We start from the raw sequence: 57,671 nt of genomic DNA on the forward strand, positions 1-57,671 counted from the left end.
GGAAGGGGCCAAATTGGTTTTAGGAGGCAAAAGGCCAGCCGATCCCGAACTGCAAAAAGGATTTTTTATTGAACCTACCATTTTCATCAATTGCCATACGAATATGAGGATCGTGCAGGAAGAGTCGTTTGGGCCGGTTCTCACGGTTGAAACGTTTGACACCGAGGAAGAAGCGGTTCGCCTGGCGAACGACACGATTTACGGTTTGGCGGGGGCAGTTTGGACGCAAGACATGAATCGGGCGGAGCGGGTATCTCGACAGTTGCGGATGGGTACAGTTTGGATCAACGATTACCACCCCTATTTCCCGCAAGCGCCGTGGGGAGGTTACAAACAGTCTGGCATCGGGCGGGAATTGTGCCATGTCGGATTGGAAGAGTATACGGAAATCAAACATGTGTATATGAACTTGGATCCCAAACCCATGGGATGGTTTCAATAAAAATCAGTCTGACCAAATCTATCTGAAAAGTGAAAGGAGAGGAAACGACTATGTTCATGCGGTTTGAAAGAATGGGTAGACTCAAAAGTTTTGAAATGCCGACAGTGGTCAAACACGGGATCGGTGCAGTCAGGAACACCGGGGAAGAAGTGAAAAATTTGGGTGTTTCGAGAGTATTGCTTGTCACCGACCCGGGGGTAAGAAAGGTCGGATTAATTGAGCCGGTGCTGATCAGCCTGCAAGAAGCGAAAATCGATGTGGTGATCTTTGATGAAGTAGAACCGAACCCTTCGATTCATGTCGTCGCAAGAGGAACGGAAATGTATCTGAAAAACAAATGCGACGGATTGGTTGCGGTAGGCGGCGGAAGCTCGATGGATACGGCGAAAGCAATTGGAGTCGAGGTGGTGCACGGAGAACCTGTGCTGAATTATGAAGCGGCGGAAGGAAAGAAACCGCTTGAAAAACGGATTCCTCCGTTGACCACCATCCCCACCACCGCGGGAACAGGCAGCGAAGTCACGCAGTGGGCTGTCATCACAGATCCCTATCGCAAATTCAAATTCAATGTGGGCGGTCCGCTGATCGCCGCTCATCTGACGATTATTGATCCTGAACTGCATCTTTCGATGCCTCCGCGCATTACAGCTGCTACCGGAATTGACGCGCTGTCTCATGCGATTGAGTGCTATACATGCCACTATGCGCAGCCGATGACGGATGCGGTGGCGTTATTGGCAATGGAATACATTGCAAAATATTTGCGTCGCGCATATGCAAACGGGCATGACATCGAAGCGCGTTACGGCATGGCTAAGGCCGCGATGCTGGCCGGATTGTCGTACGGCAGCGAATCGGCCGGCGCCGCCCATGCGATGGCACAAACGCTTGGAGGCATTATTCCGGTGGCGCACGGTGAATGCGTAGCAGCCATGTTGGGACCGGTGATGGAATACAACTGGATGGGAGAACCGGAAAAATTCGCCCGCATCGCTCAGGCATTAGGGGTAAATATCCATGGCATGAGCGTTGAAGAAGCGGCGAAAGCGGCGGTGCGCGAGGTGTACAAACTGGTGCAAGACGTTCAGATTCCAAGCTTGGAGGAGCAGGGAGTTCCGCGGGAAATGATTCCCGAATTGGCCGAAGCCGCTTTCCACGACCCGCAAACAGTGGGGAATCCCCGTGACATTAACGTTAAGGGATACGAGTGGATCTATCGCCGTTGCTTCAATCTCGAACCGTGTACGGTTTGACGATGGCCGTCCGTTCATCAATATTCGCCTGTGTGTAACCGGCCTTTCGGGGCCGGTTTCCACTTTCTTTTCAGATCGAGTAGGAAGGGAATAGCCCCTTCCTGCTCGATTGCTTCTTTTTCATCCGAATCCGTAGCGGGTGTTGATCATCGGCGGCAGAGATGCGGAGTCGCCCGCGAAGTGACAAAACACTACAGCAACCCCTGATCCTTCATCGCATCGTGCAGAACCTTGTAACCCTCAATGCCTTCGCCATCAGCCGGCACCCATTCATTGAGCCCTTCCATCTCCATCATCTTGCGGATCTCCGGCTCTGCAGGATCCATCGCAAACAGCAGCTCGCTGAATCGTTTCCCGAGCGCGTCGTCAAAATCGGGCAGAACTGTAAAGTTGCAATGGGAATAGCCGGGGGAAGTCCACACCGATTTGATCTCATCCGAAGAAACCATTCCCTGTTCCAGCATCCGAATCCACGTCGATTCACCGATCGCGCCAGCATCCGCTTCCCCCTGTTTCAGCGCACGCAACACCTCATATTCGCTGGTGCCTGTGTCCCCATGTTTGCCGACATCGAGGTTAAATCGGATGAGTTGCAAATCGGTTTCCGGGTCGATCTCGTTTTGTTTCAGAAAATGATAGGGCAAAATCGCAGCCTGCGCAGAGTCGGCACTGCCCAGAGCGAACCGCTTGCCTTTCAGATCCTGCAAGGAATCGATTCCACGATCGGCGCGCGCGACGATTTTCGAAGTAAAGTGGATGTCCGTATCGCGCATTCCCAGCACTTTCGCTTTGCCTTCCAGCGTCTCCTGTATCCGCACGTACGCCACGTTGGTATTCCATGCGATATCGATGAAACGGTTCAGCAACGCATCGACCTGGGCTTCATAATTGGAGAACAAAACATAATCGATCGGGAAGTCGTTTTTCTGATAATAATCGCGGATGATATCCCAGATTGCAATCACCTTCGGATCGTAGGCAACCGCTCCGACCAACAGTGCATGTTTCTTGCTCATGAACCATTCCTCCTCCGTGTGTCGATCTGTACGCCTAGAACAACGGGATTCCCGCCACCGATTTGCCGACCCATTCCTTTAACACCTCGGTGGTCGGCGCCATCACCGTTCCCGCCCGAGCGTCACGCAAATACCGTTCCACCGGCAGTTGCTGCGTGTAGCCTTGACCGCCGCATACTTGCATCGCCAGGTTCGTGACTTTGATTGCAGACTCAGAAGCCAGCACTTTTGCTTGCATTACGCGAAGCACAGCGTCTTCCTGTCCTTCAATTGCTGCTTTCGACGCATTTCGGGCAAACAAGGAAGCTGCTTCCACCGCACCGAACATATCGGACAGATAAAATTGAATCGCCTGGATATCCGCCAAAGACCTTCCATCCGCGTATTTTCTCGTTTTCGCATGCTGCAGGGCAGTCAGGTAAGCTCCTCTCGCCAGGCCGACATTGACGCCCGACACGCCCAAGATAAAGAAAGGAGCCACCACCTCAAAAATCAGTCCCATCCCGTCGCCTTCCGCTCCGACCAGTTGCGCATGGGGCACGCGCACATTTTCCATCACCAAAGAGATGCTATTGTTCCCTCGCAGCCCGATGCCGTTCCACTCTCCTTCAAAACGGACACCCGGCGTGTCTCGATCGACGATGAACATGTTCAATCCTTTGTCAGCAGTTGGCGCATTGGTAAGAACGAGCAGAAAATCAGCGTGATCTCCGTTCGTCACAAAGCTTTTCCGGCCGTTTAGAACGAACGTATCTTCGTCCAATGCCGCCCGGATTTCCGGCGTATAAAAATGGGCTCCTGTGCCTGTCTCGCTGAAAGCCAGCGTCCCGATTTTCATTCCTTCGGCGATAGGGCGCAGATAGCGCTCTTTTTGATCCTCGTTTGCCTTTGCGGCGACCACCATCGTGGCGCAGGAATGCATCAGATAACACATCGCTGTCGATCCGCAGCTTTCTGCAATCGTTTCGGTGACCGCCACCAAATCTTCCAGCGTTCCGCCCAAACCTCCTGCTTCCTGCGGCACGAGCAAACCGAGCAAGCCCGCTTTTCCAAACGCTTTGAACGCTTCCTTAGGGAACCGCTTGGTGCGGTCGATTTCCGCCGCCAGAGGTGCTATGACTTCGCCGGTGATTTGTTTCGCCAGTTCCAAGACGGATGCCATATGGATCCCGCTCCTTTTCACATAAAATTTGGTGTATGCTCCATTGAAATTTTCTCTGCAGTGGACCGATCGATGCCGATTTGCAGCATGCGTTGAATCCGGTGTTCGTACATCGCCTCGCGCAATTGTTTGACCCTTTCAAAGCCGATTTTCAGCTGTTCTGGGGTGCGGCCTCCACCCGCGAGTATCGCGAGCGCTTCCATCAGTTGCGAGTTCTCGTTGGTGCCTGCGCCTGCCAGAAATTCGTTCCGTTCTTCGGCCGCTTGCACCAGCGCTCCTACCAGCTTCGGGTTACGCATCAACATGTGGCGAACGTGCCCGATCCCGTAGGCGACGTGGCGGCCTTCGTCGATTTTTGCCAAATGGACAATCTGTTCGGTGACCGGATCTGGCGCGTGATCCTCGATGAAGTTCAGCAGGTCGAGAAAGGTGCCCTCGCCTAGCACATGCAGCAAAAACGAGGACTTGAAATAATCCTCCTGAATAAACAAACTGTGCAGCGACCGCTCGGTGAGCGTGGAGGAATATTGCAGTCCACCGCCGTTGGCGAGCGCCCGTTTCATAAACGCTTCGATGTGCCGCGCCTCGTCCTGCACCAAAGTGGACAGGTACATCAAGACTTCAATGTAGTGAGGATGGATCCGGGCCATGAACTTGGCAGGGATGTATAGAGCCGAGTACTCGTTCTCCGCCAGAAAGGTCATGATCTGACAGACGGCCCACTCCATGTCATCAGACAGCGGCCGCAACTGGTTCCAAGCGATGTCGGTCGTCGCATTCCACTGGCTCACTTTCGCCTGTTCGTACAGATCGAGCAGATTGTCCGCCCAGACATCCTCTTTGCGAATCAGGTCAAAACCGAAATCCGGTATGCCGGGCTCCGCCACCGCTCCCCTCGGGACAAACCCGATATAAGCGGGTGCTTGTTCCAGCAGATCGCCGACGCGTCCCTGAAACCAATCCCGAATATCCAGCCTGCCGCCCGTCCGCAAGGGAATTCGGGTGCCCCAGTCCGGTTTCTCACCGGTAGACAGGTGCGTGTTACGGAGAAAAAAACGGTAGTGGTCGCCGCCATCCATCACATTCAACAACGAAATCTTATGTAGTCGGCACCAACTGCGCAAATCGTCTTTCAAATGCGGATTTGTACTGACAATCTCCAATAACTGATTGTCTCCGAGCCGCTGCAGCGCATTTTTGATCAGCAAAAACGTTTCCGAACTGCTCGGCAAATGGCCGAGTTCAAGCCTGTCTTCCGGCGTGACGCCCAGCAACCCGTATTGTTCCGGCGAGGATTCGCTCATTGAAGCCCCTCCTTTCTTTATAACAAAATTCTATCATATTCATAACTATTAGTAAATTCACGATAATTATGAATTCAGCTTTCGCAGTTTCTAGTTCCGTCAAGTTGACGCTAGACAAAGAGTCTGAATTTTGATAAAAAATAATCATAGTTATAATAACTATTTGTCACAATACAATGGTGGAGTATGCAAGGGGAAATGGGGGATGTCATTGTATTTCATTCTGATCATCATAGCGATCAATATTACCTATGTAGCATTATTCACAATTCGAGTGATCCTCGTAATTAAAGGTCAGCGATTTTTGGCATCCGTACTCTCTATGTTGGAAGTATTTGTATACCTCATCGGGCTATCGATCGTTCTAGATAACCTTAACAAACCGATAAATGTTGTTGCTTATTGTTTGGGTTGGGGGATGGGAGTGTACGTTGGAAGCAAATTTGAGGAATATCTGGCTCTTGGACATTTAATCGTACAAGCGGTCATTGATTCACAAGAGGTGGAAATACTTCCGAAATTGAGGGAACGTGGATACGGTGTAACTTCATGGGTGGCTGACGGCAAAGACGGAAAGCGATTAGTGGTACAGGTTTTGACGAAAAGGAGTTGTGAACGGGAACTCGTTCAGTTTATTCATCATCTATCCCCTCACGCATTTGTCATTTCTTATGAACCCAAAAACTTTAAAGGGGGCTTTTTAATCAAAAAATTGAAAATTGATTGAATGATATAATGATCCTATTGGAGGCTGTCCATGGCAAAGGCGGGCAAATGTTGCGAGTCAGAGCAGAGGCAAAAAAAAAACGAGGGGCTGTGTGCCCCTTGGCAGACAGGACTTGTTCATATCTATCCTGTTTTGTGAAACTGGTGAGTCTTAAAATGATTGCGTCAGAGTTGTCTCTCACTTAACTTATGGATCCTACTAGTTGTTGTTTCAACAACACTTGATGATGGAATCGAACTCGTTTCAGATAATGTTTTGCCTTTTGTCTCCGGTGCCCACGCAATTGACACAAGCAGTCCAAGAAATGTAATACCGGCACCGATCAACATTGTTGGGCCAACACCAATACTGGTCAAGGTATAAGGCAGAATAAATGTTCCTATAAATGCTCCAATGCGGCTGAAGGCGGTTCCTACCCCAACCGCTGAAGCCCGAATTTCCGTAGGGAAAAGTTCATTAGGGTAAATCCAGTCAAGCACATTGGGGCCGCCGGAAAAGAGGGCATAAACTGCAAATCCACTGATAATCACCCATAAAGGGGGATTCGGAAACACACCCAATATCAATAACCCTATGGTCATAATCGCGAAGCACCAAATGATCAGCGGACGTCGTCCCATCGTATTCACTAAGAATAATGCCGGGATACATCCTATTAGGAAGAACATGCTAATCAGCGCTTCCCCAATATATGCTAAGTTTCCTTGACCAAGATGAAATGCATCCAAGATTTCCGGACCAAAGGTATATATCGCGAATAATGGTATAATTTGAAATGTCCAAAATAGCCCTATAAATAAGGTTCTTTTTAAATAATCGCCCTCAAACATTTTACTGAATCGAGTTTTTTCTGTTTGTTCATCCAATTCACTGATATCTGCATCGGGTCCGAAAACTCGCTTAACAATCTGGCGGGCTTCTTCTATGCGCCCCTTACTGATCAGCCATCGAGGCGATTCCGGTGTACCCCAACGCATAAGCACGAGTATAAGAGCTGGAATGGCGCTACTCCCGAGCATCCATTTCCAAGAATTTGTACCCGTTCCCATCATGAGTAGATATCCGACAATATCGGCTACCGTTGCTCCCAAATACCACATGACTAATAACATTCCCAACATAGGCCCACGGTACTTTCGGGGAGCGAATTCTGCCAGAAGGGACGTCGCAATCGGGTAATCGGCACCGATGGCGATCCCAATAAGAAATCTCAAAATAACGAGTTCAAGCGGACTATTCACAAACATTTGTAAAATTGAAACAATAATAATTAATATTAGATCGATTGTATACATGACCTGACGACCTATGAGATCCGTCAAATATCCAAAAACCAATCCACCAATAAAAATTCCTGCAAGAGCTGATGCACCGATTAAACCACTCCAAAATGCATCGAGATGGAGTTGGGGACCTAACTGGGTTAATGCGATCCCAATAATACTCAAAATGTAGCCGTCCAAAAATGGGCCACCGGCAGAGTAAATGGTTAATCGCCGATGAAAAGGTGTTAAGGGCGAATCTTCAACTATCGCTTTCGAATCATGCATTTCTCATCCCTCCCTGAATCCTTTACGAATCACATGACTTTCATTACAAGCCGACAGCAAAAGAATTCAGAATTTACAACCCCCCTACTGAAGATCATGAACTCGATGATTTTTAAAAAGATGCTTTTGTATAATTTTTCTGAATTTTAAAATAATAAATAGCGCTAGTTTCCTTCATAATCTCAAATAATCATTCCTCTATCATGTGGCCGGTTGCTTGCGCAATGATCCGTTTAGCGATTTATGATAGATCCCCCCTCCTTCGGTAAACCGAAATCATTTCGAGATAAACAAATGTAAGCGTTTTCAATAATGATGGTAGGTGTTCGTTTTTGGGTATTCTTGTAACAATGATTATAATGTATTCACGATTGAAAAACAATCACTTTTCGAAAAATTTAAAAATATGCTTCACAAATCATATAACCAGGATTATAATATAACCAAGATTATAAAAACGGAGACAGATGTAAGGGGGGAAGACTGAGTGAAGCTAGAAATCGGGAATTTTTATGTACGGGACGTGGTGTTTGGAGATAAAACCGCTTACCAAAACGGAGTGCTGACGATTGACAAGGAAGAGGCGATCCGCGTTGTTTGCGAGGACGAACATATCACCGATGTTGACATCGTAATCGCCAAACCCGGTGACCGCGTGCGAATCACGCCGGTGAAAGAAGCGATTGAACCGCGCTGCAAGGTGTCAGGTGGGGTACTGTTTCCGGGAGCGCTCAATAAGTTGATCCCTGCCGGCACAGGCCGCACACACGCATTAAAAGGCAGTTGCGTGTTGGCGGTCGGCAAACGATGGGGGGGATTCCAGGACGGTTTGATCGATATGAGCGGACCGGGCGCAAAACAAACGATGTTCTCGCAATTGATCAATATCTGTCTGGTTGCCGACACAGATGAAGAGTTTGAACGACATGAACAGCAAAAGAAAAACAGGGCGTTGCGGTGGGCGGGAATGCGCCTCGCCGAATACATCGGAAATTGTGTTCGGGATTTGGAACCGGAAGAAGTGGAGACGTATGAATTACCGCCGCTTGCCCAACGCAGTGAGGATTTGCAACAATTGCCCGGCGTCGTCTATGTCTTGCAACTTCAATCGCAAATGCTGGAGGAAGGCTACAACGCGCTGGTGTACGGGTGGGACGCCAATCACATGCTGCCTACCTTGATGCACCCGAACGAACTGTTGGACGGCGCCGTGATATCAGGTAGTTTCATGCCGTCTTCATCCAAAATATCGACTTACCAGCATGTCAATAATGCAACGATTAAGCGTTTGCTGAGAGAGCACGGAAAAACCATTAATTTTCTGGGTGTGATTGTTTCCAACCTGAATGTGCAATTGGAGGAAAAGGTCCGATCCGCCCTGTTCGTCAGGCAGTTGGCAACGTCGCTGGGAGCCCAGGGAGCGATCGTATGCGAGGAAGGGTACGGAAATCCGGACGCCGATTTTATCGCCGTGATTAACGAGTTGGAGGATGCGGGGATCAAAGTAGTCGGCATCACCAATGAATGCACGGGCCGCGATGGCCGTTCACAACCGCTGGTGGATTTATCGGAAAAGGCGGATGCGATCGTGTCGACCGGAAATGTTTCGCAGCTTTTGCGGCTACCGCCGATGGAAAAAGTGATCGGTGATTTGGAAGCGCTGGCGAGAGACGGCAATTCCGGAGGTTGGGAAGGATGCGTCAAGCAAGACGGTTCGATTGAAATGGAAAATAACGGAATGTTTTGTTCGGATGCAAACACGGGGGATTATTACAAAACGGTTGTCGAGTATTAGGAGGTGAACCGGGTGAAGAAAGCTGTCCATTATATCAATCAATTTTTCGGACAAATTGGTGGGGAAGAGAAAGCGGACTATGAACCTGAAATCAGGGAAGGGGTTGTGGGCCCCGGTTTGCTGTTGAAAAATCTGCTGGCGCCTGACATCGATGTCACCCATACCATCATTTGTGGCGACAATTTTTTCAGCTCGAAGAAAGAGACGGCGATCGAAACGATCCTCGGTTTTCTGGCCGACAAAGAGTTTGATCTGTTTATAGCGGGACCGGCTTTTTTGGCGGGAAGGTATGGATTTGCCTGCGGCGAAATTTGCAAAGCCGTAGAGGAGCGGTTTGGCGTCCCGACCATCACCAGTATGAACGTCGAAAACCCAGCAGTCGAAATGTTCCATAAGCACATGTACATTTTCCCCGGCGGAAACAGTGCGGCTGCCATGCGCAAAGATCTGTCGACAGTGGCAGGTTTCGCGAAAAAGCTGATAAATGGAGCCCAACTTGGCCCGGCCAGGCAGGAGGGGTATTTTCCGCGTGGCATCCGCTTGGAGTCGTTTGTCAATCCGCTGGTGCCAGCGGCGGACCGGGCAGTTGACATGCTTTTGAAAAAACTGAACGGAGAACCGTTTGAGACGGAGATGCCGATGCCGAAAGTGGATCGCGTACCGATCGCCCCACCTGTGGATGTAAGCAGGGCGATCGTGGCTCTAGTGAGTTCCGGCGGCATTGTTCCGGCAGGGAATCCCGACCGGATTCAGTCCGCGTCCGCCACGAAATGGGGAAAATACAACATCGCCGGATTGGAATCGTTACAGCCCGGCGAGTGGCAGACGATTCACGCCGGATTTGATCCATCTTTTGCAAACGAAAATCCCAACGTCATCGCGCCTGTGGACGCTTTGCGTGAATACGAAAGAGAAGGGAAAATCGGCAAAATTCACGATTATATCTATTGCACCGTCGGAACCGGGACATCCCAGGCGGACGCAAGCAGGATGGGCAGAGAAATCGCCCAACAATTGCACGAAGCAAACGTTTCGGCTGTGATTCTCACTTCCACCTGAGGGACCTGTACTCGTTGCGGTGCAACGATCACAAAGGAAATTGAGCGAACCGGGATTCCGGTTGTGCAAATGGCGAATCTGGTGTCGATTGCAAAAACAGTTGGCGCCAACCGGATTGTACCGACCGTTGCGGTTCCCCATCCGCTGGGAAATCCGCTCCTTACAGCTGAAGAGGAGTGGAAGATGCGGAAACACCGGGTCGGTGTCGCGCTGGAAGCTTTGGCGACCGAGATCGAGCAACCGACGGTCTTTGAAGTCCGCATCTGACGGAACATTTTGCTGAAAGGGGTGTCATGAATGAACCCGGAACAGGTGTATGACGTGATCATAGCGGGGGCGGGACCTGCCGGAATGACCGCAGCAGTGTATGCGTCGAGGGCAAACATGAAGACTTTGATGATTGAGAAAGGTCCTCCGGGCGGACAGATGGTGAATACGGAGGATATCGAAAATTATCCGGGCTATGAATCGATTCTCGGACCGGAACTGTCAAAAAACATGTTTGACCACGCCCGAAAATTCGGAGCGGACTACGAGAACGGACAAATTCAAAGGATAGAGGATGGATATCCTTATAAAACGGTGATCTTGGCGGATCGGGAATACAAGGCCAAATCGGTTATTGTGGCGACAGGGGCGGAGCATCGCAAAATAGGTGTACCGGGAGAACGAGAGTTTTCGGGGCGCGGTGTATCCTATTGCGCCGTGTGTGACGGAGCGTTCTTTGCCGACATGGAACTGGTAGTGGTCGGCGGGGGGGATTCGGCGGTGGAAGAAGCCGTATTTTTGACACGGTTTGCGAGTAAGGTGACGATCATTCACCGTCGCGATTCCCTGCGGGCGCAGAAAATCATTCAAAAACGGGCATTCGAGAATGAAAAAATTCATTTGATCTGGAACCATCAAGTGCAGGAAATCCGCGGGGACGGCATGGTGACCGGCGTGTTGATGCAAAACACCGTCACCGGTCAGGTGTCCGAATACCCTTGCCAAGGCGTGTTTATCTATATCGGAATGGATCCGATCTCAGACTGTGTCAAACATCTCGGTATCACCAACGATGCGGGTTATATCCTGACCGACGATCAGATGCGAACGAAGATTCCGGGAATTTTTGCGGCAGGTGATGTCAGGGAAAAAACGTTGCGGCAGGTGGTCACTGCAACCGGGGACGGCTGTCTGGCCGCCCAGTCAGCCCAACACTACGTGGAGCAATTGGATGAACAACTGAAGGAACAATTGATGATTGAAGATTCCAAAATTTCGTATAAATTCGTTGGCCTAGCAGGAGGTGCCTATGATAACGCCCGTCATTAAAGGAGCGTCGTCCGTGATCGTTCATACGCCCAGTTTGGTTCGTCACGGTTCCAAACCGGAAAGAGAGATCAAAAAAGATCCGTCGCTCCTCGAAAAAATATTGACCAGCTTAAGGAGCTACGAGCAGGCGGTCTCCTATCCGCCCAACCAGGTATTTATCGGTAATCTGAGACCGATCGGGTTGCTCAGCATTGAAGGCCCCTGGTACAAGTCGGCCGCACCCGATGCCCAACGATTCAGTTCCAGCGGTGAAATCATGCCGGAGGAAGAATTTTACGGCTGGTTAAAAATTTCTGATGAGTATGAGCTGGTTTTGCTGGAGGAAAGGTTCTTGGCAGAAATCAAGGGAAAATTGGAAATGCACCCGTTGATCAGCAGCGATGATCTGAAACGGCTTGGTAACGGTGTCAACCTTCGGGTGATTGAAGAAAAAATTACCTCAGGAAAAGCAGTGCCCCTGCACGTTGACAAAACCAAACTGATTGGCTGCGTGCTGGAAGGAAATGAAGAAGATCACAACTTGACAGCGGAGATATTGTTAGAAAATTTATGTAACAAAGCATCAGGGCTTGTCGCCATGCGTCATGTGTTGCGAGCGTTTGATGTCACCCCCGACCAGATTGATTATGTGATCGGGTGCGATGAGGAAGCCGTTGGCGACCGATATCAGCGGGGCGGCGGCAATATGGCCAAATCGATTGCGGAACTTGCCGGATGCGTAAACGCGAGCGGTGCAGACATCAAGTCTTTCTGTTGCGCTCCCACGCACGCGGTGGTCGTTGCCGCTAGCTTGGTTCAGTCGGGTTTATATAAGGAAGTGCTGGTGATCGGCGGAGGCTGTTTGGCCAAGCTGGGCATGAAATTTGCCGGACATCTGAAGCACAGCATGCCGATCATGGAAGACCAGATGGGAGCGATTGCGATTCTGGTCGGAAGAGATGACGGGAAAAGCCCAGTGATCCGGCTTGATGCCGTCGGGAAACACAATATATCCTCCGGGTCTTCTGCACAGGCGATTTACCAAACGCTTGTGGTCGATCCGTTAGAGAGGATCGGAAAGCGCATTTTGGATGTGGACAAATACGCGGTGGAGATGCATAATCCGGAAATTACCGAACCGAACGGAAACGGAAACGTGCCGCGGACGAACTACCGCACGATTGCCAGTATGGCCGTCTTAAGAGGGGAGATGGACAAAACGAAAATTCAGGATTTTGAAATTTCCTACGGAATGCCCGGTTTTTCTCCGACGCAAGGGCATATTGCAGCCGCCATCCCGTTTTTGGTGCATGCGCGGGATATGATCATGAATCAGGAAATCAAAAATGCGATGTTTGTAGCGAAAGGGAGTCTTTTCCTCGGCAAAATGACCAAATTGTCGGATGGAATGTCGTTTTTGATCGAAACCAACAAGGGGTGTGCGAAATGATTGAGGTGAACAAGGACAATTTTGCTGGAGAAGTGCTTGCATCCTCGAAGCCGGTGTTGGTCGACGTATGGGGTCCGACATGCCAGCCGTGTTTGGCTTTGATGCCGCAAGTCGAGGAGCTTGCCAACAAATATCAGGATCAAGTGAAGGTGGTGAAACTCAACAGCGCGGAAAATCGCAGATTGTGCATTGATCTTCGCGTCATCGGATTGCCCGCATTTCTGTTGTTTAAAGAGGGAAAAGAAGTAGAGAGGCTGAGTGGAAAGGACATCGACATCGAGGATATTGAGAAATGCTTGCAAGCGAATCTTTAAAAATAGTATAAACATATACTTCAGACTGGAGGAGATCACATGTTAAAAGGCAAAAAAGTGTTTATCGTGGGGGAAAGAGACGGCGTTCCAGCGCCCGCAGTGGCTGAGTGTGTGAAAGCAGCCGGCGGGGAAGTCGTCTTCATGGACACCCAGTGCTTCGTCTGAACAGCGGCGGGAGCGATGGACCTGGAGGTGCAGGGGACGCTGAAGAAGGCGGCCGAGGAGTACGGAAACGAGAATGTTGTCGTGCTCCTGGGCTCTCCGGATGCTGACAGCGCGGATATTTACGCGGAAACGGTGACCCTCGGCGACCCGACCTATGCAGGTCCGTTGGCTGGAGTCTCGTTGAGACTCGCTGTGTATCACATTTTGGAAGACGAGGTTAAACAACTGGTGCCGGAAGAAGTCTATCAGGAACAGGTAGGATTGGCCGAATTGTCGCTGGACAAAGAGGCGATTTGCGAAGCGATGCAAAGAGCAAGGGCTAGATTGTCCGACTGAGAGATGTTCTATAAACTCCTGCGTGTGGCAAAGAGCAAGACCGCTGGTTTCAAATCCGAAGCCGGCGGTCTTTTTGATTTACAAGGATTTCGCCAGCTTCAGACCCGTTGTCTCGAGCCTCATACTTTGTCGATTGCAAGGTGATCTGCATGTCCTTCGTGAAATATTTCACATAAAAAACGATTCAGGAAAGGGGAGGAAAAGGGAAATCGTCATTTACCGAATCCTTGCCCCTGTTTCATAACACGATAATATTTTTACAATGAATAAAGTTTGTTGTTTACAAGCCGTGAAAGGATCGGTTTTTGATCCCAGATTCTTCTGCTCTCGGCTCTCCGTTTTTGAACCTCGGGTTCTTCAAGCAACAAAAAGAAATTTTTGGTCGGGAGAAAACCCAATTGGTGTTTTTCACACAATCGATCCAAATATGGACGCATCACTTCCGGGTTGGAAGATTGATGACCGGTTGCGGAAAAAGCGTATAATACACTGGCGACGGGGACTCGTTTGACGCGAAAGTGTTCAGACACGCACAAAAAGAAATCCCAATCCCAATAATGAGAAACGGAAGGATCGAAATATCCGATCGTTTCATGAATGCTTTTTTTGTAAAGCGTTCCTGAGGGAACGAATGTTGAAAATTTCCTCATGCCTGCAGGATCGTATTCGTACGCAAACAAAAATGTATGCGTAGGAATGCGAACCTGGTCTTTGATTTCGTAATGGAAAATTTCCACATCTGAATAGACCAAGTCATACCCATCGATTTCGAGAACCATCGTTTCGATATGTGTGGGCAAAAGCAGATCATCGTCGTCGCAAAGCAGGATATACTCTCCTTTGGCACGTTTCACACCTTCGTTGCGTGCCATTACATGATAGGATTTTTGTTCGAGTTCAATGATATGGATGGGTAATTCAGGGTACAATGTTTTCACAAAATCGACCGAATCCCCTTGATCGTTGACGATGATCACTTCAAAATGTAAATAAGTTTGATGACATAAAGACTCTAACAATTCGCACAAAAAATAGGGACGATTAAACGTCGGGATCACCACAGAAACCAACGGTTGCAAAGAATCACCTCTACATTCATAGTAAAAGGAAAATTCACGAAAATAGAAATGTTTACCTAATATCATAACTCTCTATCCCTCATACTTTCAATTCTAGATTTCGTTTCGTGTCCAAAATCTCCCCACTTTCAATATCCCAGACAAACGGGAGTCTGATCGTCAGGATGGGATGACAGGGCAAGAATTCAAAAGTCAACATAGAGAGAATTGTGGTAAAACGATAACAAGAAAACAATTTCACTTTCATCATGAACCACGGGGGAATTTGAAATGAAACCAAAAGATATCATCATGCTGTTTCTTCTTGCGTCTTTATGGGGATCATCATTCTTGTTCATGCGTATCGGTGTTCCTGCCCTGGGACCCTTTGTTCTGATTTTTCTGCGTGTATCAATCGCAGGTCTGGCCCTTGTCCTCTATGCACTCGCCACGAGGCATCACCTGAATCTGCTTCTTAAATGGAAAGAATATTTGATTCTCGGGGCTTTCAATGCGGCTATACCGTTTTCGCTGATCTCAGCGGCGGAATTGCATATATCCTCTTCGCTGGCAGCCATTCTGAATGCGACAACTCCGCTCTTTACGGCCCTTGTGGCGTGGATATGGACGAAAGACACTCTGACGATCAAGAAAATGGGAGGGCTCCTTCTCGGATTACTAGGGGTCACAATTTTAGTCGGATGGGATCCGTATCAGAATGGTGAACCTCTTTTCAAGTCTGTAATGTTTTCTATGTTCGCAGCCTTTTCTTATGGAATTGGCGGCGTCTATTCATCGCGGGCGTTCTCAGGAGAGAAACCGATGGACATGGCGATTGGGCAACAAGTGGGGGCAAGCCTCTTCCTCGTACCGTTTGCAGTGGCCACTCTTCCGCATGAAATTCCGTCTTTGACTGTGATGTTTTCCGTACTGGGACTGGCGATTTTCTGCACTTCTCTGGGGTATCTGCTCTATTTTGCCCTGATGCGGAATGTCGGCCCCATCAAGACTCTCAGTGTCACATTTCTGGTTCCGGTGTTCGGGGTTTTGTGGGGAGCCCTTTTCCTCAGAGAAGCCATTTCCATACATACCATTTCAGGCTTGCTCATCATTCTTCTCAGTGTGGCTTTAGTGGCAGATCTCCCCTTCTTACGCAGAAAAGGGGAATGGGAAGAGAACGCTTCTTCCAGCCGGTAAGTGAGGGTATATATTCCATAGCCCAAAATGAAAGAGATCAGGTGCACTTGTATAACATGCTCCAGGAAAAACGCCGCATACATCTCTAAGGTTATTGTCTGCTATAGCCACTCAAGGAATCTGGGGTGGCAGAGTTGCTTCAATAATGAGAGGGGCGAGTGTTAAGCCCCTCGTTTTTCCAACTTCTCTAATGAGATTGTGTCGATGACAACGAGTCAATCTGCCACCGTCAATAAAACTTTCCCAATACTTTTTCTGCTCTCCACCCAACGATGAGCTTCGGCCGCTTCTTCGAGCGTGAATCGTTTTCCAATTTTCATTTTCAATCGACCTTCTGCTAAATAACTGAGCACATGATCTGCTGCACTACGCAAGAGATGGGGACGTTCTTTTCTCGTCGTTCCTAAACTAAAGCCGAGAACGGAGCGGCAACTTGAATGCAAATCTTTTGTTTTGAATTGTCCAACCTCTCCACTGGCATTACCGAAGTGTACCAGTCTCCCGTACATGGCCAGGCAATCAAGACTTTTCTCGGATACCCATCCGGATATCGAATCGAGAATCACATCAGCCCCTCGACCATCAGTCAGTTCGTTTACCTTTTCAGCGAAGTCAACGTTCTCATAACAGATGACATGATCGGCACCTGCTTCTATAGCTGCTGCAACCTTGTTTTCATTTCCAACTGTACCGATCACAGAGCCTGCACCTAAAATTCTCGCTATTTGGATCGCTGTCGTTCCCACTCCACCAGCGGCGGCGTGAATAAGCACCGTTTCACCGGGAACCAATCTTGCTACATCGGCGAGCAACTTGTATGCAGTAAAGGAAACGATGGGACAAGCCGCCGCTGTTTCAAAGTCTACGTTGTCGGGAAGCACAAATGTCAGAGATTCATCTGCGACTATGTATTCTGCATAGGAGCCCGTTCTAGGGAATGCGATCACCCGTTGCCCTACTTTCAAATGCTGAACATCAGATCCAACTGCCTCAATAATTCCTGCCGCATCCAATCCAGGTATAAAGGGAGGTTGGGTGCCACCATGGTATTTACCGTAACGCGATTTAATATCGGCAAAATTGACGCTAGTTGCTTTAACCCGGATGAGCACTTGATTGGATTTCACGGAAGGTACGTCAACTGACATACATTTCATAACTTCAGGATAACCAAATTGCGTAACAACCACTGCTTTCATTCCCGGATACCTCCTCGTAGCTCAACTTAGATACATATATTTCTCGACTTGTCGGGAATAACCTTTTTGATTCAAATGATAATTGCGAACTTTTAGAGATGGAACCATGCAGCTTCTCGAAATGATGGGGTTGAAAAATGTGTGCAACATGACCATCTCTCGGAATATAGGCTATGAATTCGTATAATAATAATGTTGGCAGCGGAAAAAAGGTCAGTAGGTTTGACAGGTTCACTTTTGTAGTATGTTCATTAATGATAGGCGATCGTGACTTGCCTTGAAACATTTAATTTTCAAAGTAAAGGTGATAATGATTCCTGCACCCCGGGTTAAAGCTTGCTTCACACTTAGGGCATCTAGCGTTGCACCCCATATACTCTATGATAGTAAGTTCAGCGCCACATTTTCCGCACAAGATCGCTTTTTCATGCCACTGTTCTTTCTTCCACGCAAGTGCAGGATGATCGGCTCCTTCTTTATGACATTGAAAGCAGGGGTAATATGTTTGGCAACAAGGAAACTTGATGGCAATAATATCCTTTTCGGAAGAATAGTGTTTGCAGCGTGTTTCCGGATCTACATTCGTTCCTTTTACTTCGATACCATGGATCTTCATATTTTTCTCTACCTTCTGTTCATTTGTCTAACACCTTGCAGGCGAAAGTCTCTTGAAATACCAAACTGCCAATCGCGATGGGAGTCGAAAGCGTGTACTTCCATCTGAACTTGCTTGAGCTCCAGCTTTTACTTCCCTGTCAGGTGAACTATACTCTTTGTATAGTATGTGAAATTGGAGGTTTCTTCAATGAAAAGGATATGTGTATTTGCGGGTTCAAATGTAGGCGCTTGCTCGGATTACGTGTTTCATGCGCAAGAGCTTGGCCGGGAAATCGCCGACAACGGGTTTGAGTTGGTTTACGGTGGTTCCAAAGTTGGGCTGATGGGAGAGGTAGCGAACAAGGAGCTCGAACATGGGGGCAAGGTCATCGGCGTAATGCCCACCGGGTTGTTTATAGCTGAAAAGGTACATACGTCTTTAACCAAACTGATTGAAGTCAAGGATATGCATGAAAGAAAGGCCACCATGAGTAATCTTGCCGACGCCTTTATTGCGTTACCAGGTGGCTACGGAACTTTTGAAGAATTATTTGAGGCTGTAAGCTGGGCGCGACTCGGAATACATAAAAAACCCATCGGAATCTTCAATATCGCCGGGTATTATACACCTCTTCTGGAGATGATCGATCACGCCATAAAAGCCGGATTCGTTCAAGAAGCACACAAAAAGCTGTTCGTAGCGGCTTATGATAGCCGATCCTTGATAAGAAAACTCAAAGAATTCGAATCCCCTGTGTTCGAGAACAAGTAGAACCAGCTTTCAAAAAAATTCCCGTCGTATTGTCCATTTTTTACTCCTGCTTCAAGTGGAATGTTGTTCTTTTGAGATTGATCATTTCTCCGAGAAAAAGTAAGAATAAGAGTGAAGCGATCGGGTTTATCTCGCTTTATGTGTGTTTTTGTTATGTATTGTTCCGCAAAGCGAATTGAGGTGAATGGTCTTTACATGATAAGATAGCGCCTGTCGCCGTGATGAGCGGTGACGAGGGAGAAGAACAGAAATTACCACTTGCAAAATAGATTGCAAGATGGTATATTGTAAAAGTCGCTTTTGCGACGGTCGCTCTTTGAAAACTGAATCGTGTAGGGAGCTAGGATGTTTGATTTTGTCGGCTCTTCGGAGCATGACATACAATCTTTCTTCGAGAGTTTGATCCTGGCTCAGGACGAACGCTGGCGGCGTGCCTAATACATGCAAGTCGCGCGGATGGAGAGGAGCTTGCTCCTCGAAGTCAGCGGCGGACGGGTGAGTAACACGTGGGCAACTTGCCTGGCAGACGGGGATAACGCTTGGAAACGAGTGCTAATACCCGATACGCTCTTCACGGGCATCCGTAAGGAGGGAAAGGCGCTTCACGGCGTCACTGCCAGATGGGCCCGCGGCGCATTAGCTAGTTGGTGAGGTAACGGCTCACCAAGGCAACGATGCGTAGCCGACCTGAGAGGGTGACCGGCCACACTGGGACTGAGACACGGCCCAGACTCCTACGGGAGGCAGCAGTAGGGAATCTTCCGCAATGGGCGCAAGCCTGACGGAGCAACGCCGCGTGAGTGATGAAGGTCTTCGGATTGTAAAACTCTGTCTTCCGGGACGAACCGATAGGTGAAGCAATGCTCCTATCCTGACGGTACCGGAGGAGGAAGCCCCGGCTAACTACGTGCCAGCAGCCGCGGTAATACGTAGGGGGCAAGCGTTGTCCGGACTCACTGGGCGTAAAGCGCGCGCAGACGGCTTTCTGCGTCCGGGGTGAAAACCCGGGGCTCAACCCCGGGACGGCCTTGGATACGGGAGAGCTTGAGGGTCGGAGAGGCAATGGGAATTCCACGTGTAGCGGTGAAATGCGTAGAGATGTGGAGGAACACCTGTGGCGAAGGCGCCTTGCTGGCCGATTCCTGACGTTGAGGCGCGAAAGCGTGGGGAGCAAACAGGATTAGATACCCTGGTAGTCCACGCCGTAAACGATGAGTGCTAGGTGTTCGTGGGCTCATACCCATGAGTGCCGAAGCTAACGCATGAAGCACTCCGCCTGGGGAGTACGGTCGCAAGACTGAAACTCAAAGGAATTGACGGGGCCCGCACAAGCAGTGGAGCATGTGGTTTAATTCGAAGCAACGCGAAGAACCTTACCAGGGCTTGACATCCCGCTGACCGGTCTGGAGACAGACCTTCCCTTCGGGGCAGCGGTGACAGGTGGTGCATGGTTGTCGTCAGCTCGTGTCGTGAGATGTTGGGTTAAGTCCCGCAACGAGCGCAACCCTTGTGTTGTGTTGCCAGCATTCAGTTGGGCACTCACAACAGACTGCCGACGACAAGTCGGAGGAAGGCGGGATGACGTCAAATCATCATGCCCCTTATGTCCTGGGCTACACACGTGCTACAATGGGCGGTACAACGGGATGCGAAACCGCGAGGTGGAGCCAAACCCTGAAAACCGTTCGTAGTTCGGATTGCAGGCTGCAACTCGCCTGCATGAAGCCGGAATTGCTAGTAATCGCGGATCAGCATGCCGCGGTGAATACGTTCCCGGGCCTTGTACACACCGCCCGTCACACCATGGGAGTTGGCAACACCCGAAGTCGGTGGGGTAACCTCTTTGAGGAGCCAGCCGCCTAAGGTGGGGCCGATGACTGGGGTGAAGTCGTAACAAGGTAGCCGTATCGGAAGGTGCGGCTGGATCACCTCCTTTCTAAGGATGTTATGACGAGGTTCGGCTCACGCCGAACAATCTCCCTACACGATTTGGTTTTGAGGAGTGAATCCTTCACTTGCTCCTTGAAAACTGGATAACGAATATGAGAAGACATTGCAAAGGGAACTGCATAGCAGTTTGCAATGGAACTGGAATCAACCGAGTCACTTTGTAGATTAAGCTACGAAGGGCGCACGGAGGATGCCTTGGCGCCAGGTGCCGATGAAGGACGGGGCTAACGCCGATACGCCTCGGGGAGCCGTAAGCAGGCTTTGATCCGGGGATTTCCGAATGGGGCAACCCACCCCGCGTAATGGCGGGGTATCCACTGCTGAATCCATAGGCAGTGAGAAGGTACACCAGGGGAACTGAAACATCTTAGTACCCTGAGGAAAAGAAAACAACAGTGATTCCCTCAGTAGTGGCGAGCGAACGGGGAAGAGCCTAAACCGCATGTGCTTGCACAGGCGGGGTCGTGGGCGTCTCACGTGGAGTTACCAATCCTTTTCGTAAGAGAACGGCTTGGAACGGCCGACCAGAGAGGGTGACAGTCCCGTATCTGAAACGAAGAGGACTCGAGACGGACCCCGAGTACCGCGGGACACGAGGAATCCCGTGGGAATCCGGGAGGACCACCTCCTAAGGCTAAATACAACCTGGCGACCGATAGTGAACCAGTACCGTGAGGGAAAGGTGAAAAGCACCGCGGGAGCGGAGTGAAAGAGAACCTGAAACCGTGTGCCTACAATCAGTCGGAGGGCGATATCCGCAAGGATGTGCCTGACGGCGTGCCTTTTGTAGAATGAACCGGCGAGTTACGATTGCGTGCGAGGTTAAGGCGGGAAGCCGGAGCCGCAGCGAAAGCGAGTCTGAAGAGGGCTAGAGTACGCAGTCGTAGACCCGAAACCGTGTGATCTATCCCTGTGCAGGATGAAGTGCGGGTAAAGCCGCATGGAGGTCCGAACCCACGCATGTTGAAAAATGCGGGGATGACGTGGGGATAGCGGTGAAATTCCAATCGAACTCGGAGATAGCTGGTTCTCCCCGAAATAGCTTTAGGGCTAGCGTCGGAGCAGAGACATGGAGGTAGAGCACTGATTGGGCTAGGGGCCTTCGCGGGTTACCGAACTCAGTCAAACTCCGAATGCCATGATCTCGATCTCCGGCAGTCAGACTACGAGTGCTAAGATCCGTGGTCAAAAGGGAAACAGCCCAGACCATCAGCTAAGGTCCCCAAATTCCGGTTAAGTGGGAAACGATGTGGCGGTGCACAGACAACCAGGATGTTGGCTTAGAAGCAGCCACCATTTAAAGAGTGCGTAATAGCTCACTGGTCGAGTGACGCTGCGCGGAAAATGTAACGGGGCTCAAACCGGATACCGAAGCTATGGATGAATCGTTCGTCACCGTGGACGTCATGGTGTATAAGACATTTTCTGCGAATGCTTTCCGCAAGGATCCTTCAAAAGCATTCGCCAAAATCGCCCGCTCAAACCGCGGGTGGCCATGAGTCTAGGGTGATGAACGATCCGTGGTAGGGGAGCGTTCTCATCGGGTTGAAGCTAGACCGTGAGGACTGGTGGACTGATGAGAAGTGAGAATGCCGGTATAAGTAGCGAAAAGACAGGTGAGAATCCTGTCCACCGAAAGCCTAAGGGTTCCTGGGGAAGGCTCGTCCGCCCAGGGTTAGTCGGGACCTAAGCCGAGGCCGAAAGGCGTAGGCGATGGACAACAGGTGGAAATTCCTGTACCACCTTGCAGCCGCTTGAGCGATGGAGTGACGCAGAAGGATAGGGTGAGCGGACGATCGGATGTCCGTGCAAGCAGTGAGGCTGAGAGGCAGGTAAATCCGTCTCTCGGTAAGGCTGAGCTGTGACGCCGAGCGAATTCAAGTAGCGAAGTCCCTGATTTCACGCTGCCAAGAAAAGCTTCTAGCGAGGCTGCTGGTGCCCGTACCGCAAACCGACACAGGTAGGCGAGGAGAGAATCCTAAGGTGCTCGGAAGAACTCTCGTTAAGGAACTCGGCAAAATGGCCCCGTAACTTCGGGAGAAGGGGCGCTCCGGTAGGGTGATGAGCCCGAGGGAGCCGCAGTGAAAAGGCCCAAGCGACTGTTTAGCAAAAACACAGGTCTCTGCTAAGCCGTAAGGCGACGTATAGGGCTGACGCCTGCCCGGTGCTGGAAGGTTAAGGGAAGGGTTAGCGAAAGCGAAGCTCTGAACCGAAGCCCCAGTAAACGGCGGCCGTAACTATAACGGTCCTAAGGTAGCGAAATTCCTTGTCGGGTAAGTTCCGACCCGCACGAATGGCGTAACGACTTGGGCGCTGTCTCGACGAGAGATCCGGTGAAATTGTAATACCTGTGAAGATGCAGGTTACCCGTGGCTAGACGGAAAGACCCCATGGAGCTTGACTGTAGCTTGATATGGAAGATGGGTATCTCATGTACAGGATAGGTGGGAGGCTTGGAAATCAGGGCGCCAGCCTTGGTGGAGCCGCCGTTGGGATACCACCCTTGAGGTACTGATCTTCTAACTTGTGCCCGTCATCCGGGCAAGGGACAATGTCAGGCGGGCAGTTTGACTGGGGCGGTCGCCTCCTAAAAGGTAACGGAGGCGCCCAAGGGTTCCCTCAGCGCGGTTGGAAATCGCGCTTCGAGTGCAAAGGCATAAGGGAGCTTGACTGCGAGACATACAGGTCGAGCAGGGACGAAAGTCGGGCTTAGTGATCCGGCGGTTCCAAGTGGAAGGGCCGTCGCTCAACGGATAAAAGCTACCCTGGGGATAACAGGCTTATCTCCCCAAGAGTCCACATCGACGGGGAGGTTTGGCACCTCGATGTCGGCTCATCGCATCCTGGGGCTGTAGTTGGTCCCAAGGGTTGGGCTGTTCGCCCATTAAAGCGGTACGCGAGCTGGGTTCAGAACGTCGTGAGACAGTTCGGTCCCTATCTGCCACGGGCGCAGGAAGTTTGAGAGGAGTTGTCCTTAGTACGAGAGGACCGGGATGAACCGACCGCTGGTGTCTCAGTTGTGGTGCCAACCGCATCGCTGAGTAGCTATGTCGGGCCGGGATAAGCGCTGAAAGCATCTAAGCGCGAAGCCCCCCTCAAGATAAGACTTCCCACTCGGTCAACGAGGTAAGACCCCCTGAAGATGACAGGGTGGATAGGCGGGAGGTGTAAGCACCGCGAGGTGTTGAGCTGACCCGTACTAATCGGTCGAGGGCTTAATCTAAACGGTTTATGGTTCCATATCTCATATTCGTGTCCAGTTTTCAGGGAGCAATCCCGACAGTCTGGTGATGATAGCGGAGAGGACACACCCGTTCCCATCTCGAACACGGAAGTTAAGCTCTCCAGCGCCAATGGTACTTGGGGCGGGAGCCCCCGGGAGAGTAGGTCGTCGCCAGGCTGAACCCATTTACTAGCGGGTGGTAGAGCGCTTGCCTAGTATCCGCTTACCTCCCCCTGAATGAGCCATTAGCTCAGTTGGTAGAGCACCTGACTTTTAATCAGGGTGTCGAAGGTTCGAGTCCTTCATGGCTCACCAGAGATGCGGAAGTAGCTCAGTGGTAGAGCATCGCCTTGCCAAGGCGAGGGCCGCGGGTTCGAGTCCCGTCTTCCGCTCCATACATGCGATCGTGGCGGAATCGGCAGACGCGCACGTTTGAGGGGCGTGTGGGTTTATCCCGTGGTGGTTCAAGTCCACTCGATCGCACCATACATGTGCCCGTAGCTCAGCTGGATAGAGTGTTTGACTACGAATCAAAAGGTCGGGAGTTCGAATCTCTCCGGGCACGCCACAGTTGGACGCCACACAAAGGAACCCCATTGTGAGGGATCTGGGGGTATAGCTCAGTTGGTAGAGCACCTGCCTTGCAAGCAGGGGGTCAGCGGTTCGAATCCGCTTACCTCCACCATCGTTTTTTTAATAATCCGAAATAAAAAGGAATGTAACGGATGACTGGAAAACCCGCCGCAAAATTACGGCGGGTTTTCCCTTCTGATTTATCCATAATTGATCGAATTTTGTTATAATAATACCGCAATGCCTCAATTTCTAATGCCGATAACCGATACGGAGTTGATGCAAAAATATGCTCGTATATGTACCGCTTCTCTTGTATTTTTTACTGGAGTTTGTGCGGCGTGACGCGATAAAAGAAGAAAGGAATAACAGGGGTTCATCGATATTAATCGGCGTATCCTTCTTTTTAATGATTGTCATACCGCCACGTATTCACGTGTTTCAGAAGTCGGGAAACACCGAAACCTTTTTTTTCTATTCCGGTATAATCGCAAGTTTTCTGGGCATATGGATTCGTTATTCGGCTATGAAGACATTAGGAAGATTTTATAGCCGAAACGTAAGTATTCAGGGAGAACACCAATTGATTCGGGAGGGGTGGTACCGATTGATCAGACATCCCGGTTATTTAGGCACATTCATCACTTTTCTTGGGTATGGATGCGCGACAAAATCATGGTTATCGATCCCGGTTATAATTATTCTGTTTTTTATGGCATACGCATACCGAATACATATTGAAGAAAAAGTACTGGTTTCGCGGTTCGGGCAAGATTACATCGATTATCAAAAACGTACATGGAGAATGATTCCTTATGTGTATTAAAAGAGATAATTCCATGTATTTATGTAATTAAGAATCGTGTGAATCGTGTTTTTTATCGTTTATCGGAGAGGGGAAATTCAGATGATTACGATCAAACGGCTTAGCGAGTGCACATTTGAGCAAGGTGTGCAGGCTTGGAACGACGCGTTCAAAGGCTACTTTTTCGATGTGACAACGTCAGTGGATGCGTTTACAGCTCGACTGGGGAGAGAGGGACTTTCGCCAGCTCTTTCGATTGTTGCGTTTATTCATGATCAACCGGTTGGGCTCGTGTTGAGTGGGGTCCGTATAATCGATGGCAAAAAAGTTGCCTGGAACGGCGGTACCGGTGTTGCCCCCCAATTTCGCGGACAAGGGATCGGTAAAGTGTTAATGGAAGCGGCATTAAAGATCTACCAAGACGAAAAGGTAGACATAGCGACATTGGAAGCACTGAGTCAGAATGAAGGCGCTATTAAACTTTATCGGAAAATGGGGTACAAAATCACCGATCGTTTACTTTTCTTCTACCAGGAAGGCACTTTTGCGAATGTTCCTTTCATGAACAGAGGGAACCCATCATATCAAATAAAATCCGGTATCCCTCAAGATGTACGAACGCTTTCTTTCTATAAGGGGATGTACCCGTGGCAATGCCAATGGCAGAGCCTATCAGTCGGAAAATCGGATATTGTACTTGATGCAAATGGCGGAGAAGTTGGCTATGTATTGTACACAAAAACATGTGACGAGTCAGGGAAACCAACAAGAATCAATCTTTTCCAATGTGAAGCAAAGCCAGGGCGTGAAGATGCTGACGATATACTTCGATGTTTGTTAGCTGAAGTCTATGCTCCATTTGATGCCTCTCTTATCAGAGGAACATTTAACCTGCCCGCCTCCAATAATCGGGTCGTTAAATTGCTTAAAGAAGCGGGATTTACCATAAAAACTGAACAGGTTATGATGAAACGAACCATATAGGAAAATGAATGGGCACTCCTGTCAAAAAACATGAAAAAGGAGGAGTCATCATGGTCTTTGAATTTTCCGGGATCGATCATGTTCAATTGGCTGCACCAAGAGATTGCGAAGAAAAGGCACGAAAATTTTTCGGTGATTTGTTAGGGTGGACGGAGATACCTAAACCAGAAGAGTTGAGAAAACGGGGGGGAGTTTGGTTCCAGTGTGGGAAACATCAAGTACATATTGGCATAGAAGATGATTTTCAACCTGCCAAGAAGGCTCATCCAGCTTTTCAAGTAACGAATCTCAGCGCACTACGAGAGCATTTGATTCAACAGGGAGTAGCTGTTAAGGATGATGATGCATTGGAAGGCGCCATTCGTTTTTATATAGATGACCCATTCGGAAATAGGATTGAATTTTTAGAGTGGATACATAAGTAATTTTTCTCTTTGAACAATTGATCGGCTTGAGCCGATCATTTATTTCAGCTACATCAGCTAACGTTGTTATGAGTACATGAGAATGATTTTGTGAACATGTAAATTCAAAAATTCAGGATTCTTGATCATGGAACTATAATCGTGCGATATCATTCCGTTACATCGAAATGTAGAACTTTTTTGTAATGATTATAATTTTTGCGCAACCCCTTCATTATTTTGGTATATTATGGTATAGTTGAATTAGGATATTTTGTTCTGTTCTTGATATGGGGTAGGGAGAAGAGAAAAAAAACGCGTTCTATATACATTTTCAAAAAAATGAATGCAAGGAGGGAGAATGTTATGACTGAACAAATTATGGGTGCTCTGCTCTCTGTCGGAGTTGTCACCTTGCTCGGTAAAAGCATCGATTGGTTATTGAGAAATACCTTTTCTTCATATGTACCGATTGATTAAACGGATGCCTCAATGAAGGCTTCTTTTTTTGCGGAAAATCGGGATAAAAAAGCCCTTCACAAAACCGTGAAGGACTCAATTCTTGTATAGTTGTTAAGAATACAAGATTTAGATTTTAAATTTGCCAATCATAGATTGCAATTCTTCGGCCATTTTGGCAAGGTCATGGGATGAAGTAGAAATTTCCTCCATTGTAGCCAATTGTTCTTCTGTTGCCGCTGACACATTTTGTGTTCCTGATGCAGACATGACTGCGACTTCGGAGATCGACTGCATGGAATCGACCACCTGTTTTGACCCCTCAGCCATCTGCCGAACAGTAGCCGAGACTTCATGAATTTGTGTGGCAACTTCATTGACTTCTTGCCGAATTTTCTCGAAGGAATTACCGGCCATATGGATAACATCAATTCCGTGTGACACTTCTTTTGTTCCGATTTCCATCGATTGAATCACTGCCTGGATTCCCTCGTGAATGGTTGCGATATACTCGCCAATTTGTTGGGATGACTGAGCAGTTTCTTCGGCGAGTTTTCGTACCTCATTGGCTACAACGGCAAAACCTCGGCCTTGCTCCCCTGCCCGGGCTGCTTCAATCGCTGCATTCAACGCTAATAGATTGGTTTGGGCAGCAATGTTCGTAATCGTTTCCGCGATCTGGTTTATGTATTGAGCTTGTTCCCCTAACGTTTTTATCGAGTGGGCCATTTCACTTACGGTCGCATGGATCGAATTCATTTGACTGATTGCTTTTTGAATGGAGGAAGTCCCTTCTGTTGCTGCTTCAGATGCTCGAATGGCCGTGGAAGCAGCATTTTCTGAATTCACGGCGATTTGCTGTATACCTGTGGCCATCTCACTGACGATTTGAGAGGTTTCTTCGACTGTATGAGCTTGTTGTTCAGCACCCGCAGCTATTTCCTGGATCGTTTTTGCTATGTGTTCCGTAGCCTGACTCGATAATTCTGCACTCGCAGTCAATTCTTCGGAAGAAGATGCCACTTGTTGGGAACTTTCTGCGACTTGCTGTATTACCTGCCTTAGATTTGTTGTCATCTCATTAAAGGATATCGCCAAATCACCGATTTCATCACGGTTTTTGATTCTGATCTCATCAACGGTTAGATCGCCTGAGGAAATCTGTTTTGTTGCCCCAGCCAAAAGAATCAACGGTTTTGAAATCATTCGTGAGATCAAAAGGGAGACGCCCAGGCCTACTACAATCGCGAGGATACTGAATGAAATTACAAATGTTTTACCTGCTCGGGACGTTTGCACAGAATTCGAAGTGACTTGTGCAGAATTTTTTACGACCAAGTCTAAGTCTTTCGATAAAACATCAAGTGAATCATTGGCCGATGTGCGAGCCTCTTTTACTAGTGCGTTTGCTTTTTGAAAATCGTTCTCTCTTCCGGCTTGTATGATCGAAGGAAGATGACTGAAGTACTCGTTTTCCTTCGAAACAAATGTTTCATAGAGTTTCCGTTCTTCCTCACTTGCTATCTTGGATTCATATGTCTTCTGTTTTTTCTTCAGATCTTCAATCTCGGCATTTATTCGCGATTCGAGATCTTCCTCTTGTTTCTTATCGTCTTCTAAAACGAGTCTCAATGTCAGTCGCTGTACATCAATAAATTCTGATCGGATTTGACCGATGATCTGAACGCTTGGCATCCAATTATCATTGATATCTTTCGCTTGATTCTCCATGCGGGTCATATTCCAGACTGCATTGGCACTGACCAGAACCAGGAGAAAAAGCATGGCTGAAAAACCGGCCAACAACTTTTTTCCAACAGTTATCTTTTTTCTCACCCTTTATACCTCCATTTGGTTCAGATAGAACTGTATAAAATTATAAACGTTAAATGTATTTCAGAGAATATCTATTCGAACAGATCAGCAACCAAAAGAGGACAAACAAAGCGAACGTGCAGAAATACAGGTCCACAGAATAAATGGTAACAATTACATACCGAAATACCCTCTACAAATTCCAACAACTTTCGAATGATTTAATAGTAGGAATACATACCAAAACGTCACAATTCAGATGAGGGGTATCTGTATGAAAGGAGCTATTGTAGTTGAAAAAACAATTGATCCAATCTCTCCTCGCACTATCATTTGTGACCACATCGTTTACGCCTGTCCAAGCGGAAGCAGTATCCTTACGCCAGGGTGCGGATAATGCCGATGTTGCATCGTTACAAAAAAACTTGAACACTCTTGGATACTTTACATACCCACGCATCACAGGATATTTCGGTATTGTTACAAAAGAAGCTGTTCAAACGTTTCAGAATGATTATGGTTTACAAGCGGATGGGGTCGTCGGTCCCATAACACGAACGGCTATCCAGCACGCACTTGTAAAACAACAAATGATGCAAGATGCAAAACGGTATATCGGAGTTCCATATGTTTTGGGCGGTGCCACGCCAAAAGGTTTTGATTGTTCCGGATTTGTGTATTTTATGTTTTCCTCTCATGGGGTATCCGCGATTCCCAGAATGTCATCGGCGGAATATGCGAGACTCGGGAGCTCAATTGATCAAATGCATCTGAGGCCTGGCGATTTAGTCTTTTTTGGTTCAAACGGAAAGATTAATCATGTAGGTTTCTATCTTGGCAATCGACAATTCATCTCCGCAACCAGTTCGAAAGGAATTTGGATCTCTTCGTTGGATAACCCTTATTGGGCTGCCTCTTACATAATGGCGAAACGAATATATTAATCGTACAATTTCGTAAAGGACTCTTTGATGGTTATGATGATCCTATATTTCGGCAATCGGCAGCCACCTTGTGACTGTTGCGATGGTGCAATCCGAAATACAGGAAACACTTCTTCTTCAATGGGAAGAAGTGTCAGACTGCAGACAAACTCCCTCTACTGCTCTGGCAGCGAGGGAGTTTGTCTGCAGTCTGAAACCTCCACATGTATAGTGGAGGCTTCCTCATTCAATTGAAGCTAGTTATTTTACTGTATACCCGCTTTGTTTTAACAGATTGCTAATCTCATTATTTGCTTGTTTCATTGCTTGTTCGATAGGCATTTGACCGCTAAGAGTTTGAGACACATAATTACCAATTGTATCAATTACTTGAAAACTTTCTGGAATCCGAGGCCTGCAATCGGCATACGCCTTTTCAGCTGATTCGGCTAATGTACCAAACCACGGAAATTTTTTATTCAGTTCTGGGTCTTTTAATTCAGAGATGCGGGCAGGAGGACCGCCTTGAAGTACAAATTGTTTATGGATATCCTGGCCATTGACCCATTTGATGAAGTCCCATGCAGCATCTTTCTTTTTGCTGTATTTATTGATCCCCATTAACCAACCGCCAAGTGGGGGGACTGGATCTTTTCCAGTCAACGATGGGACCACAGCTGTGTCAAATTTGTCAGCGACTTGGGAACGACTCGGATCGAGCAAACCTGGTGTTCGAACAGACCACTCTGCCATCATTGCGACCTTGCCTTGAGCAAATGCCTGCGTACGTTCATCCCAAGCCATGTTAAGAGCGCCAGGTGGTTCATATTGTAATAGATCTTTAAATAATTTAACCACTTGGATGCTTTGTTCAGAGTCAAATTTAGGTGTCATGTCACTATAAGGATCTTTACTTCCGGGGTAGTTGCTCTCAAAAGGTTTTCCACCAAAATTGAAAATATATTCAAACCATGCTTGACCAACTGGGGCACCTTTTGCATTATTCATGGCGATTCCGTACATTCCGGGATACTTAGGATTATTGGTGAATTTTTTTGCAATGCTTAAAAGTTCATCGTACGTTTTGGGGGGATTAATCCCTTCTTTTTGAAAGAGATCTTTGCGATAATGAAGCATAACATAATAGGGTGCAAAGGGTACCCCTACAATTTTGTCTTCCCATTCTGCGACTTTTTCAAAGGAGGGGATGTAATCATCCCATTTTAAATCCGGTGTTTGCTCGATACGAGACTTAAGGTCTTCTACAATTTGTCCTTCTGCAAATTCTCCAATCCAAGGAGAATCCATTACGATAACATCTGCTGCATCTGATTTTTGCGTTCCCAGCAATACTTCCTTTTGGTGTGTTTGGTCGTATGAATAAGAATCAACTTGAACTTTGATGCCTGTTTTCTTTTCGTATTCATCTCCAAATTTTTTCATGACATCAACCCATGGATCTGCAATCATGATGACACGTAATGATTTCGTATCATTGCCAGCAGATGAGTTACTAGGTTGAGAGGATGAAGTGTTATTACCACAAGCTGTTAATCCTAAAAGAGACAGACTTAGAAATCCTGCAACGAGAGTTTTTTTCTTTTTCATCATGTAATTGCCCCCTTATAAACCTCCATAATTTAATCAGGATGTATGTTTTGTTGAGTTAATATTATTAATTTTTTATTTATTAAAAATTAAGTTAAATTGTTTTAGGTTTCACCAAATAAATTTAAGAATGGATTTCTTCCAATTCGGATGTTTTGCAGCATCGCTCAAAGCATTGTCAAATTCTTCTACCGTACGGATGGGTAAATGTTGCTCCGGTATGATGCGTCGTAGAGTTTTTTGATATTCAGGGTCTTTCATAGCTTCCAGTACAGGGGGGTAGTCGTATGAGGAACTGCGACTGCTCCCAACGATTGTAATCCCTTTTTCTAAGATATCACGTGTATTAATTGGAACCCATTCTTCAGACACTCCCATCAAAATCAGAAACCCACCGGGGTTTAAAATCTGAATTGCCTGATTAATTGCGTTAGAACTAAAACGCCCACCTGTACATTCCACAGCAATATCCACTTTTTCGCCATTATTAAAATCATAATCTTGCACAAGGGAGCGTTCGGCAAATTGAAATTGATCAAGCTTCTCTGAAATAGCTCCAAAAACTCGGAGATGATCTTGACTCACCCTGTACAAATGATGGATCATGGCTGCAGTCAAATAACCAACGGGACCATCGCCGAATACAGCTACACGAGCTGTTTGTAATTGTTTCTCCACATGTTGGAGGGCTTGATAAGAGACGGAACATAATTCTGTTAAGACTGCAATTTCATCAGGAACTTGTTCAGGAATTGGGATTACACATTTTGTCGGCATCACAAGGCGACTTTGGGCGATACCATCAGTTCCACTTCCTAGGAAACGTCCTCTAAGGCAGTAGTTTTCTCCGATTCCTTTCTTACAAGCGGGACACCATTCCTCGATGTTCTCTTTTGATAACGAACAACCAGGAATATTAGGGACAATGACGACTCTTTGACCTGGTGAGAATTCTGGATGAGTACTATCGATAATTACCCCAATGCCTTCATGTATAAGTGCCATGGGCAACTTTTTAACTAAAGCTTCGGGACGCCGATTCCCTGTATAATAGCGTAAATCCGCATGGCAAATACTCGCAAGAGTAGGTTCAATGATAACTTCATGGGGACGAACAAAATGTTCAATAATCGTTTCTTCAATTACCTGAGGCCTTATCAGTCTGAAAGCACGGGATTGCACAGTCTTCAGTTGAATCAAATCGTTCACGCGTCTTTATACCCCCTTTTAAGAGAAAATGTACATACCTGCGCGTAGTTGATTGATTTTATATATATTATGCTTGTTTGTGCATATTTAGCTTAAATCTGTGGAATATGTTTTGTCAATAATAATTCGAAAAATATGTAATCAAACAACAAAGTTCGTTTGAAAAATGAGCGTAAACTTGTAGCGAAAAACGCATTATTTTAATTTGGCACATAATTTTTTGTTCGTAATTGCTCGTTTTTATGATGAAAGCGCTTGATTAACAAATGCGAAACAGTTTACTATAAAGGTATTCATTACTGAATTGATAAGGAGGATGTCGGTTGAGTATTCAGAATAAGCATATATAAAAGAATATTCGGTTCGATGCTTTGTTTTTTAAGAAAATTGGGTGGAAACAGAATTTGAGAAGGGGAATTAAAGATTAAAATATTAACTTATCAATTTTAAAAAATGGGGTGAACAGATGGGTACGATGACAAAAATTCATACAGAACCAATTCCTGAAAGAATCCAGAAGCGAAAAAGGTTTTCGGGGGAAAACGTAACAGGTTGGTTCTTGGTGTTACCAGCAATTCTTTATTTATTGGTCTGGAATGTGTATCCTCTAATTTATGCATTGTACGTAAGCTTGACCAATTTAAATCTAACGCGCCCAGCGTTAAATAAGTTTATAGGTTTAAATAACTATTTACTATTATTAAAAGATGAGACATTCCGAACTGCGATTGGCAATACTCTCTATATGACAGTTTTATCCATATTATTTGAACTTGTAATTGGGTATTTTTGCGCGAAACTATTCGTTCGTGCTGAAAAGATAAAGGGGGTCAATATTTTACGAACCATTTTTATTCTTCCCATTATGATAACACCATTGGTGGCTGGGCTGCTTTGGTCATATATATTAAACCCAACACTTGGTATCATAAATTACATTTTTAAAATTCTCCATTTACCTATTTTACCTTGGTTAGGAGATGAGAAGCTTGCTTATTATTCAATTGTTGCCATTAATGTTTGGCAATGGACACCATTTATGATGCTCCTGATTATCGCAGGATTAAATAGTATTCCTAAATCCTTAATAGAGGTAGCAGAATTGGAGGGAGCAGGATGGTGGAAAAAATTTATTCATCTCGAAATTCCGTTTATATCGAATATTATTTCAATAGGCGTATTTATTCGTGTAATGGAAAACCTTAAAATGTTTGATGTTGTTTATGCTACAACGAATGGTGGGCCAGGGAAGGCGACAGAAATGGCAAGTTTGCTGGCTTACCGGCAATCTTTCTTATATTATCAAACTGGATATGGTGCTGCGGTGGCCGTATTGATTCTAATTTTGAGTACAATTCTTGTCCAATTGTTGTTCAAATCTATGTGGAGGAGAGATGTAGTGTGAAGAAAAGAAGGTCTTCCAATGTGATTTCTGCGGCCTCAGTTTATGTTCTTACATTTCTTTATATATTACCTCTACTATGGTTACTGTTAGCTGCATTTAAGACACGTGCAGAAATGTTTAAGATACCACCAGTAATTTTTCCTCATAAAATTAATATAGATAATTTCATTTACGTTTTAAAAGATAGTAGTCCGTATTTTTTAAATTCTCTGATAGCAAGCGTTTGTTCTACCTTTTTGGCCTTATTACTTGCAATTCCTGCGGCATATTCATTAGCACGTTATAATATTAAGCGTTCAAAGGATATAGAGTTATGGATATTAAGTACAAAAATGATGCCGCCGATTGCTGTGATCATTCCTTTGTTTATAATTTTTCAAAAAGTGGGTATCTTTGATACTTTAGTAGGTTTAATCTTGTTATACACGGCATTCAATCTACCGTTTGCTGTGTGGATTCTAATATCCTTTTTTAAAAAAGTGCCGAGGGAGATAGAAGAAGCGGCTAAAATCGACGGTTGTAATTTAATTCAAATTTTAATGTTTATTGGAATACCTTTGGTTCGATCGGGGATTGCTGTTGTAGTTATTTTTTCTATAATTTGGACCTGGAATGATTTGCTTTTCGGTTTAATAATGACACAAAATGCTGCAAAAACATTACCAGTAGCTTTGGCCTCATATGCGAATACTCTTGATATTAAATGGGAGTTAATGGCTGCCCTCGCTGTATTGCAAACGCTTCCAGTTGTAATCATCACTTTTCTGTCTCAAAGGCATATAGTATCAGGTTTAACGTTTGGAGGGGTAGAAAAATAAATTTTTTTCAATTTGAGGTGGATAACGTGAAAAGAGGGAAGTACGCGATAGGAATAGATTTTGGTACGGAATCGGGTAGAGCGGTTCTTGTAGATATAACGAATGGTTGGGAAGTATCAACACATGTTACAGTTTATCCTCATGGTGTAATTACAGAGAAGTTACCTGAATCGGATATTTATTTAGACTCGGATTTTGCATTGCAGGATCCGGATGATTATTTAGAAGTTTTAAGGAATTCTGTTCCGCATCTTTTAAAAGAATCGGGTATTCATGCGGAAGATGTTATCGGTATTGGGATTGATTTTACCTCAAACACTATGATTCCGGTCGATCGCAATTTACAGCCATTATGTAGGGATGCAGATTGGAGAAAAAATCCTCATTCTTGGGTGAAGTTATGGAAACATCATGCGACTCAAGAAGAAACAGAAAAAATAAATCGATTTGCAATCCAGAGAAATGAACCCTGGCTTAAAAGGTATGGAGGAAGAATTTCTTCAGAATGGATGATTCCGAAATGTTGGCAAATTTTAAATGAGGCGCCTGAAATCTATCAAGCTGCGGATCTATTTTTGGAAGCCTCCGATTGGATTACTGCTCAAATGACTGGACAGGTGAAACGCAACAATTGTGCTGCTGGATTTAAATCTTTTTGGCATCCCGAGGAAGGATATCCATCGAAAGATTTTTTCTCCTTATTAGATTCAAAGCTCGCAGATATAACGGAAACAAAACTTCGCGGACCGATCGCTCGGATCGGAAGTAAAGCTGGATATCTTAGACCCGAAATGGCTGAGATCATGGGTCTCTACCCCGGTCTACCTGTAGCAGTAGGAATGATTGACGCCCATGCAGCAGTTTTAGGGATGGGGGTCGTAACTCCTGGAAAAATGGTAATGGTTATGGGAACGTCAACATGCCATATGTTACTGAGTCGAGAAGAACGGGAGGTAGAAGGAATTAGTGGAGTGGTGAAGGATGGTATTATACCTGGATTGTATGCTTACGAAGCTGGTCAGTCGGCCGTTGGGGACCTTTTTGCATGGTTTGTTAAAAGATGTGTGCCTGCGTATGTGTACGAAGACGCTAAATCGAAACAAATTAGTATTTATGAATGGTTAGAAAGAGAAGCTGGGCGATTAAAACCTGGAGAGAGTGGACTATTAGCGTTAGATTGGCATAATGGTAACCGTTCTCCGTTAGATAATGCTGATTTATCTGGCCTAGTCATTGGAAATACACTATTAACGAAGCCTGAAGAGATATACAGGGCATTACTAGAAGCTACAGCATTTGGAGCTCGTGTGATTTTAGAAGAATACGAAAAAAGTGGATTGGAAGTCAATGAATTGTACGCTTGTGGTGGTTTACCACATCGCAATCGACTCCTCATGCAAATTTATGCGGATATTATGAACAGAGAGATCAAAATTTCTGAGACTGAGTTTACTCCTGCTGTTGGTGCTGCCATTCTAGGGGCAGTAGCTGCTGGAAAAACGAACGGTGGTTATGAAACTTTAGCAGAAGCCGCTATGAACATGGGAAGAATCAAAAATGTATCTTTTAAGCCAATACCTGAACACGTTAAAATATATAATGAACTTTATCAAGAATACCTTCTTCTTCAGAATTATTTTGGAAGAGGTATGAATGATGTAATGGGACGATTGAAAAAATTAAAAGATCGAATAAAATCAATTAATAATACACATAGTATTAAAGTTTAATTCAAATGAAAATCGTAAGTCCTTTTGTGATTTAAGGACTTACGATTTTTTTATGAAAGGAAAAAGTTATATTTAGATAAAGAGCTAGTTTTTATGCAGTAATAACACGTATCCCATTGTCCTTAAACGGCTGAAGTTGTGAATCTGAAGCTTCTGAACCTGTTATGAATGTGTGAACAGACTCGATAGGAGCAACAGTATGCAGGGTAACTTTACCTATTTTTGTATCATCTGCAACAACAATTATCTCTTGAGCAGCTTCAATCATACTTTTTTTGGTTGGAACAAGTTCTGATTCTGGGTGGGTTAGACCGTACTTTGAGTGTATAGCTGGTGTTCCGATAAATGCTTTTTGAACATGAAGGGTACTTAAAACTTCATTTGTAAACATTCCATTCAACATAAAACTGGAACGATATAAAGTACCCCCTGTAACGATAACCGTAATACCTTGCGCATCACGTAATTCCACTGCAACATTGATATCATTAGTAACAACAGTTATATTTGAACGATTCACTAAATTTTTTGCAATGTGTATGGTGGTTGTGCCAGAATCAAGAATTACATGTTCGCCATCTTCGATTAATTCAGCCGCTTTTTTACCAATACGTTTTTTCTGCTCAAGTTGCTCGCTGGCTCTTTCAGAAAAAGAAGGCTCGTGATTCGCTCCACGGTCAACAATAACAACTCCGCCATGAGTCCTTTTAAGTATACCTTCTTGCTCCATCTCCGCTAAATCACGACGGATTGTAGCCTCATGGACTTGAAATTCTTGAGCAAGAGCAGCAACTGTTGCAACACGCTTCTGTTTCACTAACTCCGCTATCCGTAATTTACGCTCAGCTGCTAGCATGAGAACACCTCGCCTCATATCAATTATATAGATAGATTTCAATTTTTATAAATTTTATGCTCATTATTGTTCATTTTAGATTATCCATGCATGATTGATTTTGTCAAGGAATGCAAGAAATTAAAAAATTCGAACACAATAATTCTGAACCGAACACAAACGCAAGCAATGGATTGCCCACGTCAATCCTGGGTTTTTGAGAGGACGAATAACCGTGGCAAGTACCGTGCCTTTCTTCAGAACATGTCGATATCTTATTGAATAATGGAAAAAGGGGAGGCAGAAAAAACGATGGCTGGATCAATGAATGTAAGTGGAAGAGGGGTGTCGGGATCCCCTAATCACTTTTCGTCAGGGTCACCCAATCTTTTTTTTGACCTGAAGAACAACGTATTGTTTCGAAGGAATGACAAGAACATTGCTTACGAAGTGACATCGACACAACTGCCCGCGCTGCAAGGGTTGTCGGTGGCGGATCTCTTTCTTACCAAGGGGCACATTCGGGAACCGCACTGGCATCCGAACGCGGGAGAACTGGATTACGTGATCTCCGGAGAATTGATCATCTCCGTACTTGATCCGTTCACACCTCAGTTGCTCACTTATCACGTGAAGCCAGGGCAGGCGGTTTTTCTCCCTATGGGTTGGTGGCACTGGATCACAGCGGTTTCCGATGAAGCTCATCTGCTTGTCATCTTTAACAATGAACAACCCGAGAACGCGGAGGGATCTGATCTGCTACGACTCACTCCGCCGAAGGTCTTCCAACAGGCCTAACGTGGACGCTAAACAGTAGGCTCAAGTGTTGGCACCGATTACCGAATCGGTAGTGATCGGACCTCCACCCCCTCAAAATCCAAGGTCACTTGATGAAGGCACCCATAGAAAAAAATGAGTCGTTAAGGAGATTTTTGAATGAGTCAACGACAAGGGAATAGCGAAAAACTTATTTTTGACTATATTGTGATAGGCACAGGTCCATCTGGTGCTGTGATAACAAAGGCTCTAACTGATGACAAAAAAACATCGGTTCTTGTACTAGAAGCAGGAGAAAATAAGGATAGAGATAAGCCGATCAGGGATTCTTCTTTTGCTCCAGAGCTTGAAGAACATTTCTTTCCACAATACTTTTGGCAAGGTGAAGGAGTTCCACTAAAAGGGCTTGATGGACGTACTTTTGAATGGACCACGGGTCGACTCTTAGGTGGCGGCTCTTCGATCAACGGTGAGCAGTATGTTAGACCTACGTCAGACGTTTTGAGGGAATGGGAAGAGCTCCTAGGTTCTCTTTGGTCACCCCAAAAGGCGATTCATGATTTCAAAAAACTAGAAAAATATAACGGGAAAACAGATAACCCCGACGTTCGTGGATTTCATGGAAGGATAGACATAAGGCAAGCTCCGGTGAATCCAACTTCCATGGCAAAAAAGCTGGTTTCAGCCATAGAGCAAGCATCAGGGTTTACAGAAATTCTTGACTATAATGATCCAGAAACCCCCCTTGGCCCTTTTACCCGCTGGCAATTATATCAGAAGCCAAACGGTCAACGTGAAAGTTCCTCAACCGCTTTTCTGTCATCAGATATCATGACTCCTGACGGTCATGGTTTACATGGCCGAAAATTGAGAGTTTTCTTCAAATCAACAGCCCTTCGTGTGCTTTTTTCCAAAAAACGCGCAGTCGGTGTGGAATTCCTTAAAGAAGGGGAATACATTCGCGCATACGCTCGTGAGAAAGTCATTCTTTCAGCAGGTATTCATAGTGCTCACTTGTTGATGCTTTCTGGAATCGGACCCGCTGCACTTCTTAAGGAAGCTGGTATTCCTGTTATTTTCGATAATCCAAACGTAGGCCAGAACATGAGAAACCACACGCTTAACTTTGCAAATTTTACCACCAATCCAAATGACAACCCCTTACCTCTTGATGATCCGAATGCTCTTTACACAGGCGGGGCTTTCTTGCCTGATCCGACGCCCGGATCCGATCGCAATCGTCGAGGTGTACAGCTGATTGGGATCGGTTCGAGTGAATCACTCGTCATCGCTATTCTTTTCTTGCGTCCCAAAAGCCGTGGCTCGATTCGAATCCAGAGCAATGACCCTTTGCAAATCGTACGTGCTGATGAAGGATTTCTTGAAGATCCCGCCGATCTGGAAGCGGTAAAAAACATTTACAAGATGTATATCAAGAATATTGCAGAAAAGCTTGAAGCGATTGACCACGCGTATCAACTCATTTCTCCAACACCGGACGTACTTGATGACGACACCGCGCTTGAAACGTTTATCAAGCAGAATTTTGGTCATAATCACCACCAACAGGGCGCTCTTCGCATGGCACCTTTTAAGAAAGGTGGGGTTGTTGATCGCCGAGGGCGGGTCTATGGAGTCGACGACTTGCTCGTTGCCGATGCTTCCATCGTACCATTTACCGTGGATGGCAATACTTCGGCCACAGCATACCTCATTGGTTTTACCATCGCACAGCAATTACTTTCATCGCGATCGTCATAGGAAAAATGAATTCTCTGAGGAACGATGTCCCCAAAATAACGAATCGTCTCCGCATTCAGGGAGACCTCCACTCTGCGAGAAATGGGTGGTCTCCCGACACATAAGCCATCTCCACACATTTTTTGCTTATACTTGCCTGAATTCGCCACTTCAAGAGCGTATACAGGGGTTAACTGACGGTCTTGTTGTTCGTATTTACGCGTTTGTTTTGTCGGGCACGACAGCTTTCCGAAGATCGGCATTCCTGACATTTCGGCTACCATATAGGCCGAGGTCACCCAGACAAACTTGTCGAGACCGCCGAGATCAGCGACGATCGAACCCATGGCGGTCGCCACGATCGTATTGTCCATCGCAGCGATGAAGATGCCGATTAAGAGACCCGCGACCACGATCCCCAGATTGCTTTTTTTCTCATTCATGATGATCCATACTCCTTTAGACTCGTCTGCTTTTCAACACGTTTGCGTTTTTGTCCTGATCGAAATGCTGCTTATATTCGACGATATCGATTTTGCATCCGGGTCCGATCGTCACGTTTGTTCCCCGAACGACTTTTGCCCGGGTATTTTCCAGATAAATGTCGTCGCCTTCAATCGTCTCTGCCGTCAATACGTCGATTTTGGGCAAAATCGACCGTATGAACTTGCTGAACGGACTGGCCATTCCAGGCTTTTGAATCCGGATCGTACCTCCGCCTATTTCTTTGGCCTCGCATGGCGCGTACAGTTGAATGTCGATCGTTCCGGCATTCAGCAAACCATTGATCCGAAATCCGCCCCTTGTGGAAAAAGACTCCGCATCGCAATTGCGGTTGACTTTCAGAAAGCCGTGAATTTTGATTTCTTCTCCAGACACAGATCCTCCGACGTTTGTTTTGCCGTGGACTTTCACTTGACCCGACTCTAAATTCCCGGCAATGCGGGCATCCCCATGAATTTCTGCTATTTGCTCCGCCTTTACGCCTCCCTGAATGCTGACTCTCCCGTGACAGTGGAAATCGATGCAGTCCAGAGGACCGTTTATTTTTCCAACACCGTGAAGGTTCACGGAATGGTACGTGCCGCCCTGACCTCCCATGATGCCGGAAATGGTCAAATCGCGTCGCGTCTTTTGTTCCATAATCGTTCTCCTTTCCTCAGATTTGTTTACACCTGTGTATGGTTGCCTATGTTCGAGTCGTCCGTCTTTTGAAACCGATTCGTGTATTCGACGTGCCCGATACTGCATCCCGGACCGATCATGACGTTTGTTCCACGAATGACTTTCGCCATAGTATGTTCCACGTAAATATCATCGCCTTCGATTGTGTCGACGTGAAGAACACCTTCGAAAAAATCGGACGGAAGGTAAAACGTACCAAGCAGTCGTTTCCATACGGACCCAGTACCGCGGCGTATGTCAATTTTTTCTCCGCCGATTTCTTTGATCCGGCACTCGCTGTGAGTTTTCAGCTCAACCGAACCGGCATTCAGCAGTCCGTCAATCGTGAATACACCTTTCATATGGAGGTTTTCGGCCTCGCAGTTTCCTTTGATCGTAAACAGACCTTCCAAATTGACGTCTTCGCCGGCCAAGCCGCCACGAATACGGATTTCACCGTTGGATTTCATTTTTTTCGTTTTGACGTTTCCTTCGATATCCATGGTTCCGGTGATTTTTGCTTCCCCCGTTTCCAAATTGCCTTTGAGGTACATCTCGCCGATGATATGGCAAGATGTGCTTTTCATATTGCCAGTAATCTCCGTCGTTCCGGTGGATTTAAAAACGAGGCAGTCGAGATCGCTGTCGATTTTCGCATCGCCTACAATTTTTACGTTTTTGAATACCCCTCCGAAAGAACTTCCATTGCCGGTAATTGTCAGATCATAGCGGATGTCGCTCTGCATAAAGCATCCTCCGTTCATTTCAGTTTCAACTTCAATTCTTCAATACATCCGGCCACATCGAGACGGACAACGATTTTGACTCCGTTATCGAAGTGGATTTCGCCGGGACTTGAGACCAGCATAATCGAGGAGACACCCATTTTGCGGATGACGATCAACTCACTCGGTTTGCCTTCAAATTTCTCATAATGCTCCGCGAACGTCTGCAACATCATTTTTCCTTCGTCCAAGCTTAATTCTCCGGTTTTCAGCAAGGTTTCGAGCAAATAGACGCAGAGAATCGCTTGAAAAGGAAAGACGGTCATGTCTCCCATCTGTTCGAGATAAAAGTTCAGCGTCATTTCGGAAACAATGTTACGTTTTATTAATTCTTCTTTCTGCAAAGCGATTTTCGGATTCAGGGAAGGTACGCCGGACGATTCGTTTGAAGACAAAAACAAGTGGGCCAGTTCATCCAGAGAAAAATCGTCCTTCAGGTCTTTTATTTTATTGATACGATCGAGTATTTGCTGTTTGCGGAAAAACGTCTCCTGTCCGGTGAACGTCGATTTGCGGATAAACCAATCTTCGGGAATCAGTTTTTTGCGTTTCCACCGGTACAACTGCCCGTACGAAATTCCGGTCAGCTCCAGCAGTTCTTTTTTGGAGATAAGTTCTTCTTCCATCTAGGGACACCTCCTTGCGATGAATGTAACATAACATTGTTATGTTGTAAAGGAGTGATTGATCTATTTTGACACCTAATATTACTCCGATTTTAGTCCTGGCTATACAAGGGAACCATTCATGCCGCAAGCGGTGCCATCATAGAATGAAAAGTTTCTTGTGCGGGAAGGGAGATTTCGAACTGCCACATGCAAAGGAGTGGCTTTTGGGTGGGGTGTATCGCTTTGCTGCGCAGAGGTGAGTGGAAGGTTGTTCCGTTTTCTTGAAGCCGTAAAAGGGTATATGCTTGGCGTGAAAAAGCGACTTTGGAGGTCGTCTCGCTTCCTTTTGGATGTAAAAGGGTATATGCATTGCGCGTAATAGCGACTTTGAAGGTCGTCTCGCAACATATGATTATGATTCCATGCGAGACGACCTTCACGGAGCATAAGCGCAATGCATATACCCGCTGAAACGACCTCCACGGAGCATGAACGCCAAGCATATACCACTACGACGACCTTCATCGACCCAAGCGCAAAGCGATACACCACTAATAGCTAAACGACTTGGGTCTATTTTTATATTGCAAACATATGTTCCTTGTTATATAATGAAATTATAGGTAAACAATGGTGGTAGGGTTGTTTTCATTGAAAGGTGTCAAATGGTGGACAAGCCTGGAGATTTGGAAACGAAAAAAATAATTTGGACCCAAGGAGTTGACTCATCATGACAATGCGATTGATCCCCTATTTGATAATGGATGGGAATGCAAAGGAAGCGATCCAATTTTACGAAAAAGCATTGGATGCGAAAGTCCTCTTTAGCCAAACTTTCGGAGAGATGCCGGAAAACCCCGAATTTCCTTTACCAGCAGATGCAAAGGATCGTGTGGCACATGCAACCTTAAAAGTCGGCGAAACGGAGCTGATGCTTTCTGATACGTTCCCTGGTCAACCCCATCAAAGTGGAAATCAAGTCACCATCTGTATTTCAACTAATGACTTGGAAAAATCAAAACAAATTTATGAATCCTTGCAGCAAGACGGTCAAGTGAACATGCCGCTACAAGAAACTCATTTTAGCCCCGCTTACGGTATTGTAACGGACAAGTTCGGTGTAGTTTTCCAAATTTACACTGAGGGCCATAAATAAAATGATTGTCACCGACGTTACTCTGTCTGGTACTTGGGATAGATGACAGAATTACATGATTATCTCAATTGTGCTGATCATCCTGTGTGAATCCGCATGCTCAATTCATACCTTTTAAGAAACAAATAACGCCCAAGCTAAAAAATTAGCTTGGGCTATTTTAAGCCAAACGGATAGTTATAGAGAAGGATTGTCTATGCCGTTAAATAAAATATCCAACATGAATTGAATTTCTTTCTCATCGTCCCATTCCTGATCGGGTAAGAGTATCGTTCTTGTTATGACATATCCGGCAAGCAAGCTGAGAACGACACGGATCAAAGAGGAAAGAGGAATTCTTGAATGTTCAGCTTCGCTCAAGGTTTGGAATACTTGTGAAATCCTCGGGAACACATCTTGTTTCACAAACTGCGACATCACTTCGCGAAATTCCTGACTTAAGAGGAGTTCCTGTAATACTAACTTAATGACATCTGTGTTTTCTATTGCAAATTCTACTCTGTCCTTAAATACGGCGTGAAGTATATCATGGTAGTCATTCCCTTTCCCTAAGATTTTTTCTGTACGTTCGATCAACATGGGTTGTAAAGCTTGTAACATGGCAGGGTAAACCGTTTGCCTGAATAACTCCTGTTTACTGTTAAAGTACTTAAAGAGCGTTTTCTCTGACACCTTTGCTTTTTGTGCAATGGCCTGGGTAGTGGTTCCCTCATATCCTTTATCTGCAAATAACTCCAAGGCTGCCCGGATAATATCCTTTTGTTTATCTGTCAGGTTGGTATCGATCAAAATATCGCGATATTCTTTAAATAACGATTTCAGTTGATTGTTCATTTTCGTTCCCTTCTGTTTTCGTTTCACGGTTTGCTCTTTCAAACTGACTACCCATCAAATATCCGTGAAGAGTGAGGTGTCCGCCGTCGCCCCCAAGAGAATCCTCATGAATATGATAAAACGCTTACTCATTTTCATCACGTAAAATCTCCACAAATCCCTGGTTTCCATCGACGCGAATCATTTGTCCGTCTTTGATTTTCTTGGTGGCATCATCCACTCCCACCACGGCGGGAATTCCGTATTCACGGGCCACCACCGAACCGTGAGTCATCAGGCCGCCTACCTCTGTAACCAGGGCTTTTGCTGATTGGAATAACGGAGTCCAACCAGGATCCGTATGAGGAGCAACAAGAATTTCCCCTTCATTGAGATGGGCTTCTTCCGGTTTAAAGACAATACAGGCCTTCCCTTCAACCACTCCAGCGGAAGCGGGTGTACCGACAAGCGCCCCTTTGGGAAAATCTCCTTTCCTGGGAGAACCTGTTACAATTTCCCCTTCACTCGTCATCACTTTGGGAGGACGCAAGGTTTGGTGCCATTCATATTTTTCTTTACGCTTAGCAACAAGTGAGGAGACATCTTGTTTAAACTCTCCTTTTGAGAGTTGAATCAACTCGTCAAGAGTAAAGAAAAATACATCTTCCGTTTGCTGTAGAACCCCTTTCTTTGCCAGTTCTTCCGCTTCAGCCATAATCGCTTTTTTGCATTCATCCAAAATCAAAGTAAGCAGATATTTGGGGTGTTCCCGAAGCCCGCCCATATGGCGATATACCTCCATAAGACGTTTGATCCATTTGGACTTCAAACCGCTGCGTCCTACATGATCCAGAATACGCTGAGCAGCTTCTTGGGCTTCCTGTTCTCCTTGAACGAATTTTTGTCGATGTTCTCCCGGCTTCACGCTACGCATGTGTCCCAGGATCGCGGGAACCAGTAGGGTAGGCGCTTCACGCCAACGAGGTCTTGTCACGTCAATTTCACCCGGGCATCTATGTCCGTATTTGGCGATAAAAACTTCAAAAGCGCGTGTAAACCTTTCTCCCCCGCGTACGTGTAAAAGTCCTTCATAGAAGGTCTGGTCATTTGCGTGTTTCAGATACTCCTCGACTTCGGGCAATTCGCGCACCAGATCAGCCAAGTCGCCAATCTGCAGGCCCATTTCACTGGTGATATTGCCAGGGAGGGATTTATTTAATTGATAGAGTTCTTTAACATCCCCTAGCAATTTCTTTAACATAATGAATGAGATCGGGAAACAAATGACGTACGGTAAGAGGTTCTGTAAAAATACACTCTTACCTAAAATGCTTAACTGATATTGAACAGTTTCCAGGCGTTTGGCCCCGCTTTTCCCCTGCAAATCTTCACGGATCTCTGTCCATTTTTTCTGCATATAGCTTTCAACCTTGCTTTTTGCTAATTTCGGGTCACGCTTCCAAAGATTTTTCCACACATCTTTGATGATGGGGGCAGCGAATCGACGTGCTGACTGAACGAACCCCGGTTTGGGAGGAACATGGAGAAACTCAGGCCTCTGAATGACTTCACGAAGGGCTTGGCTGAGCGCTTCATCAAATATATGTTGGATAGCTTTGGGTAATATTTTTCTGCCCAGCTTGGTACGAAGCACTTCCGTGGGATCAACAAAAAGATGTCCCCCTGCTTCTAAAAGAACTGTTTTCGGAAGAATGGTTCGTAAGACTGATATCCCCAACGGTTTCATGGCATCTGTCATCATTTGTACATGGCCAAAGGAGAACATGACACGAAGCGGTTCTTGAGGAATGTCGGGCAGCGGATACAGCGAAGTGATCGGCCGGCTTTGCACAACAAAAATCTTTCCTTTTTCAATACAGAACTCAATATCTTGTGGAGAGCCAAAATGCTTCTCGATTCTTTTTCCCAGCTCAGCCAAACGCAAGATTTGCTCGTCCGTCAAGGCTTGTTTGGATTGTTGCTCTGGAGGCAAGTCTTTTTTTACCGTACCTCCTTCGGGAAGGGAGTAAATCGCGATTTTCTTTTCCGATAGGTTCTTTTCAATGATTTTACCGTCTTTTACTTTGTATAAATCTGCTGAAACCATTCCGGATACGATGGCTTCCCCCAATCCGAAACTGGCGTCGATGGAAACCACCTTGCGATTGCCATTCACAGGATCAGCGGTAAAAAGAATCCCTGAGACTTCCGGATTCACCATCCGTTGCACCACGACAGACAGGTAGACCTGACGATGATCGAACCTATTTTTTGAACGATAGGAAATGGCGCGATCCGTAAACAGAGACGCCCAACATTTATGAATAGATTGAAGCAGTTCATCCTGTCCTTTAATGTTCAAATAGGTATCCTGCTGACCCGCAAACGAAGCGGTAGGCAGATCCTCAGCCGTTGCACTGGAACGGACGGCATAAGCATACTCTTTCCCCACCGATTCCCACGCTTGAAGAATTTCCTTTCTCAACTGGGCAGGGATCTCCAGTTTCTGCAAATGGGTACGAATACGCTCTCCCAACTTCCGCAATTGGTTTAAATCATTCGGGTCCATTGCATTTAGTTCATCTAACAGAGAATCCATTTCGGGGCTGGTGGCAATAAAATCTTTATACGCGTATGTCGTCACACAAAATCCACCGGGCACCGGAAATCCTGCCTTACTCAGTTCACCCAGGTTGGCTCCCTTTCCCCCGACATAGGGGAGACTGGAACGATCCACTTGTTCAAAAAATAACACATGTGATTTCATTGGTTGGTCACCTTTCTTTTAATCAAGTAAGTCCTTACTTGTACACGAAAGCGCAGTGCCAACGGATAAGATCAGCGCCATTCTTTTTAGTAACTTTCCCCCCTTGTTGAAAAAATCTCTTCAAGATCATTCTAATATAAACTTTTACAAATATAAAGTAAGTACTTACTTTACTCCGAGATAAAAAATGAGCGTGTAGACCTTACCTTCAGTACATAGTCTACACGCTGAAGACTGACACAGGCTTATTTGGTGTGCATACGATTCCCCATATCTATTTCGTAACGCCTGTATAGATGTGAATCGCGTCTCTCAGGAATACGGTCATACCGGGCTGCTTTTCATAGTATGCCTTAAACCGTTCATCATCCACATACATTTGGGCAAGGCCAGCATGCGCTTCTTTGCTGTATTCGCTCCAGAAATACGTAAGCCACTGCTTATGCAGCTCCGCCGTTTTTTGCGCAATGTCGCTGGCTGGGTCACCATTTGCAAACGCTTCGGCAAGTGTTGCCAGGATTTCATCCGCCAAACGGGTAACCTCTTCATACTCTTCTTTCGTCATGTTCTGCAATTTTTCATTGGATCGGTTCACGATATCATCGCCATATTTCGCACGGATCTCTTTCCCGTATTTAGCCTCATTGTCGTCAATCATCTGCTTCTTAAAACCTTCAAACTTTTCTTTATCGGTCATGATGATTCTCCCTTCCATTGAAGCAATTGTTTTTTCCACATTGGCGATCAGCACATCCAACTGCTTTCTTTTGGCGAGGAGTTGTTCACGGTGTTCCCGAAGAGCTTTAGCTCCGTCATAGAAGGGGGAGGTGACGATTTCTTTAATCACGTCAAGACTGACCCCTAGTTCCTTGTAAAACAGGATTTGCTGTAAACGGTCTACTTCAGCCTGACCATAGATCCGGTATCCCGACGAATTGATTCTTGCCGGCTTCAAAATCCCAATCTCATCATAATACCGAAGCGTTCTGGTGCTGATTCCTGCCAACCGGGCCAGCTTCTGCACGGTGTATTCCATGTGTTCACCTCCTGACACCATAACTGTACACCTTTACGTATACGTCAATGTCAATATCCTTTTTTGGAAGTGTGCCCTTTTTTATTCAAAGGCAAAAAAATCCGATTTCCCTTATCATCAGGAAAATCAACTCTCTGCGGAATGCCTGCTGATTGACCAGTGCCCAGATTTACCCGTCCTATAACACTTTACAGAACATAAATTCTGGGGGCGGATTTTCAAAATCATGTGTAAATTTATGATACAATCGTGTCATAGTGAATCGGTACTATACAGGTTCCTAGGTTCGGAATCTCGAATGAACGGGCAAAAATTATTAGATTTATTTAAAAATAGGAATGCCGATGGTGAGATAGTCATACCTTTTCTTGCATATGCGATCGACAATGCAGGTAAGACACTCGCCGTCTAAGCAGGGAGGGAGGAACGGATGACGCAAAATGAAGAAGTAAAAAAGCTTGTGCAAAGTCAATTTGCCAAGAATGCGGAGAAATATGTCATGAGTGAATCACACGCAAGAGGGGATGATCTCTCTCAGCTGGTGAATTGGCTACACCCAGATCCCAATTGGATCATACTGGATATCGCGACCGGCGGGGGACATGTGGCAAAAGCTTTATCTCCCCATGTTGCCCACGTCTTTGCGACCGACTTGACCCAACAAATGTTGCAAGCGGCAAAAAAACATCTGCATGAATATCAAAATATTTGGTACATCATTGCCGATGCCGAATCCCTACCTTTTTTAAATGAGACGTTTGATGCCGTTACCTGTCGTATTGCCGCACATCATTTTCCAAATCCAGAGAATTTTATACGTGAGGTCAACCGGATTCTAAGACCGGGCGGAAAATTCGTGCTTATCGATAATGTATCCCCAGAGGATCAACAGCTGGATCAATTTATGAATACCTTGGAAAAATTGAGGGATGAAAGTCACGTCAGGTGCCATACCATCCCTGAATGGAAAGGTTGGCTCCATCATTGGGGATTTGAAGAACGGAAATCCCGAATTCGGAAGAAAACATATGATTTCCCGACATGGGTGAAACGAACGGCAAGAAGCGAACAGCAGATCCGGGAGGTACAGGGGTATATTCAATCGGCTGACCGGACGATTCACGAATACTTTTCCGTGACGATAAATCATGATCAAATCATATCCTTACAGGTAGATGAGTGGATGGCTCTCTTTGAGAAAAAATCGTCAAACAATGATACAGTGTAATCGAAAGGTTGTGTTCCATTATTCATTCATCAATGATATACGATGAATCACTCGGCCACTAGCCTTTTAATTAAAGAATATTTTGATTGCGAGGTCTGCGGAAACACGCAGACTTTTTTCTTTTATACCTTTACAACCATGTTCATCACTGACTAGACAATGGGAGGCAATGGATAGCAGAGGGTTTAGGGTACTCTTCAACATATTTTTATTGACTATCAACAGTCAATTTACAACGGGTATTTAGAATGGAATTGACAGATACACATTCTCGAAGGGTGGTATGCAAAAGCAATATCCGTTTCATGTGGATGAGGAGGGAATCATGGAATGAAAAAAAGGAACCTGCGAAGAAAGTTAACCACATTCGCCCTGGCAACATTGGTGCTGGGTTCAAGTTCCGCACTGGCCGCTTATTCAATGACAGCAGGACCGAAAGGGGATGAAACGGGAGTGACCCCTAACGGTTGGTATCTGACTCCTGCCGGGACGCAACTGACTTTAGGGGATTTTCCGATGGGAGGAACTGTAAGCCCGGATCACCGTTATTTGGTTGTTTCAAATGACGGACAGGGCACTCAGTCGTTGCAAGTTGTCGATCTGAAAGAGCAAAAGGTGACACAAACCATACCGTATTCATCCAAAGAGGCGCTTTATCTCGGTGTCGCATTCAGTCCTGATGGCAAGAAGTTGTACGCACCTGCCGGAGGAAACAATAAAATTCGCGTTTTTGCTTTTTCAGAGGGCCAACTGGCAGAGCAAAACCCCATTCTCTTGAACAACGGAAACAACATGAACGAGTATCCGGCGGGACTCTCGGTATCACCGGATGGGCAGTTTTTGTATGTAGCCAATAATTTAGGGAACTCGGTTTCTATGATTGACCTCGCAACTGGTGAGATCAAGGCTACTACCCCTGTGGGGAAAAATCCCTACATGGCACTTCTGAGTCGTGACGGCAATTGGCTCTATGTCAGCAACTGGGGAGAGAGCAGTATCTGTATCCTGGATGCGAAAGATTTATCTTTGAAGAAGACAGTCACTGTTGGTTTACACCCTAACGCGTTGGCGGAAAATCCGGTAAACGGATGGATCTATGTTGCGAACTCGGACAGTGACGAAATCTCGGTCTTGAATCCGAAACAACAGGAAGTGGTGCAAACCATTTCTCTCGCTCCTTATCGCGGGGCGCAGACAGGTACACAGCCGGATGCATTTGCCATAAGCCCCGATGGAAAAACGCTTTATGTGGCGAATGCAGGGAATAATGACATAGCCGTCGTGGATCTTGGTAACGGTGAAGGTCGGGCACAAGCGAAGGTGAAAGGCCTCATTCCTACAGCCTGGTATCCGACAGGTGTCTATGTCAGCGAAGACGGAAAGAGATTAATGGTTCTCAACGCGAAAGGACTGGGGGCAGGCCCCAACAAGGAAAAACAATACATCGGCAATATGATAAAAGGAACTTTGTCGATCATCGATGTTCCTACACAGGAACAATTGGAGAAGTATACCAAACAGGTGGAAGAGAACAATCGAATCCCTGAAGCCAAAAAAGACGGATGGTTCCGTAGCTCTGACGATAAGGATTTCCCTGTTCCAAGGTTTCCTTCAGAAAAGTCCCCGATCAAACACGTGATTTATGTGATCAAAGAGAACCGGGCATATGATCAGGTCTTCGGGGATTTGGGGAAAGGCAACGGCGATCCCAGCTTGACGATGTTTGGCAAAGATATCACGCCGAATCTTCACAAACTGGCGAATCAGTTTGTCACGCTTGATAATTTCTACGCGGATGCGGAGATCAGTGCGCAAGGGCATAACTGGGCAACTGCGGCCAAAGCGAATGACTATACCGAAAAGAACTGGCTGGCAAACTATTCCGGCCGGGGACGCGGATATGATTTCGAAGGAGATAATGAAGCAACGTATTCGAAAGCGGGATTTTTGTGGAACAATGCAGCAAGGTCTGGGGTCACATTCCGTGATTACGGAGAATTTTATAAGTCTGGCCAGAATGTACCTAGCGATCCCAGCATCGGTAATCACTATGACCCGAACTATCCCGGTTGGAATTTGAACATTTCAGATCTTGACCGGGTCGACGAATGGGCAAAGGAATTCAAGCAGTTTGAGCAAAACGGCAACCTCCCGCAATTGGAAATTGTCCGTCTCCCTAATGATCATACGGCGGGGACTAAACCGGGCGCGCTTACTCCACAAGCGATGGTTGCACAAAATGATTATGCTCTAGGAAAGCTCGTGGATACGGTCAGTCATTCGAAATATTGGAAGGATACAGCCATTTTCGTAACGGAAGATGATGCGCAAGACGGTTATGATCATGTGGATGCTCACCGTACGGAGTCTCTGGTCATCAGTCCCTACACGCAAAAGGGAGGGGGAGTGGATAGTACCTTCTATGATACGGCCTCGATGATCCGAACGATCGAGTTGATTTTAGGCATGAAGCCGATGACGCAATTTGACGCCGCTGCCACACCGATGCTCGGGTCGTTTACAAACAAACCGGACTTTACGCCATATTCGGTTGAGCAGCCGAAGTATCCGTTGGATAAAGTGAACGAATCCAACGCGCCAATGGCGCAAATCTCCGAAAAAATGGATTTTTCCAAGGAGGATACCGTTCCGTCAGGTGAGCTGAATCGCGTACTGTGGAAAGCAACAAAAGGGGATGAACCCTTGCCGAAGGTTAAAAATTAAACATTCCGTGTGAAACGTGACAGTTGATACAAAAAAGACAATGAGTGGCAAACACAGCGTGAGGCGTGCTTGGAGGAAAAGCACGCCGTTTTTAAAAATGAGCGATTCGGCTGAAGGGAAGGGCAGGTGCCGTTCGGGAACCGGTCGGGGTTCTCGATTTGAAGATGAAACGATTTCTGGAAGCGATCATGAAACGGACGATTCTCGTCATCGCGTGTATACTTTTGATCTTCGTATGGGGAGGATTTTCCGCCTATCAGATGCAACGCGATTATTTGCCGTCCATCGATAATTCTACATTGATGATCACCGTACATGCACCTGATGAAGATGCAGCTCAGGTGAAAGAAAACGTGGCTCCTGTGCTTGAACAAGCGGTCAGGGGTGTGGATGGGCTTTCGCATGTAGAGACAAATTCCCTTGCGGGCGGGCTGTTTATGAGTCTTTCTTTCCCTTTGGATTACGACATGAAGAAAGCGGAAGCCGAAGTGGCCCATGCGTTAGAAGGAGTATCTCTGCCAAACGGTGTCGATAAACCGCTGATTACACGCGTCAGTTCGAGTTCTCTCCCGATGATGCGGATCAGTCTCACGAGTCCATCCGATCGGGTCGATGAACAGATGTTGCGTACATCGGTGCAAGAACATGTGGTTCGGGAACTGAAACGTATACCCGGAGTGAGCGATATCCGCGTGACGGGTGGAGGGACGAACGGTTATCGAGTCACCCTTCGGATAAGAGATCTCGAAAGAGAAGGGCTCACCATCCAAGATGTACAGCAATCCCTTTCTGCTTTCCATCTGACTTTGCCGCAGGGAAGGGTTACAGGGCCCCAGACGTCAATTTCTCTGCAAGTGGCCGGTTGGGATTTCACTGAACAAGACATAAAAAACGCCCTTGTTCATAACAAGGATGGAAAAACTGTCCCTCTATCCCACGTTGCAGATGTTACACAAACGATCATAGATTTGCAGACGGTCTCGCGAACGAACGGAAAGCCAAGTGTTATGATGGATGTGTTAAAGACCCCGTCTTCCAATATCACCGAAGTATCGGAAAGGGTCATGGAGCGTTTGCAACACATCCCTGACGTCCGTTCGGGAAACATACAGCTTTCGGTACTTTATGATAAAGGCGAAGAAATCAAGTCTTCTCTGATGGGGCTCGTGAAAGAAGGGGTACTTGGTTCCGTTTTTGCCATGTTCTGTGTCTTTCTCTTTTTTCGGCATGTACGCACAACCTTGTTAATCGTACTATCCCTGCCGATTTGTCTATCGTCAACAACGGCTATTCTCAAAACTATGGGCATTACCCTGAATATCCTGACAATTTCAGGGCTCATTGTTGCCATGGGCCGGGTGGTCGATGACTCAATTGTCATTCTTGACAATATGTATCGCAAAGTCAGTGAGTCAGAAGGTAAATGGAGCCCGGGGATCATCGCGGATGCCGTTCGGGAGATGATTCCTGCCGTCGTCTCCTCGACGGCGACGACGGTCGTCGTCTTTCTTCCCATCGCTTTGAGCGGAGGGATGATCAGTGCTGCCTTTTCCGGGTTTGCCTGGTCTGTCACCATCGCGTTGATCACTTCTCTCTTTGTCTCTCTGATGGTTGTACCCGCTCTGTACAACCTGGGATGGAAAAAGGCGATAAAAGATTCGGCTGCAAGCGTGGAAGCACCGGCAGAACGAGTGTTGCGGTGGGCTTTTCGAAGAAGGGGCAAGGTAATCGCGGTTTGCGTTACCATTTTTCTGGTTACAGGGGTGATGGCTGCGAGTCTGCCGGTCAACTTTTTGCCAACAAACCGATCGGGGCAAATCTTGATGCAATTGGAGTTGCCGGAAGAAGTTTCATGGCAAGAAGTCGACCAAGAAGTGAGACATGCGGAAAGCTATTTAAAGGCAAAACCGGAAGTAGAGACATTTTCTGCAACTTTCGGATCATCCTTTACTCCTCAATTTGATGATGTGTTCGATGAGGGAGGAGGTTGGGTACAGGAAGACCATGTGGCAAACATCGCGGTGACGGTTAAACCCGGTGTGGATATCGACCGGTTGATATCCGACATGAGAAGCACGTTTGTCCCCTTGTCAAACAGTACGGTTGATACGATCACGAACCAGAACATCGCGGGTGATGATTCGCAACTCAAGATTGATCTCACCGGTGCTGATAGTCAGACTTTGGAGAACGCGGCGAGAATGATCAGAAGTAAACTTCAACTCGTTCCGGGGATCAGCGTAGAGGGTACGGCAGATGACAAAGGATCCGCAACAGGATACCAGATACGATTGAATCGGGAAGCGATTGAAAAAAACGGGGTACCAATGGAGGACGTCCTTCACAGGATTGAACGCTATGTTTCGCAAAGTACGAACCTCATGATAACGATGGATCAGCGGATGATTCCCGTTGCAATCACTACCGATTTTCTGGGTACTCAACAAACGGGAAATGGCGGAAATATCGGTAACGCTCCGGCGAAAGACATCCTTTCCTCGTAAATGGGGGAAACGTTTCAAGGGAAAGATGGAAAAACATTCAGGCTTGATCAACTGGCTTCTCTCCAATCCAATCAGCCGCCAACGGTCATTCGGGAACGTGATGGTCAACCGTTTTCCCGAGTCACCGCGAATATCATCTCGCAGGATGTTGGAAAAGTTACACGACAAACGGAAGAAGTTCTTCGAGGACTTTCACTCCCGTCGGGAGTCAAGTATTCATTAGGAGGAACGACTGAACAGGTTAATCAGATGATCTATGACATGTCGATCGCATTGTCTTGTTCCGTCCTACTGGTTCTCTCGATTGTGAGTGCCGTTTTTAGAGGATGGAAAGCGCCGCTGGCCGTTTTGTTATGTGTACCTTTAGCCCTGATTGGATCAGTATGGGGCATGTTTCTTTTCAGTAAAGAGTGGGATTTATCGGCGTTTGTAGGTCTCTTGATGCTTACGGGGATCGTTGTAACCAATGGGATTGTTCTGGTGGATAAAATTGAGCGTAACTTGAATTCGGGTATGGTTTTAGAGAAAGCCGTAATTCAAGGGACTCGATCTCGTGTACGCCCGGTTTTGATCACAGCATGGACCACCATTTTAACTTTGCTTCCCCTGGCTCTCTCTCACAGTAAAGATACGGTGATTTCACAAACGCTGGGTATCATCGTTGTAGGAGGGATGATCAGCTCAACTTTGATCAGTCTGCTTGTGATTCCCATCTTTTATGAGTGGATACAAAATAAGACGATCGGTCGCAGGAAACATGTTTCACGGGGTCAAGACATGGGTTATTAGACTGTAGAATTCTCGGTACCCCCCAGTTTTTCATGTGTAACCACCGTCAAGGTTTTTTTGACGGTGGTTTCCTTTTGACTCGCGACACCGTACCCATCACAGACTCGTTCACTTGAACTGAACCTGTTCCGCTACGCTGCGGGCGAACAGTATGGGCAATGCCGGGAAAGCCAGAAGTCCGAGTGCGATTCCTTTTGCAAAACCAACGACCTTCATATACAATACCTACCTTTCCAATTATTTTTATATGAATTAATTTTGTTTTCACGATCGTACCATCTTTCTATCTTGAATGAAAATTGAAACTTTTTATAAGGAAGATAAGTTTCTTTTATCAGCTTCGCTTGAACGTAACAAGAAGTATTCAAACGAAGTTAACATAAGAAGATCACGAATGATCGTTGATCGTATGTCGTAAAAAAAGGTATAAAGAACAGGTATTTCATTGAATATCATCAATTTTTTTCTTGAAAACTAAAACTATAATAGTTATAGTATATCCATCGGGAGGTAATCAAATGGCTTCTGGTTGGTTTGCCATGTCTGTTCATGCCTTGGCACTTTTGGCACAGAACAAAGACGGTTATTCAAGCAGTTATATTGCGGGGAGCGTGAATACCCATGCGGTTTTCCTGCGGCGAGTGCTCAAACACCTTGTGGAAGTCGGTATCGTGGAAACCCGGGAAGGCAGGGACGGAGGATATCGGCTGACAAGACCGGCAGAAGAAATCACTCTGGCTGAGGTATACCAATCACTCCAGCCGGTACAAGCAATCGCTCCCAGCCCGGCTGAACCCAATCCTCTCTGTCCTATCGGTGCGGGGATGCCTGCGGTGATTTCGAAGATTGCCAAAGATGTCGAAGACGCGATCATACAATCTCTACAGAAATATACGATCGCACAGGTTGCGAAACGCGCTCTTTCACATAGCCTTAACCTGGGTTTAACTGAATCATAATTTTTTTACCCTGAACTGTAACCAAATCAGTTTCGGTTAAATCGCCAAAGCCAGACAGACATTGCCAAGTGGAGCCACACCGACCGTAAAATGATCGGGAAAGGAAGAGAGGAACAGATGAAAATCGCATTGATCGGTGCTACAGGTACCATCGGGCAACGAATTTTACAGGAGGCGTTGGAGCGAGGACATCAAGTGACAGCGATTGTTCGTGATCCTGCACGATTGGCAATCAAGCACCCTAACCTGCAGAGCGTGATCGGTGATATTTTTAACGAGGAGAGTATCGCAGCTGCAGCAGCCGGACATGAGGCTGTGATCAGTGCATATGGACCGGCGCACGGACAAGAGCAGACTTTGATTGATGCAGTCAAATCACTGGTCAGTGGTGTACAACGCGCCGGCGTACGTCGTGTGCTCGCCGTGGGTGGGGCCGGAAGTCTTGAAGTGGCTCCAGGAGTCCAACTGGTTGACACCCCAGAGTTCCCTTCTGCATGGAAGTCAATCGCATTGGCACACCGGGATGCCCTTGAGGTGTATCGTACTTGCGACCTCGACTGGACTTGTCTCTGCCCGGCGGCCCTCATTGAACCTGGAGAAAAAACAGGAAAGTACCGCATCGGTACGGATCAGCTCGTTGTTAACGAAAATGGAGAAAGCCGCATTTCCGCAGAAGATTACGCAGTGGCGATGATTGATGAGTTGGAAAATCCCCGTTTCGTTCGCAAACGTTTCACGGTAGGATATTAATTTCAAAGACAACATACACAACAATCCTTGAGAAGGGCATTCATGAATGAGTATGTCATGCAGGAAAAGAGGGGTTCGGTTAAACCTCTCTTTTTCATTTGAGCTCCCATGCTGTAAGAGGAGCCATCAGGGGAAGAAAAGTTTATTATGCGGAAGGTGAAGTTTGAGACTACCACAAGAAGCGGAGTGGCTTTTGGGTGGATTGTAACGCTTTGCAGCGCAGAGGTGAGTTGAAGGTCGTTCCGCAACCTCTGTAAAGAATTCGTGCGGGACGACCTTCATCGAACCCAAGCGCAAAGCGATACATCCACCCAAGCACTGATTTTCATGATAATCGGTTCAAATCAAATCAAATTCAAAGAATGACGTGTTTCCATAAGTTCAAAAGTTTTCTACTCTTTGCGGTCATGGCCGATTGATCATTGCTTTCGCTTGTAG

General features: G+C 46.4%; 41 protein-coding genes, 5 tRNA genes, 3 rRNA genes and 3 pseudogenes (1 of these 52 only partly in view). 34 read left to right on the plus strand and 18 right to left on the minus strand.

Annotation, left to right across the window (positions count from 1 at the left end; translation table 11 throughout):
- Together betB and gbsB are read left to right on the plus strand one after the other, a co-directional pair.
- Positions 1 to 442 carry the 3' end of a betaine-aldehyde dehydrogenase gene (gene betB / locus DNHGIG_RS10860; protein WP_282199636.1) on the plus strand. Its footprint begins 1,028 nt before the window's first position, so only the last 442 of its 1,470 coding nucleotides appear in the window; its start codon lies off the left edge, out of view; its stop codon occupies positions 440 to 442.
- A 50-nt stretch (positions 443 to 492) separates the two neighbouring features.
- Positions 493 to 1,695, plus strand: coding sequence for a choline dehydrogenase (gbsB, locus tag DNHGIG_RS10865; RefSeq protein ID WP_282199637.1), 1,203 nt, complete (start codon positions 493 to 495; stop codon positions 1,693 to 1,695).
- 191 nt (positions 1,696 to 1,886) lie between these two features.
- Here gbsB and DNHGIG_RS10870 read toward each other — a convergent pair whose 3' ends face one another.
- Genes DNHGIG_RS10870 through DNHGIG_RS10880 form a run of 3 tightly spaced genes read right to left on the minus strand, consistent with a single transcriptional unit; the run spans position 1,887 to position 5,177 of the window.
- Positions 1,887 to 2,711 carry a phosphate/phosphite/phosphonate ABC transporter substrate-binding protein gene (locus DNHGIG_RS10870; protein ID WP_282199638.1) on the minus strand — a complete coding sequence of 275 codons (825 nt, stop codon included), beginning with the start codon at positions 2,709 to 2,711 and terminating at the stop codon, positions 1,887 to 1,889.
- A gap of 34 nt (positions 2,712 to 2,745) precedes the next feature.
- Entirely contained in the window at positions 2,746 to 3,873 is a 1,128-nt protein-coding gene (locus DNHGIG_RS10875; protein WP_282199639.1) for an acyl-CoA dehydrogenase family protein, read from the minus strand.
- Between the two features lie 17 nt (positions 3,874 to 3,890).
- A complete protein-coding gene (locus DNHGIG_RS10880; RefSeq protein WP_282199640.1) occupies positions 3,891 to 5,177 on the minus strand; it encodes a sulfurtransferase TusA family protein in 1,287 nt (428 codons plus the stop codon).
- A gap of 205 nt (positions 5,178 to 5,382) precedes the next feature.
- On the opposite strand from DNHGIG_RS10880, the gene DNHGIG_RS10885 reads away from it, so the two are divergent.
- The gene (locus DNHGIG_RS10885; RefSeq protein WP_282199641.1) at positions 5,383 to 5,904 is read left to right on the plus strand and encodes a DUF2179 domain-containing protein; all 522 of its coding nucleotides are present in this window, start codon (positions 5,383 to 5,385) and stop codon (positions 5,902 to 5,904) included.
- A gap of 164 nt (positions 5,905 to 6,068) precedes the next feature.
- On the opposite strand, the gene DNHGIG_RS10890 is transcribed toward DNHGIG_RS10885, so the two are convergent.
- The gene (locus DNHGIG_RS10890; RefSeq protein ID WP_282199642.1) at positions 6,069 to 7,454 is read right to left on the minus strand and encodes an MFS transporter; all 1,386 of its coding nucleotides are present in this window, start codon (positions 7,452 to 7,454) and stop codon (positions 6,069 to 6,071) included.
- Positions 7,455 to 7,941: 487 nt separating this feature from the next.
- Here DNHGIG_RS10890 and DNHGIG_RS10895 point away from each other — a divergent pair, with 487 nt between their 5' ends.
- The 6 genes from DNHGIG_RS10895 to grdA are packed head-to-tail and all read left to right on the plus strand — an operon-like array spanning position 7,942 to position 13,869.
- Positions 7,942 to 9,249: a glycine/sarcosine/betaine reductase component B subunit gene (locus tag DNHGIG_RS10895; protein WP_282199643.1), complete on the plus strand. Its 1,308-nt coding sequence runs from the start codon at positions 7,942 to 7,944 to the stop codon at positions 9,247 to 9,249.
- Positions 9,250 to 9,261: 12 nt separating this feature from the next.
- Positions 9,262 to 10,575, plus strand: coding sequence for a glycine/betaine/sarcosine/D-proline family reductase selenoprotein B (locus DNHGIG_RS10900; protein WP_282199644.1), 1,314 nt, complete (start codon positions 9,262 to 9,264; stop codon positions 10,573 to 10,575).
- Positions 10,576 to 10,605: 30 nt separating this feature from the next.
- On the plus strand, positions 10,606 to 11,625 hold the full coding sequence (gene trxB / locus DNHGIG_RS10905; RefSeq protein WP_282199645.1) for a thioredoxin-disulfide reductase: 1,020 nt from the start codon (positions 10,606 to 10,608) through the stop codon (positions 11,623 to 11,625).
- Positions 11,606 to 13,054: a glycine/sarcosine/betaine reductase complex component C subunit beta gene (gene grdC, locus DNHGIG_RS10910; RefSeq protein ID WP_282199646.1), complete on the plus strand. Its 1,449-nt coding sequence runs from the start codon at positions 11,606 to 11,608 to the stop codon at positions 13,052 to 13,054. Before trxB ends, grdC begins: the two co-directional genes overlap by 20 nt.
- The gene (locus DNHGIG_RS10915; RefSeq protein ID WP_282199647.1) at positions 13,051 to 13,368 is read left to right on the plus strand and encodes a thioredoxin family protein; all 318 of its coding nucleotides are present in this window, start codon (positions 13,051 to 13,053) and stop codon (positions 13,366 to 13,368) included. The genes grdC and DNHGIG_RS10915 overlap by 4 nt, the downstream gene beginning before the upstream one ends.
- 39 nt (positions 13,369 to 13,407) lie before the next feature.
- A complete protein-coding gene (grdA, locus tag DNHGIG_RS10920; RefSeq protein ID WP_282199648.1) occupies positions 13,408 to 13,869 on the plus strand; it encodes a glycine/sarcosine/betaine reductase complex selenoprotein A in 462 nt (153 codons plus the stop codon).
- Between the two features lie 257 nt (positions 13,870 to 14,126).
- On the opposite strand, the gene DNHGIG_RS10925 is transcribed toward grdA, so the two are convergent.
- A complete protein-coding gene (locus tag DNHGIG_RS10925) occupies positions 14,127 to 14,948 on the minus strand; it encodes a glycosyltransferase family 2 protein (protein WP_282199649.1) in 822 nt (273 codons plus the stop codon).
- Between the two features lie 270 nt (positions 14,949 to 15,218).
- Between DNHGIG_RS10925 and DNHGIG_RS10930 the strand changes: the two genes are divergently transcribed.
- A complete protein-coding gene (locus DNHGIG_RS10930) occupies positions 15,219 to 16,124 on the plus strand; it encodes a DMT family transporter (protein WP_282199650.1) in 906 nt (301 codons plus the stop codon).
- A gap of 215 nt (positions 16,125 to 16,339) precedes the next feature.
- On the opposite strand, the gene DNHGIG_RS10935 is transcribed toward DNHGIG_RS10930, so the two are convergent.
- Positions 16,340 to 17,323 carry a quinone oxidoreductase family protein gene (locus DNHGIG_RS10935; RefSeq protein ID WP_282199651.1) on the minus strand — a complete coding sequence of 328 codons (984 nt, stop codon included), beginning with the start codon at positions 17,321 to 17,323 and terminating at the stop codon, positions 16,340 to 16,342.
- A gap of 286 nt (positions 17,324 to 17,609) precedes the next feature.
- On the minus strand, positions 17,610 to 17,939 hold the full coding sequence (locus DNHGIG_RS10940) for a CHY zinc finger protein (RefSeq protein WP_282199652.1): 330 nt from the start codon (positions 17,937 to 17,939) through the stop codon (positions 17,610 to 17,612).
- A gap of 189 nt (positions 17,940 to 18,128) precedes the next feature.
- On the opposite strand from DNHGIG_RS10940, the gene DNHGIG_RS10945 reads away from it, so the two are divergent.
- The 12 genes from DNHGIG_RS10945 (at position 18,129) to DNHGIG_RS11000 (ending at position 26,652) form a co-directional block, all read left to right on the plus strand.
- Positions 18,129 to 18,692, plus strand: coding sequence for an LOG family protein (locus tag DNHGIG_RS10945; protein WP_282199653.1), 564 nt, complete (start codon positions 18,129 to 18,131; stop codon positions 18,690 to 18,692).
- Between the two features lie 387 nt (positions 18,693 to 19,079).
- Positions 19,080 to 20,628 (plus strand): 16S ribosomal RNA (locus tag DNHGIG_RS10950).
- Between the two features lie 177 nt (positions 20,629 to 20,805).
- Positions 20,806 to 23,865, plus strand: a 23S ribosomal RNA gene (locus DNHGIG_RS10955).
- Between the two features lie 60 nt (positions 23,866 to 23,925).
- Positions 23,926 to 24,042, plus strand: a 5S ribosomal RNA gene (gene rrf, locus DNHGIG_RS10960).
- The 16S, 23S and 5S rRNA genes sit together here with 5 tRNA genes alongside, the layout of an rRNA operon.
- A 62-nt stretch (positions 24,043 to 24,104) precedes the next feature.
- Positions 24,105 to 24,180 (plus strand) — tRNA-Lys (locus tag DNHGIG_RS10965).
- 5 nt (positions 24,181 to 24,185) lie between these two features.
- Positions 24,186 to 24,260, plus strand: a tRNA-Gly gene (locus DNHGIG_RS10970).
- 5 nt (positions 24,261 to 24,265) lie between these two features.
- A tRNA-Leu gene (locus tag DNHGIG_RS10975) sits at positions 24,266 to 24,351 on the plus strand.
- Positions 24,352 to 24,356: 5 nt separating this feature from the next.
- Positions 24,357 to 24,433, plus strand: a tRNA-Arg gene (locus DNHGIG_RS10980).
- A 41-nt stretch (positions 24,434 to 24,474) separates the two neighbouring features.
- Positions 24,475 to 24,550 (plus strand) — tRNA-Ala (locus tag DNHGIG_RS10985).
- Between the two features lie 177 nt (positions 24,551 to 24,727).
- Complete coding sequence (locus tag DNHGIG_RS10990) at positions 24,728 to 25,264, plus strand: methyltransferase family protein (RefSeq protein WP_282199654.1); 537 nt, start codon at positions 24,728 to 24,730, stop codon at positions 25,262 to 25,264.
- Positions 25,265 to 25,345: 81 nt separating this feature from the next.
- A complete protein-coding gene (locus DNHGIG_RS10995) occupies positions 25,346 to 26,227 on the plus strand; it encodes a GNAT family N-acetyltransferase (RefSeq protein WP_282199655.1) in 882 nt (293 codons plus the stop codon).
- Positions 26,228 to 26,277: 50 nt separating this feature from the next.
- Positions 26,278 to 26,652 carry a VOC family protein gene (locus DNHGIG_RS11000; RefSeq protein WP_282199656.1) on the plus strand — a complete coding sequence of 125 codons (375 nt, stop codon included), beginning with the start codon at positions 26,278 to 26,280 and terminating at the stop codon, positions 26,650 to 26,652.
- 567 nt (positions 26,653 to 27,219) lie between these two features.
- Here the strand turns inward: DNHGIG_RS11000 and DNHGIG_RS11005 are convergent.
- Positions 27,220 to 28,926, minus strand: coding sequence for a methyl-accepting chemotaxis protein (locus DNHGIG_RS11005; RefSeq protein ID WP_282199657.1), 1,707 nt, complete (start codon positions 28,924 to 28,926; stop codon positions 27,220 to 27,222).
- A 272-nt stretch (positions 28,927 to 29,198) separates the two neighbouring features.
- On the opposite strand from DNHGIG_RS11005, the gene DNHGIG_RS11010 reads away from it, so the two are divergent.
- Positions 29,199 to 29,849, plus strand: coding sequence for a C40 family peptidase (locus tag DNHGIG_RS11010; RefSeq protein WP_282199658.1), 651 nt, complete (start codon positions 29,199 to 29,201; stop codon positions 29,847 to 29,849).
- A 240-nt stretch (positions 29,850 to 30,089) separates the two neighbouring features.
- On the opposite strand, the gene DNHGIG_RS11015 is transcribed toward DNHGIG_RS11010, so the two are convergent.
- Entirely contained in the window at positions 30,090 to 31,439 is a 1,350-nt protein-coding gene (locus DNHGIG_RS11015) for an extracellular solute-binding protein (protein ID WP_282199659.1), read from the minus strand.
- A 108-nt stretch (positions 31,440 to 31,547) separates the two neighbouring features.
- Positions 31,548 to 32,645 (minus strand): alcohol dehydrogenase catalytic domain-containing protein, encoded by a 1,098-nt coding sequence (locus DNHGIG_RS11020; RefSeq protein ID WP_282199660.1) that lies wholly within the window; start codon positions 32,643 to 32,645, stop codon positions 31,548 to 31,550.
- A 466-nt stretch (positions 32,646 to 33,111) separates the two neighbouring features.
- On the opposite strand from DNHGIG_RS11020, the gene DNHGIG_RS11025 reads away from it, so the two are divergent.
- Genes DNHGIG_RS11025 through DNHGIG_RS11035 form a run of 3 tightly spaced genes read left to right on the plus strand, consistent with a single transcriptional unit; the run spans position 33,112 to position 36,598 of the window.
- Entirely contained in the window at positions 33,112 to 34,050 is a 939-nt protein-coding gene (locus tag DNHGIG_RS11025) for a carbohydrate ABC transporter permease (protein ID WP_282199661.1), read from the plus strand.
- Positions 34,047 to 34,868, plus strand: coding sequence for a carbohydrate ABC transporter permease (locus DNHGIG_RS11030; RefSeq protein ID WP_282199662.1), 822 nt, complete (start codon positions 34,047 to 34,049; stop codon positions 34,866 to 34,868). The genes DNHGIG_RS11025 and DNHGIG_RS11030 overlap by 4 nt, the downstream gene beginning before the upstream one ends.
- Positions 34,869 to 34,894: 26 nt before the next feature.
- Positions 34,895 to 36,598 carry a ribulokinase gene (locus tag DNHGIG_RS11035; protein WP_282199663.1) on the plus strand — a complete coding sequence of 568 codons (1,704 nt, stop codon included), beginning with the start codon at positions 34,895 to 34,897 and terminating at the stop codon, positions 36,596 to 36,598.
- Positions 36,599 to 36,689: 91 nt separating this feature from the next.
- On the opposite strand, the gene DNHGIG_RS11040 is transcribed toward DNHGIG_RS11035, so the two are convergent.
- Positions 36,690 to 37,454, minus strand: a complete 765-nt coding sequence (locus DNHGIG_RS11040; RefSeq protein ID WP_282199664.1) for a DeoR/GlpR family DNA-binding transcription regulator — start codon at positions 37,452 to 37,454, stop codon at positions 36,690 to 36,692.
- A 303-nt stretch (positions 37,455 to 37,757) separates the two neighbouring features.
- Between DNHGIG_RS11040 and DNHGIG_RS11045 the strand changes: the two are divergent.
- Together DNHGIG_RS11045 and DNHGIG_RS11050 are read left to right on the plus strand one after the other, a co-directional pair.
- Positions 37,758 to 38,349, plus strand: a pseudogene (locus DNHGIG_RS11045) (cupin domain-containing protein).
- 20 nt (positions 38,350 to 38,369) lie between these two features.
- The gene (locus tag DNHGIG_RS11050) at positions 38,370 to 39,971 is read left to right on the plus strand and encodes a GMC family oxidoreductase (RefSeq protein ID WP_282199665.1); all 1,602 of its coding nucleotides are present in this window, start codon (positions 38,370 to 38,372) and stop codon (positions 39,969 to 39,971) included.
- Positions 39,972 to 40,189: 218 nt separating this feature from the next.
- Here DNHGIG_RS11050 and DNHGIG_RS11055 read toward each other — a convergent pair.
- The 4 genes and pseudogenes from DNHGIG_RS11055 to DNHGIG_RS11070 form a co-directional block, all read right to left on the minus strand.
- Positions 40,190 to 40,393 (minus strand): annotated as a pseudogene (locus DNHGIG_RS11055) (MFS transporter); the annotation flags it as partial.
- A 16-nt stretch (positions 40,394 to 40,409) separates the two neighbouring features.
- Positions 40,410 to 41,093 (minus strand): hypothetical protein, encoded by a 684-nt coding sequence (locus tag DNHGIG_RS11060; RefSeq protein ID WP_282199666.1) that lies wholly within the window; start codon positions 41,091 to 41,093, stop codon positions 40,410 to 40,412.
- Positions 41,094 to 41,119: 26 nt separating this feature from the next.
- Positions 41,120 to 41,860 (minus strand): hypothetical protein, encoded by a 741-nt coding sequence (locus DNHGIG_RS11065; protein WP_282199667.1) that lies wholly within the window; start codon positions 41,858 to 41,860, stop codon positions 41,120 to 41,122.
- A gap of 14 nt (positions 41,861 to 41,874) precedes the next feature.
- Positions 41,875 to 42,525 carry a YhbD family protein gene (locus DNHGIG_RS11070; RefSeq protein WP_282199668.1) on the minus strand — a complete coding sequence of 217 codons (651 nt, stop codon included), beginning with the start codon at positions 42,523 to 42,525 and terminating at the stop codon, positions 41,875 to 41,877.
- Between the two features lie 712 nt (positions 42,526 to 43,237).
- On the opposite strand from DNHGIG_RS11070, the gene DNHGIG_RS11075 reads away from it, so the two are divergent.
- Entirely contained in the window at positions 43,238 to 43,663 is a 426-nt protein-coding gene (locus tag DNHGIG_RS11075; RefSeq protein WP_282199669.1) for a VOC family protein, read from the plus strand.
- 177 nt (positions 43,664 to 43,840) lie between these two features.
- Here the strand turns inward: DNHGIG_RS11075 and DNHGIG_RS11080 are convergent, their stop codons facing one another.
- From DNHGIG_RS11080 to DNHGIG_RS11090, 3 genes are all read right to left on the minus strand, one after another.
- A complete protein-coding gene (locus tag DNHGIG_RS11080) occupies positions 43,841 to 44,497 on the minus strand; it encodes a TetR/AcrR family transcriptional regulator (protein WP_282199670.1) in 657 nt (218 codons plus the stop codon).
- A gap of 124 nt (positions 44,498 to 44,621) precedes the next feature.
- Complete coding sequence (locus DNHGIG_RS11085; protein WP_282199671.1) at positions 44,622 to 47,243, minus strand: phosphoenolpyruvate synthase; 2,622 nt, start codon at positions 47,241 to 47,243, stop codon at positions 44,622 to 44,624.
- Between the two features lie 274 nt (positions 47,244 to 47,517).
- Entirely contained in the window at positions 47,518 to 48,279 is a 762-nt protein-coding gene (locus DNHGIG_RS11090; protein WP_282199672.1) for a MerR family transcriptional regulator, read from the minus strand.
- Between the two features lie 430 nt (positions 48,280 to 48,709).
- Here DNHGIG_RS11090 and DNHGIG_RS11095 point away from each other — a divergent pair, with 430 nt between their 5' ends.
- From DNHGIG_RS11095 to DNHGIG_RS11115, 5 genes and pseudogenes are all read left to right on the plus strand, one after another.
- Positions 48,710 to 49,507, plus strand: a complete 798-nt coding sequence (locus DNHGIG_RS11095) for a class I SAM-dependent methyltransferase (protein WP_282199673.1) — start codon at positions 48,710 to 48,712, stop codon at positions 49,505 to 49,507.
- Between the two features lie 330 nt (positions 49,508 to 49,837).
- Positions 49,838 to 52,231 (plus strand): bifunctional YncE family protein/alkaline phosphatase family protein, encoded by a 2,394-nt coding sequence (locus DNHGIG_RS11100; RefSeq protein WP_282199674.1) that lies wholly within the window; start codon positions 49,838 to 49,840, stop codon positions 52,229 to 52,231.
- A 188-nt stretch (positions 52,232 to 52,419) separates the two neighbouring features.
- A pseudogene (locus DNHGIG_RS11105) lies at positions 52,420 to 55,524 on the plus strand (efflux RND transporter permease subunit).
- A 518-nt stretch (positions 55,525 to 56,042) separates the two neighbouring features.
- Positions 56,043 to 56,483 (plus strand): RrF2 family transcriptional regulator, encoded by a 441-nt coding sequence (locus DNHGIG_RS11110; protein ID WP_282199675.1) that lies wholly within the window; start codon positions 56,043 to 56,045, stop codon positions 56,481 to 56,483.
- 117 nt (positions 56,484 to 56,600) lie between these two features.
- Positions 56,601 to 57,233 carry an NAD(P)-dependent oxidoreductase gene (locus DNHGIG_RS11115; protein ID WP_282199676.1) on the plus strand — a complete coding sequence of 211 codons (633 nt, stop codon included), beginning with the start codon at positions 56,601 to 56,603 and terminating at the stop codon, positions 57,231 to 57,233.
- Positions 57,234 to 57,671 lie beyond the last annotated feature (438 nt).

The organism is Collibacillus ludicampi, from assembly GCF_023705585.1.
Taxonomy (GTDB): domain Bacteria; phylum Bacillota; class Bacilli; order Tumebacillales; family BOQE01; genus Collibacillus; species Collibacillus ludicampi.

Excerpts from the sequence above, each read along its gene's own strand:
- gbsB (WP_282199637.1), top strand. The coding sequence starts at position 493 with ATGTTCATGCGGTTTGAAAGAATGGGTAGACTCAAAAGTTTTGAAATG.
- DNHGIG_RS10870 (WP_282199638.1), bottom strand. The coding sequence starts at position 2,711 with ATGAGCAAGAAACATGCACTGTTGGTCGGAGCGGTTGCCTACGATCCG.
- DNHGIG_RS10875 (WP_282199639.1), bottom strand. The coding sequence starts at position 3,873 with ATGGCATCCGTCTTGGAACTGGCGAAACAAATCACCGGCGAAGTCATA.
- DNHGIG_RS10880 (WP_282199640.1), bottom strand. The coding sequence starts at position 5,177 with ATGAGCGAATCCTCGCCGGAACAATACGGGTTGCTGGGCGTCACGCCG.
- DNHGIG_RS10885 (WP_282199641.1), top strand. The coding sequence starts at position 5,383 with ATGTCATTGTATTTCATTCTGATCATCATAGCGATCAATATTACCTAT.
- DNHGIG_RS10890 (WP_282199642.1), bottom strand. The coding sequence starts at position 7,454 with ATGCATGATTCGAAAGCGATAGTTGAAGATTCGCCCTTAACACCTTTT.
- trxB (WP_282199645.1), top strand. The coding sequence starts at position 10,606 with ATGAACCCGGAACAGGTGTATGACGTGATCATAGCGGGGGCGGGACCT.
- grdC (WP_282199646.1), top strand. The coding sequence starts at position 11,606 with ATGATAACGCCCGTCATTAAAGGAGCGTCGTCCGTGATCGTTCATACG.
- DNHGIG_RS10915 (WP_282199647.1), top strand. The coding sequence starts at position 13,051 with ATGATTGAGGTGAACAAGGACAATTTTGCTGGAGAAGTGCTTGCATCC.
- DNHGIG_RS10930 (WP_282199650.1), top strand. The coding sequence starts at position 15,219 with ATGAAACCAAAAGATATCATCATGCTGTTTCTTCTTGCGTCTTTATGG.
- DNHGIG_RS10935 (WP_282199651.1), bottom strand. The coding sequence starts at position 17,323 with ATGAAAGCAGTGGTTGTTACGCAATTTGGTTATCCTGAAGTTATGAAA.
- DNHGIG_RS10940 (WP_282199652.1), bottom strand. The coding sequence starts at position 17,939 with ATGAAGATCCATGGTATCGAAGTAAAAGGAACGAATGTAGATCCGGAA.
- DNHGIG_RS10945 (WP_282199653.1), top strand. The coding sequence starts at position 18,129 with ATGAAAAGGATATGTGTATTTGCGGGTTCAAATGTAGGCGCTTGCTCG.
- DNHGIG_RS10990 (WP_282199654.1), top strand. The coding sequence starts at position 24,728 with ATGCTCGTATATGTACCGCTTCTCTTGTATTTTTTACTGGAGTTTGTG.
- DNHGIG_RS10995 (WP_282199655.1), top strand. The coding sequence starts at position 25,346 with ATGATTACGATCAAACGGCTTAGCGAGTGCACATTTGAGCAAGGTGTG.
- DNHGIG_RS11000 (WP_282199656.1), top strand. The coding sequence starts at position 26,278 with ATGGTCTTTGAATTTTCCGGGATCGATCATGTTCAATTGGCTGCACCA.
- DNHGIG_RS11015 (WP_282199659.1), bottom strand. The coding sequence starts at position 31,439 with ATGATGAAAAAGAAAAAAACTCTCGTTGCAGGATTTCTAAGTCTGTCT.
- DNHGIG_RS11025 (WP_282199661.1), top strand. The coding sequence starts at position 33,112 with ATGGGTACGATGACAAAAATTCATACAGAACCAATTCCTGAAAGAATC.
- DNHGIG_RS11040 (WP_282199664.1), bottom strand. The coding sequence starts at position 37,454 with ATGCTAGCAGCTGAGCGTAAATTACGGATAGCGGAGTTAGTGAAACAG.
- DNHGIG_RS11050 (WP_282199665.1), top strand. The coding sequence starts at position 38,370 with ATGAGTCAACGACAAGGGAATAGCGAAAAACTTATTTTTGACTATATT.
- DNHGIG_RS11060 (WP_282199666.1), bottom strand. The coding sequence starts at position 41,093 with ATGGAACAAAAGACGCGACGCGATTTGACCATTTCCGGCATCATGGGA.
- DNHGIG_RS11065 (WP_282199667.1), bottom strand. The coding sequence starts at position 41,860 with ATGCAGAGCGACATCCGCTATGATCTGACAATTACCGGCAATGGAAGT.
- DNHGIG_RS11070 (WP_282199668.1), bottom strand. The coding sequence starts at position 42,525 with ATGGAAGAAGAACTTATCTCCAAAAAAGAACTGCTGGAGCTGACCGGA.
- DNHGIG_RS11075 (WP_282199669.1), top strand. The coding sequence starts at position 43,238 with ATGACAATGCGATTGATCCCCTATTTGATAATGGATGGGAATGCAAAG.
- DNHGIG_RS11080 (WP_282199670.1), bottom strand. The coding sequence starts at position 44,497 with ATGAACAATCAACTGAAATCGTTATTTAAAGAATATCGCGATATTTTG.
- DNHGIG_RS11085 (WP_282199671.1), bottom strand. The coding sequence starts at position 47,243 with ATGAAATCACATGTGTTATTTTTTGAACAAGTGGATCGTTCCAGTCTC.
- DNHGIG_RS11090 (WP_282199672.1), bottom strand. The coding sequence starts at position 48,279 with ATGGAATACACCGTGCAGAAGCTGGCCCGGTTGGCAGGAATCAGCACC.
- DNHGIG_RS11095 (WP_282199673.1), top strand. The coding sequence starts at position 48,710 with ATGACGCAAAATGAAGAAGTAAAAAAGCTTGTGCAAAGTCAATTTGCC.
- DNHGIG_RS11100 (WP_282199674.1), top strand. The coding sequence starts at position 49,838 with ATGAAAAAAAGGAACCTGCGAAGAAAGTTAACCACATTCGCCCTGGCA.
- DNHGIG_RS11110 (WP_282199675.1), top strand. The coding sequence starts at position 56,043 with ATGGCTTCTGGTTGGTTTGCCATGTCTGTTCATGCCTTGGCACTTTTG.
- DNHGIG_RS11115 (WP_282199676.1), top strand. The coding sequence starts at position 56,601 with ATGAAAATCGCATTGATCGGTGCTACAGGTACCATCGGGCAACGAATT.